At 56.9% G+C, this 53,790-nt stretch carries 39 protein-coding genes and 1 pseudogene (1 of these 40 cut by a window edge); 21 read left to right on the top strand and 19 right to left on the bottom strand.

The features are described 5' to 3' along the window. Positions 1–160 precede the first annotated feature (160 nt). From B5F90_RS08195 to B5F90_RS08160, 9 genes and pseudogenes are all read left to right on the top strand, one after another. Positions 161–421: a hypothetical protein gene (locus B5F90_RS08195; RefSeq protein WP_239307769.1), complete on the top strand. Its 261-nt coding sequence runs from the start codon at positions 161–163 to the stop codon at positions 419–421. Positions 422–1,025: 604 nt separating this feature from the next. Further along, positions 1,026–2,384 carry an AAA family ATPase gene (locus B5F90_RS08190; protein WP_087362315.1) on the top strand — a complete coding sequence of 453 codons (1,359 nt, stop codon included), beginning with the start codon at positions 1,026–1,028 and terminating at the stop codon, positions 2,382–2,384. 98 nt (positions 2,385–2,482) lie between these two features. Next, positions 2,483–3,109, top strand: coding sequence for a hypothetical protein (locus B5F90_RS08185; protein ID WP_087362314.1), 627 nt, complete (start codon positions 2,483–2,485; stop codon positions 3,107–3,109). Beyond that, positions 3,106–3,933: a nucleotidyl transferase AbiEii/AbiGii toxin family protein gene (locus B5F90_RS08180; RefSeq protein ID WP_087362313.1), complete on the top strand. Its 828-nt coding sequence runs from the start codon at positions 3,106–3,108 to the stop codon at positions 3,931–3,933. Before B5F90_RS08185 ends, B5F90_RS08180 begins: the two co-directional genes overlap by 4 nt. Positions 3,934–3,957: 24 nt before the next feature. Further along, positions 3,958–4,572 carry a hypothetical protein gene (locus tag B5F90_RS08175; protein ID WP_087362312.1) on the top strand — a complete coding sequence of 205 codons (615 nt, stop codon included), beginning with the start codon at positions 3,958–3,960 and terminating at the stop codon, positions 4,570–4,572. Between the two features lie 61 nt (positions 4,573–4,633). Further along, positions 4,634–5,776, top strand: coding sequence for a hypothetical protein (locus B5F90_RS08170; RefSeq protein ID WP_087362311.1), 1,143 nt, complete (start codon positions 4,634–4,636; stop codon positions 5,774–5,776). 607 nt (positions 5,777–6,383) lie between these two features. Continuing rightward, positions 6,384–6,971 carry a metallophosphoesterase gene (locus B5F90_RS08165; RefSeq protein WP_087362320.1) on the top strand — a complete coding sequence of 196 codons (588 nt, stop codon included), beginning with the start codon at positions 6,384–6,386 and terminating at the stop codon, positions 6,969–6,971. Between the two features lies 1 nt (position 6,972). Beyond that, positions 6,973–7,056, top strand: a pseudogene (locus B5F90_RS11175) (metallophosphatase); the annotation flags it as partial. 84 nt (positions 7,057–7,140) lie between these two features. Continuing rightward, on the top strand, positions 7,141–8,457 hold the full coding sequence (locus tag B5F90_RS08160; protein WP_087362310.1) for a hypothetical protein: 1,317 nt from the start codon (positions 7,141–7,143) through the stop codon (positions 8,455–8,457). A 180-nt stretch (positions 8,458–8,637) separates the two neighbouring features. Here the strand turns inward: B5F90_RS08160 and B5F90_RS08155 are convergent, their stop codons facing one another. From B5F90_RS08155 to B5F90_RS08075, 17 genes are all read right to left on the bottom strand, one after another. Continuing rightward, positions 8,638–9,081 (bottom strand): very short patch repair endonuclease, encoded by a 444-nt coding sequence (locus tag B5F90_RS08155; RefSeq protein ID WP_087362309.1) that lies wholly within the window; start codon positions 9,079–9,081, stop codon positions 8,638–8,640. An 8-nt stretch (positions 9,082–9,089) separates the two neighbouring features. After that, positions 9,090–11,450: an AIPR family protein gene (locus B5F90_RS08150; protein WP_204229542.1), complete on the bottom strand. Its 2,361-nt coding sequence runs from the start codon at positions 11,448–11,450 to the stop codon at positions 9,090–9,092. Further along, a complete protein-coding gene (locus tag B5F90_RS08145; RefSeq protein ID WP_087362307.1) occupies positions 11,437–12,453 on the bottom strand; it encodes a PD-(D/E)XK motif protein in 1,017 nt (338 codons plus the stop codon). Before B5F90_RS08145 ends, B5F90_RS08150 begins: the two co-directional genes overlap by 14 nt. Then, complete coding sequence (locus tag B5F90_RS08140) at positions 12,440–15,244, bottom strand: Z1 domain-containing protein (protein WP_204229541.1); 2,805 nt, start codon at positions 15,242–15,244, stop codon at positions 12,440–12,442. Before B5F90_RS08140 ends, B5F90_RS08145 begins: the two co-directional genes overlap by 14 nt. Further along, entirely contained in the window at positions 15,241–16,716 is a 1,476-nt protein-coding gene (locus B5F90_RS08135; RefSeq protein WP_087362306.1) for an ATP-binding protein, read from the bottom strand. The genes B5F90_RS08140 and B5F90_RS08135 overlap by 4 nt, the downstream gene beginning before the upstream one ends. Before the next feature lie 13 nt (positions 16,717–16,729). After that, positions 16,730–17,242, bottom strand: a complete 513-nt coding sequence (locus B5F90_RS08130) for a hypothetical protein (RefSeq protein WP_087362305.1) — start codon at positions 17,240–17,242, stop codon at positions 16,730–16,732. Continuing rightward, positions 17,239–18,525 carry a DNA cytosine methyltransferase gene (locus B5F90_RS08125; protein ID WP_087362304.1) on the bottom strand — a complete coding sequence of 429 codons (1,287 nt, stop codon included), beginning with the start codon at positions 18,523–18,525 and terminating at the stop codon, positions 17,239–17,241. Before B5F90_RS08125 ends, B5F90_RS08130 begins: the two co-directional genes overlap by 4 nt. Before the next feature lie 1,214 nt (positions 18,526–19,739). Then, positions 19,740–20,810 (bottom strand): AAA family ATPase, encoded by a 1,071-nt coding sequence (locus B5F90_RS08120; protein ID WP_087362303.1) that lies wholly within the window; start codon positions 20,808–20,810, stop codon positions 19,740–19,742. A 4-nt stretch (positions 20,811–20,814) separates the two neighbouring features. Further along, positions 20,815–21,189, bottom strand: coding sequence for a helix-turn-helix domain-containing protein (locus B5F90_RS08115; protein WP_087362302.1), 375 nt, complete (start codon positions 21,187–21,189; stop codon positions 20,815–20,817). A 73-nt stretch (positions 21,190–21,262) separates the two neighbouring features. Beyond that, positions 21,263–22,054: a hypothetical protein gene (locus B5F90_RS08110; protein ID WP_087362301.1), complete on the bottom strand. Its 792-nt coding sequence runs from the start codon at positions 22,052–22,054 to the stop codon at positions 21,263–21,265. Between the two features lie 168 nt (positions 22,055–22,222). Further along, positions 22,223–23,338, bottom strand: a complete 1,116-nt coding sequence (locus B5F90_RS08105; protein ID WP_087362318.1) for a site-specific integrase — start codon at positions 23,336–23,338, stop codon at positions 22,223–22,225. A 119-nt stretch (positions 23,339–23,457) separates the two neighbouring features. Further along, complete coding sequence (locus tag B5F90_RS08100) at positions 23,458–24,333, bottom strand: helix-turn-helix domain-containing protein (RefSeq protein WP_087362300.1); 876 nt, start codon at positions 24,331–24,333, stop codon at positions 23,458–23,460. A gap of 270 nt (positions 24,334–24,603) precedes the next feature. Next, positions 24,604–26,181: a tRNA uridine-5-carboxymethylaminomethyl(34) synthesis GTPase MnmE gene (gene mnmE / locus B5F90_RS08095; protein WP_087362299.1), complete on the bottom strand. Its 1,578-nt coding sequence runs from the start codon at positions 26,179–26,181 to the stop codon at positions 24,604–24,606. Positions 26,182–26,185: 4 nt separating this feature from the next. Then, entirely contained in the window at positions 26,186–27,568 is a 1,383-nt protein-coding gene (locus tag B5F90_RS08090) for a lytic transglycosylase domain-containing protein (RefSeq protein WP_087362298.1), read from the bottom strand. Between the two features lie 3 nt (positions 27,569–27,571). Then, positions 27,572–28,747: a DUF5683 domain-containing protein gene (locus B5F90_RS08085; RefSeq protein WP_087362297.1), complete on the bottom strand. Its 1,176-nt coding sequence runs from the start codon at positions 28,745–28,747 to the stop codon at positions 27,572–27,574. A gap of 6 nt (positions 28,748–28,753) precedes the next feature. Continuing rightward, positions 28,754–29,629 carry a ParB/RepB/Spo0J family partition protein gene (locus B5F90_RS08080; RefSeq protein WP_087362296.1) on the bottom strand — a complete coding sequence of 292 codons (876 nt, stop codon included), beginning with the start codon at positions 29,627–29,629 and terminating at the stop codon, positions 28,754–28,756. Between the two features lie 276 nt (positions 29,630–29,905). Then, the gene (locus B5F90_RS08075) at positions 29,906–30,718 is read right to left on the bottom strand and encodes an AAA family ATPase (protein WP_087362295.1); all 813 of its coding nucleotides are present in this window, start codon (positions 30,716–30,718) and stop codon (positions 29,906–29,908) included. 492 nt (positions 30,719–31,210) lie between these two features. On the opposite strand from B5F90_RS08075, the gene B5F90_RS08070 reads away from it, so the two are divergent. The 6 genes from B5F90_RS08070 to B5F90_RS08045 all read left to right on the top strand — a co-directional run bounded on the left by B5F90_RS08070 (position 31,211) and on the right by B5F90_RS08045 (position 39,695). Then, the gene (locus B5F90_RS08070) at positions 31,211–32,209 is read left to right on the top strand and encodes a CPBP family intramembrane glutamic endopeptidase (RefSeq protein ID WP_087362294.1); all 999 of its coding nucleotides are present in this window, start codon (positions 31,211–31,213) and stop codon (positions 32,207–32,209) included. Between the two features lie 56 nt (positions 32,210–32,265). Then, complete coding sequence (locus B5F90_RS08065; RefSeq protein WP_087362293.1) at positions 32,266–33,147, top strand: hypothetical protein; 882 nt, start codon at positions 32,266–32,268, stop codon at positions 33,145–33,147. Positions 33,148–33,309: 162 nt separating this feature from the next. Further along, entirely contained in the window at positions 33,310–34,716 is a 1,407-nt protein-coding gene (locus B5F90_RS08060) for a peptidylprolyl isomerase (protein ID WP_087362292.1), read from the top strand. 10 nt (positions 34,717–34,726) lie between these two features. Further along, positions 34,727–37,315: an OstA-like protein gene (locus B5F90_RS08055; RefSeq protein ID WP_087362291.1), complete on the top strand. Its 2,589-nt coding sequence runs from the start codon at positions 34,727–34,729 to the stop codon at positions 37,313–37,315. Between the two features lie 384 nt (positions 37,316–37,699). Continuing rightward, positions 37,700–38,281, top strand: a complete 582-nt coding sequence (locus tag B5F90_RS08050) for an NUDIX domain-containing protein (RefSeq protein WP_239307767.1) — start codon at positions 37,700–37,702, stop codon at positions 38,279–38,281. Positions 38,282–38,372: 91 nt separating this feature from the next. Then, positions 38,373–39,695: a mechanosensitive ion channel domain-containing protein gene (locus tag B5F90_RS08045; RefSeq protein ID WP_087362289.1), complete on the top strand. Its 1,323-nt coding sequence runs from the start codon at positions 38,373–38,375 to the stop codon at positions 39,693–39,695. A gap of 90 nt (positions 39,696–39,785) precedes the next feature. Here the strand turns inward: B5F90_RS08045 and B5F90_RS08040 are convergent, their stop codons facing one another. Beyond that, positions 39,786–41,447: a putative transporter gene (locus B5F90_RS08040; RefSeq protein WP_087362288.1), complete on the bottom strand. Its 1,662-nt coding sequence runs from the start codon at positions 41,445–41,447 to the stop codon at positions 39,786–39,788. A 365-nt stretch (positions 41,448–41,812) separates the two neighbouring features. On the opposite strand from B5F90_RS08040, the gene B5F90_RS08035 reads away from it, so the two are divergent. The 6 genes from B5F90_RS08035 to B5F90_RS08010 are packed head-to-tail and all read left to right on the top strand — an operon-like array spanning position 41,813 to position 53,313. Further along, the gene (locus B5F90_RS08035) at positions 41,813–44,665 is read left to right on the top strand and encodes a TonB-dependent receptor (RefSeq protein ID WP_087362287.1); all 2,853 of its coding nucleotides are present in this window, start codon (positions 41,813–41,815) and stop codon (positions 44,663–44,665) included. Positions 44,666–44,669: 4 nt separating this feature from the next. After that, positions 44,670–45,914, top strand: a complete 1,245-nt coding sequence (locus tag B5F90_RS08030; RefSeq protein WP_087362286.1) for a DUF4876 domain-containing protein — start codon at positions 44,670–44,672, stop codon at positions 45,912–45,914. Then, positions 45,911–47,416, top strand: a complete 1,506-nt coding sequence (locus B5F90_RS08025) for a DUF6850 family outer membrane beta-barrel protein (protein ID WP_087362285.1) — start codon at positions 45,911–45,913, stop codon at positions 47,414–47,416. Before B5F90_RS08030 ends, B5F90_RS08025 begins: the two co-directional genes overlap by 4 nt. 54 nt (positions 47,417–47,470) lie before the next feature. Then, positions 47,471–49,072 (top strand): fimbrillin family protein, encoded by a 1,602-nt coding sequence (locus B5F90_RS08020; protein ID WP_087362284.1) that lies wholly within the window; start codon positions 47,471–47,473, stop codon positions 49,070–49,072. 41 nt (positions 49,073–49,113) lie between these two features. Next, entirely contained in the window at positions 49,114–51,087 is a 1,974-nt protein-coding gene (locus B5F90_RS08015) for a 4Fe-4S binding protein (protein ID WP_087362283.1), read from the top strand. 54 nt (positions 51,088–51,141) lie between these two features. Continuing rightward, positions 51,142–53,313 (top strand): S46 family peptidase, encoded by a 2,172-nt coding sequence (locus tag B5F90_RS08010; protein ID WP_087362317.1) that lies wholly within the window; start codon positions 51,142–51,144, stop codon positions 53,311–53,313. Between the two features lie 79 nt (positions 53,314–53,392). Here the strand turns inward: B5F90_RS08010 and B5F90_RS08005 are convergent, their stop codons facing one another. Next, positions 53,393–53,790, bottom strand: the 3' portion of a protein-coding gene (locus B5F90_RS08005) for an HAD family hydrolase (protein ID WP_087362282.1). 256 nt of this gene lie beyond the right edge of the window; only the last 398 of its 654 coding nucleotides appear in the window; its start codon lies beyond the right edge, outside the window — the gene reads right to left on this strand; the stop codon is at positions 53,393–53,395.

The raw sequence follows: 53,790 nt of genomic DNA, 5'->3' as shown, positions 1-53,790 counted from the left end.
TTTGCGATACCTCCAAATTTGGCTTTTCTAGGGCAATTGGAGGTATTCTTTTTATCTTTAGCTAAGATACAAATTTTATATTACATTGGCAATCAATTCGTTATAAAGTTTTATTCTTTTTACGACAGTCCCTAATGTAAAGAACAAGAGTTGGCAAGATGTGGCCGATGGGCTTATCTACTATGCACCGCTCTATGATCATGTTGCTGCATGGGGTATTGAAGGACTCGTAACCAAAGAGTTTGAACCTGAGATAAAGCGCCGTCTGACTATATTCTTCCAGGCAACACAACCAGGTGCAGAAATACCCATGGAGGCTGCCATCGATGAATATAATGTTTTTCACACTTATCCGGCCGCTATTAAAAGTAGAAATGAGGTAAAACAGTTGATTCAGCAGGTGCTGGAAACGACTCGATAGTGAATATTCTAAAAACAAGGCGCTCCTCCGAAGCGCCTTGTTCGTTTTTGAGCCGATATAGCTCTTATTTGCCGATGCAGCATACCGAACAACCTGAATGTGAAAGAGTTGCGTTTTAAACGGTAGAAAAGCCTTTTCTCGCTTGTTTTTCAGGCCAAAAACCGTCCGTTTTGCCGCACCTTTCACTTGAATCAGAACCAACGGAAAAATTCCCTTTTCCCGTCCGAAGTCCACCTGTTTTCTATCCGTTGCGAAGGTACGAAAATAAGTGGGATTTTCACCAACTGATGTCAACTAAAAGCAAGATGCAGTCACGAAGATTTTGCAGCCAAAAGAAAAAACAGGCTGTATCATTGGTAGACTTCGGCAAATCGGCTGGTCTGTTTGGCGGAGCCATCTCTTTTCTTCCCTCTGTTTTGACTTTACTTTAATTGGCGTATATATGAATACGGGGATAAAGTAAAGTCACTTTCGCCATAAGTCTATGTTGCTCCGTTGCTGCCGAAAATTGAAAGGATGTAGGAAAAGTGTAGAATTATAAGAGTTATTTCTAAGGAAAAGTGTATATTTGCGCTACCAAATCTTTTAGAAAAGTGTAGAAACGATGCTGTACAGAAAGATCCGATCATATATAGATGACCACCTCAGGTCTAATGAGGACAAGATTCTCCTTATTGAAGGAGCGCGGCAGATAGGCAAATCTTACATCATAAGAGATGTAGGGACAGAACTCTATGACAACTATGTGGAGATAAATTTCGTGGAAGACGATGCGGGCGACAAGATATTCAAGAATGTCCGCACCACGGAAGAGTTTTACCTGAACCTAAGTATGGTTGCAGGATCCAAGCTGGACAGATATGAAAATACATTGGTATTCATTGATGAGATTCAGCATTATCCGCAATTTTTGACAATGCTCAAGTTTTTGAGGCAAGAACACAGGTATCGGTTTATCTGCAGCGGAAGCCTGTTGGGAATTGCATTGAAAAAGACTGTTTCGGTTCCAGTCGGAAGTATTATTCCCAAGAAAATGTATCAGCTGGACTTTGAAGAATTCCTGATTGCAAATGATTTCGGCGAGGATGCTATTGCGCATCTGAGAAAATCTTTTGAGCTGAAACAGCCTTTGGCTCCGGAGGTTCATGATAAGGTGCTAAGTCTTTTCAAAAGATACCTTCTCGTGGGAGGTATGCCGGATGCGGTAAATGAATATTTGAACAGTCATAATATCGTCAAAGTGAGGGAGGTTCAGGCGGCTATCAGAGAATTGTATGGTGTCGATGCTTCCCGTTACGAAGAGGACGCTGCCAAAAAACTGTATATCCGCCGTATCTATGATATGATTCCTTCTCAGATGGAGAACAAGAAGAAGCGGATTGTAGCAAAAGATATATTGGACCGGAAAGGAGACAGATTCAGCAATTATGTGGAGGAGTTTGAGTATCTGATCAATTCAGGCATTACGATAGCATCCCATGCTATCAGCAATCCGAAATATCCCTTGGCAGAATCCCAGCAGAAAAATTTGTTGAAGCTGTACATGAACGATGTAGGTATGCTTACTTCCCAGTTGTATCATTACAATATCCAGCCAATACTGAACGACATTGCCAGCATTAACCTTGGCTCTGTCTATGAAAGCGCTGTTGCCCAGGAACTGAAAGCACATTACGAAAAACTGTTCTACTACGACAATAAGCAGAAAGGAGAGGTTGACTTCCTTGTTGATGACAGTAGCACCATGAGTGTGCTGCCAATCGAGGTTAAATCCGGTAAGGATTATACGGTTCATAGTGCATTGGACAGCCTGATGGCAATTCAGGATTACCATATTGTTTCATCTATTGTTCTCTCAAACGAAAGGGAAATAAAGACAAAAGGAAATATCCTTTATCTCCCGATTTACTATGTTATGTTCCTGGAGAACAAGGTGCCGGAAAAAGAGAATCTGTACTTTTAGGTATTCACTAAAAATCATGGCTGCACACATAGTAATATTCTAAGCAGAAAAATATATTAAATATACTTTGATATTAAAATAATAGCTACCTTTGTGCCATGAATAATCCATTGCGACAATTAGGAAATATCCCTGTTACAGCTTCCGTTTTGGAGTCCCTGTTCCCTCATATCAGGGGTGGAAGCCAAAAACTCAGGCTGCTTGAGCGTGACAAACAAATAATACGCCTCAAGAAAGGACTTTATGTATGCAGTCCGGAAATAACGGGGAAAACCCTTTCGACAGAATTGATAGCCAATCATCTGTATGCCCCCTCGTATGTTTCCATGTCATCGGCTCTGCGCTATTATGGGCTGATACCGGAAGAGGTTTACACCAAACAGTCCATGACTTTGAAGTATGCCAAGAACTTTGACACGCCATTTGGACGGTTTGAATATACGCATATCTCGAAGGCCGCATTCTCTGTTGGGCTGACAAGCATCAAGAAAGATGGCTACGCGTTTGTGATGGCTACACCTGAAAAGGCCCTGTGTGATCTGATTGCCAATTCTTCAAAAGTGAATTTGCGTTATCTGAAAGATGCCGAAATTTATCTGGAAGAGGATATCCGGATGGAACGAGAGGATTTTATGCAGATGGATGCCCGGTTGTTTGGGGAATATATCAAGGTCGGCAAAAAGGCCGATTCAATTCGTACTTTACTTAAATTGCTGAAGAAATGAAGAATGAGATTTATGACAATATGCTCTCTGCATATGGTGCGACAACGGAACAAGAAAGGCGTAATGCCATATTTGAAGTAAACCAGCAGGTGATACTTGCCGGACTCTACAATGGCGGTTTCTTCGATGTTGCCGCTTTCTATGGCGGTACCTGCCTCAGAATTTTTCATGGTCTCCAACGCTTCAGCGAGGATATGGATTTTTCCCTCCTGACTCCCGATGACAAGTTCGATTTCACGAAATACTTCCAGCCGATAATAGATGAATTTGCCATTGTCGGTCGTGAAGTGGAGATTAAAAAGAAAGACAAAAAGAGTTTTGGTAAGGTGGAATCCGCTTTCCTGAAAGACAATACGGATGTATATGACGTGTCTTTCCAGACCGATAAATCCATAAAAATCAAAATTGAGGTTGATACCCAGCCACCGTTGAATTTCAGGACTGAGCAAAAACTGCTTCTACAGCCTCACTCCTTCATGACACGCTGTTTCACCTTGCCGGATTTGTTTGCCGGGAAGATACACGCATTGGTGTACAGAGGTTGGAAGAACAGGGTGAAAGGTCGTGACTGGTATGATTTTGAATGGTATGTCCGCCACAATGTTCCTCTTGATTTTGCCCATCTCGCAGAGCGCGTCCGCCAGTTCAACAATGAAGAAATCGGGAGGGAGGCATTCATGGCTCAGTTGAAAGACAGATTGGCGTCAACGAACATCAATCAGGTGAAGAGCGATGTCCTTCCATTTGTCAGGAACCCCAAGGAGCTCGACATCTGGTCAAACAATTATTTTGTCCAGTTGGCGGATATGATGAAGTTTGAATAGTATAACGGCTAATACTTACTGATTATGGCAAAACAGATTTTGATTGGCATTAAGGAGCAGGAATTGAGTGAGATTGCGCACTATCTTATGATATATTTCCCATATAACGAGGAAATGTGCAGTTATACGGATGCATGGATGGGTGAACTGTATGAGAACAAATATCCGTTGGTTGCTAAGGGTATGTGGTCGGGAATAATCAATTTGAAAACACATAAACTGCTGAATTGGAAGCCTGAATATGGGGATCTGTACCTGCAGGCCAAGATATGCGACAGCGGAACATATTTCCTGCTCGATAAAGAGAAAAAGGCGATATGTAAGATTGCCGGCTATGTGCCAAACGGCCTGATTCCAGATCAGGATGACTGCAGAGACTATATTCGTTTAAAGATCAATAGTGACGGTACGATAGAAAATTGGCCTGAGAATCCAGACTATTCTGATTTTATCGAAGGCTCTGAGACTGTAGAAAGAATTAATAGGAGCATTGTAGAGGAACCAATACTGGATATCAAGGTTGAGTTCACTTACAGCCAACTTATGACAAAACTGCTTCAATTGCCTAAATTCTTGCAATTGGAGATAGGAAAAGCGTTAGTGGTAAATGCCTCGGAAGGATTTGATGAGACAGAATGAGAATACTTTATAGTGGAAAATTTGATGTTTATTGATAAAAAGACGGAAAAGATATCATAATATGATAGCACAAACTCAATTGAAAAAGCCAAGTAATTGGCAAGACTTTGAAAAACTTTGCAAACTATTGTGGGGCGAAATATGGTCTTGTGAAGATTCTATTAAACGACATGGCCGACAAGGTCAAAATCAGCATGGTGTTGATGTATTTTCGTATGTTGAAAAATATGGCGGATATTGCGGTATTCAGTGCAAAGGTAAGGATGACTATACGAATGCTCAATTAACAGAAGGAGAGATTGATACGGAAATAGAAAAGGCGCTAGGCTTCGAGCCAGAATTAAAGTTGCTGGTTTTTGCTACTACAGCAAATAAAGATGCAAAAATAGAAGGATACATTAGAAAGAAAGACGTTGAGAATAGGGAGAAGGGGCTATTCGCTGTTGATATTGCATCATGGGAAGATATTGTTGACCAATTGGAGCGATATAAAACAACCTACAACTGGTATGTGAACAACTGTCAGTTTAAGGATACCACAGATGTTTCTGTGTCTTTTGGTGGGGAGGAGGAAATAACCGTCCATCCAGAATATATTAGGGTTATTAAACATTATGAGTATAAAGAATTGACTCCATTAGGACAAATTTACCAAGCACAGTTAAAAGATTTGAAGGTTGTGAACTTTGGCGCATCGATTATGTCATGGAACAGACCAACTAAAGTTGATAAAAGATGGTGTAAACTAGGTATAAGAATTGAGAACATCGGGAAGACTGTTATTAAAACACCAAAGCTTGTTGTGTCTTTCCGGTCGGAAGATATTGTTAAAATTGATGACAATTTTTATTATTGCAATGCTTTTGGTATAGATGAAGCGGCGAGAGCACAGATTAATGCGGGAAGGGATGCAAGGAGAGAGGTGTTCCAAACATATAAGAATCAGTTAGAGTATATACCTAAAAACTCCGTTTTTGTACAGAAGGACTATCGAGATTTCCAGATGAGTATAATTCCTGCAGATGGGATAAAGCGGTTACCTTTAATCTGGCGGTTCCTTTGTGAGGACTATCAGAAAGAAGGATACCTGACTATCAATGTGGATCCCCAAATAGAGGACCGCATAGAAACAATTGAAGTTCATGATAAATTAGAACTGAAACCAGATGAGGTTACTATAAAAGCGAAAATTATTGAAAAATAGATCTGATCGAGTGTATGTTTTGTTTTAAAAGTGAAAGTAAAACTCAACGCGCTATTTTATGAAACGTTTTGTCGCCTAATATTAAAATACAATAGCTTTTATAATATAATGTGATTTATAACGTCTGTAATTTATAAGTAAGATTCATTTTGTACAATTCGTAAATGAATTGTACAAGTATATTTCTGCTATCAAGAAATTTGTTGGTTCTCAAGAAAATCCGTAATTTTGCGCCGTCAATTGAATAAAAACATAAAGTTTACAATGCAGCAAAGAAGAATGAACAACTGGAACACTATATCGAACCGAGGCATAAAATGCCTTGAGAGATTGTTGTGTGTCCATACTTCGGGCATTGGAGCATTCTATACTTTTGGAGACATTTTCCGACGAACGTCTGATAGAACATCGGGGATACGATGATGCTGGTATCCCGCTGAAACGATAAATGAAAACCGTCGGAGAGTCCTTACCAAACTTTTCGACGGTTTTTGTTTGATGCCTGTTGGTGACGTTCGCACGATGTGCTCTTCTCCGTCAATTCCGTCCACGGGCTGAATTGTAACGTATTATAAACCGCGCAGTGATGCGCATGAATGAAAAGATTATGAATTATAAATTTGACGGAAGCAGGGTGTTCTTTACATCCGACACCCACTTCAACCACACCAATATCATCAGGTTCTGCAACAGGCCATTCAAGGATGTGTCGCACATGAATGAAACGATTATTTCCAACTGGAACCGCGTGGTCGGTCCGGAGGATATCGTGTTCCACCTGGGTGATTTCTGTCTGGGCGGTTCTGCCGAATGGGTTAACGTACTGAACAGGCTGAACGGGAAAATATACCTTATTTCCGGCAACCACGACATCAAGAACCTGAGGCAGAATTACACGAAATACTTCGAGCAGATAGCGATGCAGATGTATATCGAGGTGGATAAACAGAAGATTTATCTGAATCACTGTCCGTTCCTCTGCTATGGCGGCTCATATGATGACACATGGCAGCTATTCGGACACGTTCATACCCGTAGGAACAATACCGGAAAGGATGCACCGCGGCTGAGTATGCTTCTTCCGACACAATATGATGTCGGAGTGGACAACAACGATTTCACACCGGTTTCTTTTGCGCAGGTGAAGGCAATCATAGGGAAACAGATTGAACAATCAAGGAAAGGAGAACAGTAAGATGAAGATACAATACATGAGTGATCTGCACATGGAGTTCCAGGAGAACAGCAGATACTTGAAAAATAATGAATTGCCTGTAACCATATGGGATATGTTTTTGAGGATGAACACCTGATGAACGGATTTGATCCGGCCAGGTTTATTGAAATTTAATGGACATATAGAAATGAACGAAAGAAAGATTATAGATAGAAAGCTCCTTGTCGATTTGGCGAAGGAGGTCGGCTTGAATGCCTCGCATTTGGAAGCATTGGGTGAAAGCCGTCAATGGGAAATTGTCGTTGGTGGCGATATGCTTGGACGGCTGGTTGAGATACAGCATCGGTTCGAGCGGCTGGCCGTAATGGGTGACGATGAGTACCGGGGATTCTATATAGAAGTGCCACGGCCTACGCCGGAAGAGTGGGGGGATGCCGAGGAATTGATTGCTTCGGGGGAATATGACAGTCGGGAAGCATTCCTTGCGGATTGGCTTGCATTCAACCCGATGGAGACCAGGTGGTTCCATGTCGCTTCAAGTCGATACGAGGATTCCCGGTCAATCCGTGTTACGGACCGGAAGCATATCCATTTTATCATTACGAATTGCCCTAAGTGTACGGATGCAGAACCAGATGATACGTGGTGCAGGGAGAATCTAACCCGCCTCTTCGACTATCTGCAACGGATGATTGATGTCATTGTCGCGAATCCCGACGGGTTCAACGATTACGTGGCGCATAACCTTCCGTACCAGCAGCGTACAGGACGGATTGCACAAAGGGAGTTTAACCGCATAGTATCGAATTTCAAAATTGAGGTGGAAGATAAGGAAACGGCTATCAAGGCATTGGAGGACTCGGTGCATGGGCGTTCTGTCCCTCTTTTGGCAATCATGACCATACGAAAGTATTGCACCTATTTCCGCATTGCCAACGAGGTGTATGAGGCTTATCACCGGAAGCGGGGATGCAAGGGGCGCATCTATACAGATCAGCAGGATGTTCCGGAAGAACTGCGTGATGTTGTCTATTACAAGCGGAAGAAGTTCGTGGATGTGACGGAAATGTACGACATTGACAGTCAGGAGGATTTCATGCGGTTCGCAACTGACCATTACGGAGAACTGGGGCTTTCGCGTCTGAATATCTTTGCCTCACACGACCGGCAACAGGGATGGAAAATTGTTGTTTCCAACAGTTATTCTGCCAATGCCGGATTGGCCATTGAAGTAGCGACAGCCTTGTATAAGGCCGGGGCACCGCTGCTGATATATGATGCAGAGAAGCTCTTAAGGATCCTGCTCGAAGAGGATTATGTACGGCTTGTTCCCGATTCCTATCATAATTATATGGGCTATCAGGAAGAAGGCTCTGTCTACGAACTGCCGTGGGAATACGAATGCTCTGACGATGCTAATTCGGTTCTTATAAAGGAGCAATATCAAGCGATTGTCTCACTTACCGAATGGAAGCCCGAGGAACCTGTGAGGCCCATCGCTTAAAGGCATTGTAGCACATGCCGGCTTGGCTTATCTTCATGCGGAAGCGTATAAAGGTAAGCCAAGTTAATATGGGCACTATTTTTTTTAGAGTAAGTCTCTGATGATTGGGAAAAAGTAGGATTGGATTTACCAATCATCCAATAATTATTTTAAAATAAAGTACTCCGAATTAAGTGTTTATTATTTGTTTGAATATTTGCAACTCTTTTGTGTACGTATATCTGCTGACAACCTGTCTATCAAGCCTGCAAAATCCTTCCCGTGTCTGATCTCGCATTCCCAAACGATAATTACTTTCCAGCCGAATTCTTCAAGTTCGCGTTTTACGACTGCATCCCGTTCTTGGTTGCCTGATATCTTGTTAACCCAAAATTCCGTATTGCTCTTGGGGGTGTATGCATATTTGCAACCGGGATGTCCGTGCCAGAAACATCCATGAACGAAAATGACCGTCTTGTATCGAGGCAGAACGATGTCAGGTTTCCCGGGAAGAGTCTTGACATTGACACGATAACGAAATCCGCGGGCAAAAAGGGCTTTTCGAAGCGTAACCTCTGGCTTCGTACCCTTGCCCCTGATTCGTGACATGACCTCGGATCTTTTTTCTCGGCTCCAGATATCCATGGCGCGTGTCAATTGGGAAACCCGGCCTTCTTGAGCTTCTGCAGGTTGAAGTAGAAGGCATACTTCATCCTGTCAGTTAACGGTTTCATTCCATCAGCGACATCCTTCATGGCTTTCCATTTCCAATCTTCAAGAATTCGTCGACGTTTGTCCCATTCTACCATGGCTTGTATCAGTTCCAATGTAATTTCGTCTTGACCGTTTGCCGGAGAAATGGTATCGGAGGTCTCGGCTGCTTTTGCACGATCCTGCTCGGCCAGACTGTCGGCTTCCTCAAGAAGTTCCGGATTGTGTTGCCAGACATTCTCGTAAATCAGATATCCTCTGGAGATGTCGCTGTCGTTCAGCTTTCGGTTGTTCTTGATTTTATATGCGATATCGCTGGCCAAGGAGGTCAGGGTCGGCTGCAACATCCCCGTGTCGCGTCCCCACGTCTCTATCTTTTTCCAAAGAGAGAACGGGATTGCCCGTATGATACCCTCCTTGTGCCGTCTGTTCGACTCTTCGTCGCCAACATCGCTTTTGTGATTGCGTTTTGGGGGATTCTTTTCATCAATAAAATCCTGACGAATCTTATCGAGATTATAAGCCCATTCATTTGAGCGGACTTTTAACCAGCACTCTTCCTTTTTGGCCCACTCGATATAGTGCGAGACGGGAGATTCTTTGAGAATAAATTCATTTACCTGCTTCATCAGATCGTATATAAAATCCGATAAAGCCAACGAAATTGACTGGTTTTTCCAGATTCGATACAAATCCAGTCGTCCCTCTGTAATGATATTCAGAAGGGACAATGTATACGGAACGACAACTTGTTTCAATTCACCGATATGATTTCCCGTGAGTTTGGTTCCGTATCGCTTGTCGGCAGCCTTGAAGAGAATGGCCTTGGCGATTATGTCTTCAAACCATGCAACGTCGATATGTTTGACGTCCGGGAGATTGTAGTTTATGAAACGGGCATAGTTCTTTTCATTTCCTCGTACCACGATGTGAGGTCCGATAGCCAGATTTCTGCCATTGTATGTTTCCTGCCATGCATTAACATATTTGGCAAGTTCTACTTTCGTTATGACCTGTTTCTTCGGGTATTTCAGATCAAAGGCTTTTTGCCGTGATTTCGTGAATCCTTCCTTCGCCCGCAGGGTTTTGTATTGTCCGCGAGCACGTTCAAAGAACCATGCTGTCTGCAGATTGTTGGTCGGAGTCGTGGGTGCAAATATGTATCTTGAGATGCGCTCGATTTCTACAAGAGCCGGATTGTTGGCCGAGAAGTCGGCATCATTGACCTTGTTTTGAGTATTGGCATAGCGTGATATGCGTGAAACTATTTCCGCGTATTGATCCTTGTCCTTGATGACGGACAGTTTTACCTGAACAAGAATATCTGAAATGTTTGCCTTATCCTTCTTGGCCGTATTATAGATGGAGGCCGTAGTCTGACCACCATTTACAATCTGGAGATTGCTGATATGTCTGATGAAATGCCTTGTTTCATCCAGCTCGATGTGATCTGCTGTTGCAGCGATACCGTTATTGTATGCCAAGAACATGTGAGGTTCATTCTTTATGGTTTCCCGTATGCCCTTGTTGATCTTTCCCGTGAACTGAAGAAACGAACGCACGTTCTGTTCCAGTAGACGGGATCCATAACATTCATAAAGTTTTGCCAGACATTCTCCTGATATTATGGCAACATATGCTTCATAATCGGGGTTACTCAAATTGGCGGCAAGGCATGGAATTTCATATTTGTGTCCGTCAAGATTCTCAAAATCCAGTTCTATGGGAACTCCGGCCTGTTCGGAAATTTTGTAAAGATACTCCACGTCTATAACCTTGTAGTAGATGTTATATCCGCTGATGACTTGGCTGGCAGGCAGTTCGCCCTTGTATGTGCCGTTTGTCAGAATGAAGGCATTTACGCGAATCAGATTGTCGCGCAGTTCGGCATAATTGGCCAGCGTATTGGCGAATTCAAAGATTTCGGAAGATTCTGCAATCTCATTGACATAATCGTTGTATATGGCCCGGTGAAAAAAATTTGTAATCATTTTGGCGGCCGTATCAATCTCTCCTTTGGAAACCGTGCGAGCCTCCGAGGAGTTCGCGTAAAGAGTGATAAAAAGATCAACGGTCTCGTAGTTGTCTGAAATCGCATATCCGTTTATCTTGTGTTGGCCCTTTTTCTTCAAATCTCGTTCGTCGTAGGCAACCGATACGTTCTCCGTTTCGGCTGCATCGGACAGCATGTCCAGACAGATTCGGGTAAATATCTGTTCCTGGGTATTGCCATCTTCGTCACTCGACTGCATGGCGACAACGTCCTGCATAAGGGACTGGTAGAATTTTTCAATCTCTTTCATGATTAACTGTCGATTTGAAGAGTTCCGTGTCAGTCACTGCGTATTCTTCGCAGGCAGACGTGCTGATGGTGTATGTGACGTTGCTGACTCCATTGCGCAGATCCCGTTCCTTGATACGGGGGAAATTCCCCGCTATGCGATAGGCCTGCTCCCTGCGAATCTTGTAGCAGCGATCCTGGTACATGGGCGCGTGATCATCAAAATATCCCGCATGAGTCAGGCCGATATTGAACCGGTGCAGCGCAATCGTGTCAGGCGCCAATGCTTTTCGCAGGTCTTCGATTACCCGGTTCAGGGTCTGGCCGTTTTTCCGGGATACTTCCACGGAAAGATGATATAGGAAAAGCCTGTCAAGCAACGCATCATCCAGTTGGCGTTCCCCGTTTATCGTAAGTCGATCCGAGCCGTTGGTCGCGGTTGTTTTTACCTCGATGGCCCAGTCCTCACCCTGAAAGTCTCTCATGGCCTTGTCGCAACCGACCCAATATCCGACCGTTTCCGTCATGTCGAAGGAATTTCGACGTATCATGCGAAACAACAGATGAAGCTCGCCATACAAACCTTGTTGTTCTGCCGGAGAAAGCCCGGTCGCAAGTCCTCGATCGAAAAGAGTTCTCCACTTTTCAAGCTGATTCAGGATAATGCGAAGTGCAGACTTTTCGGAAGATTCACGGGTTACGGCACTTGTCAAATCCGAGCATAAGGTAGCGAACACGCCGAGACAGTCCGTGTGATGCAGCTGTATCAGCAACAGGTTTCTGTGCTCGAAACTCGCGTCCGGCATTTGCAGGATTCCAAGCTCCTTCAGACTTTTGAACTGGTCAATAGGAATGGTCAGGCTACTGTCATATGAGAAAGCGATACCGTACAAGTTGTCCGGATATCGGTATGTCCCGTATACGTACAAGGGAGACTCAACCGGAATTCTGCGTTTGGTGAGTCCGGATTCCTCTGCCGAGGCCAGATTTTTCCATATGTCTGTTATAGAGTTACTGTTCATCATAAGTGTTGTCGTTGGTGCTGTCGAAGTTCTCCTCGGTAATTGCAAAGTCGGCTACCTGATTGGCTACATAGGAGACGGCCTTGTTGGTATCGCTATGCGGAAATGCGATGGCAAATCCAATGAACGGCTCGTCGTCTTTCGTATAGGAGACAGCGTCCTTTACTCCAGACATGTTGGAATATTCCGGATTCAGCGGATAAATCATGAGCAGAGGAGTCTGTTTGGAGCGGAATTCCTGTCTGACGAGCTGCGGTGAAGGATATTCGTGTTTCCACACTTCTTTAGCCCGGGTCTTCCGGCCTCTGGTCTCATCAAGAGCTTTCAACAACATGTCGTCAGGAAGGTCAATGAATTCATCGGTCGGATTACCCACGATATGGTTCTTACGGATATAGTATGTTCCGGCATTTTGTGCATCCTGTGCCTGCCGGCGAATGAAGCATTCTGCCTGTACGCCGTTCGAAAAGGTATGGACGCATGTGTTGCCATCTGCACTCTTGCTCATCAGTGCGATGTTCCAGGAAACAAGTTCTCCCACATCGTTCAGTTCCCGGATATAGTCGCATATGAGGTCGAGATTGACCTTGGTCAGGGACTCCGGCAGCTGGAACCGTGACAGGTAGTCGCAGACGGTATCGGAAGATATGCCGGTCCACAGATAATCGTTTTTGATTCTGTCTGGAGTTCCGAGTTCTGAAAGCAGACTGTCCGTTGCCGCCAGATTGTTCCGTTTGGAGACCGGATCCCGGAGCAGCTGGTAGGTCTCTACCAGACGACCGGCCCACGAGACCTGAATGTTCTTCGTGTGACGCATTTTGGATATGGATGTTATCTGCAACTGCCCGGGATGCGTGCGAACCTTTAGGGCATAGTTCTCCGGCGTCCCGCCTGATTCGGCCAGATATCTGAACTCTTCCCGAAGTTCGTCGCTGGCAAGCGTTATGTGACGGTACCATTCGTTCAGTTCGTTACTGGTGAAGAGTCTGCAAAGATCCACATAGCCGGGACGATAGCCGAACCATCGTCCCATCTGCATCAGCGTGTCGTACATTTTCGATGCGCGCAGGAAATAGCTAACGGACAGCCCTTCGAGCGTAAGTCCGCGGGACAGCTTGTCACCGCCGATGGCAATGACCGAAATGCCGTTCTTTTCGTTCTCGTAATAGGTCAAACTATCTCCGGAGGTCCCGTTGATGGACTTGACCTCTATCTTCTGTACAGCCCGATAGAGCAGAGGCCTGATCTCCTCCCATGTGTGGCGTCGTATTTTGTTGTCGATGCGGGAAAGAACCGGTGAATCGATGATTTCTCCGGTAATGGTACGGTATGAACGGTAATCGGGAGAGTCTTCCTCAAAAATCCGACGGAGATCTTCCAGCATGGTCGGATCATTCGCCTCGATTTCGTTCTTGTAGTATTTGAACAGACGGTCGATAATCTCCTTGAGATGATTCTGCCATGCCTGAAAACGTGATACGTGGATCAGCATGGAATTGTGTTTGTTCTCCTGACCGCGGGCAATTCGAATGGCACAGGTAACGATAAAACACTTGATGGCTGTTCTCAACGATTCCGGAATATCATCTATCGTCGGTTTCGGATCGTCTCTCTTGTGACCTGCGGGCACAAAGGTGTCGCTGTCCGTAACCGGGAAAACAATGGGCAGAAGATCTTCGTTTCCATCGGGATCAGCCGAAGTGCCGAAGACCTTTTCGGGGCCGACGTAGTTGTCGGGAGCCGGAAGGTTGATGATGAAATCCTTGGGGAAAAGATCGTCCTTGTCGAGAGGAATAAAGATGTTGGCAAACGGGGTAGCCGTATAGCCGACATATGCGGACCGGTTGAACAGCTTGATGATCTTGCAGATATTCCCGTTTATGGCGGTCGGGTCATCACCGACCCGACTGGTATTTATGGAAGCATTGTCCGCTTCGTCATCAACAAGCAGAAGTGACTTGTTGGCTATGACATCGTGGGTGGACTGTGATTTCAACCAACTGTACAGCCGCTTGAGTACGGAAACGTTTTTTTTGATCACGAGAATGATCGGCTGTGGATTGTTGAAGTTGAAACCGGCCGTATTTGCCGCCTGCTTTGTGAAGTCGCCCCGTTCGGTGCTGGTCGTGTAGGAGTTTGCGATGGCTTTGTCAAAACCGGGAATCAGACCTACTCCGATACGTATGGTTTGGTTCATGTTGTAGGCTCTGGTATTTTGCGTGTCGAATCCCAGAAAACCTTCGTCTATGCGGGTCTGTGTCTGACTTCTTAAATTGTTGTGTATGCCTGCCAGAATGATGATCAGGTTGAATCCGGCATCGGCGGCCTTGCAGATCAGCCCCGTATAGTTGGCTGTTTTGCCGGACTGTACCTGTCCGACGACAAGTCCTTTCTTGTTGATGATAATGTCGCTGCGCTGTGGATTGAACAGCTTATCCAGAATACGGTCGGTCAGATCATCCAGTTGGAAGATAACCTCGGGGGCAAAATGCTTCTGTTCGGCCAAGTATTTCTTGTATCGGGTCCAGAACAGCCATTCCGAACGACATTCAGCCTTGAATTCTTTCAACCAGGGAATACGGGCATCACGTCCTTCCAGAATCTGGTAGGTATCTACCTTTACGTTATAAATGGACAACAGACTTTTCTTCAGCTCTATTTTGTCCAACCCTGCAAACATGGGCAGGCTTGTAACGGTGAAAATGGCTGTATCTATATCGCCGTCACTTACTCCAGGCTTGAATCCAATCATGGCCTGGCACATATTGATTGCTTTTTCGTTCAGTTCATTCATTGCAGTTCGTCTATCAGGTTTTCGTATTCGTTGAAAGGCTCCATTTGTTTCAGTGCCAGTCTTGACTGTTCAGGAGTCAATCCTTGATCCAATTGCCTTTCATGAATTTGTTTTATCATTGTGCGGAGCAACCCGGGATCCATGTCCGAATAAGGTTGTTTCTGGCTGTCGTCATCGTTGGCCTCCCGTACATAGATGGTTTTGGCGGGTATGGATTCCTCCACGAATTTCAGCAGCATGTCAATAGCTTGGTCCGGGTTCTCTTTGGCAAGCTCTCGAATATTACGGACAAGCGCATGTTCCCGATTGACGACGAAAGACCATTTGTTGTCCTTTTTCTTTTCCAGCCAAAGACTTTGAAATTCCTGCCCGGCCCGCTGCTTGAGGATACGTCCGCGGTGTCTGTAAACCTCGGATCCTTTGTTGCAGGCTTGTCTGGCATAGGATTCAAGCTGCTGCCTGCATCCGACGGGGGGCGCCGCTTTGGCCTTTCTGATGTCTATCTGCCAGTCGGAATCCACGCTGTTGGGCAGATTGATTTGTATTCGAACCAGTTTGTAGGCCTCTTCCTTGCGAAACAGTCCCAGCCAGTCTCCGGCCAGCAGCAGACGGTCTCCGCGATAGACATAAAATCCTTGGTGTGCGGAGAATCCGAAGATGCCTTCGGCCTGTCTGTATGCGGTCTCCGAAGAGAAGTTGTTCTTGTGGGGCAGGATATATCCCTTTACGGTTACCTGCTCTCCGATTTGTTCGGACGGCATGATCTGTACCTTGCTCTCCTTTGGGCAGAAGGGATTCCACGGGTCGATTTCATGTCCGCCCCAGTGTATTGCGACGGATTTGGCCTCTAGGAACCGGTGAAAGGTCATTGAAAGATGTTTCTTGACCCGATCGAACGCCTCCGAGAACTTTCTTTTGGCATTCTCGTTCTCGGCTTTTGTCGCAGCCGGGATAATTCGGTCCGGATCCGTCCAGATAACGATGGTGCCGGATGCAAGGTCATCCAGTTCATGTTCGAAGCCTTCCGGACACCAATGAACCAATTCCCATCGGTCGCATCGAGCAACATGATCCAGACTCCATGTCCAGAATTCGGGAGACTGTCCCTGAGTCTTACTCATGACGGTTAGGGTCCGACATTGGGAGAAGGATGCGGTTTTCAGACCGAGACCGAAACGTCCAAGGTCCGTTGCCGACCGTTCTTCCAACGGATTCTGTGCTCCTGGCCGCATGGCCTGAATAATATCGTCTCCGGACATGCCACGTCCATCATCCCTGATTGTTACGATGGAATCTCCTCCCTTCCAGATCCGGTTGATCCATACGTTTTTGGCCGATGCCGATATCGAATTGTCCACAATATCGGCAACTGCTGTTTCCAGACTGTAGCCGATGGCTCGAAATGTTTCGATCATCGCTGCGGCCCCCGGAATGGCTGATGCGGTTTTAATATTGTCAAACTCGATATTCATGGTTTAAATCAATTTAGTATCCTATTATCAGAATTCCCTTTAATGGGAGATTCAATCGATTGGATGTATATAATGTGTCCAGAAAATTGATAACTGTTTCAAAATCATCATGACCTCTGTAATCATTTCGAACAGCAATAACGAGTTGTTCTATATCATGCATTACACATGCTTGAAAGATGTCTTTCAAAAATTGATAATTGACAACGGCTCGTCCGGCTTCAATTTCCATGACGACGTTATTGATCGGATGATAACAATCGGCCTCAAAGTATTTTTCCATTTCTCCATTTCGACCAAACAGGACGGGAATGCGTATTTTATCTTCCAGACGTTTACTTACTTCGACCTTAAAGCCCAATGCCATGAGAGGTTCGGACAGGATATGCAGAACATCATTGCTGTGGAGAAGATTTGTTTGGGACGAGATCAGATGCTCTTGAGCAATAAATATATCAACAACTTGCCGCAATATTTCCGGCAGTAATTGATTTTTAGGAAAATATTGATATTGAATGGTTGTCATAACATTTTCTTGATTGCTTCGGCAATTCTTTGGGCAAGTACGACCGGTACGGCATTGCCAATTTGTTTGAAGGCAGATGTTCGGCTCCCCTCAAAATAGTAGTCATCCGGAAATGATTGTAACCGGGCCGCTTCTCGAACTGTAATGGAGCGTACCGTTTCCAATGTCGGATTTAATGTCGGATAAATATAGTAATGACCGTCCATGGCAATGTGTGCAACCACCGTGTGACTGCATCCGTAAGGATCGACGACATTGAAACGGTTGAGAAAGGTCTCCTTGTTTCGATGAGTCTGCAGTTCGGCTGGCAGTTGTGCATAGTTCAGTCGGTGGTGCTCATTCAACCACTTCTCGACGGCTATCTTGTATATTTTACGATCGTTCTCGTTGGTCGGCCTGGCTACATGCTGGGTCGTAAAATCCAGCTCGCCGCGTATTCCGGACCGGTCGAGATACGGCATTTCGGACAAGGGCCTGACATACGAAACGGCTTCGCAAAATTTTCCTTCACCTGCCTTACGTGCTGGCAGGTCCGAGAACAGATCTCTCAGTACCTGATAGTGACATTCCTCCACGGGCAACTCCGGGTAATGGTATGGACTTTTCGATCCTTTTACGGCGCGCTTCCAGCCTACTATAATGACTCTCTGCCGGTTTTGCAGGACTCCGTGTTGGGATGCAACCTGAACTTTGCAGTTCATGTCATAGCCGAGCGTGTCAACCAATCGTTTGAGATCCGCAAAGGGTTCTCCCCGTTTGGCAGTCAACAGCCCCAATACGTTCTCGAATACGAACATCTCGGGATCATAGTGCTCGATAAATCGAACGTAGTATTTGTACAGCTCGTTTCGAGGATCATTCTCGACCTCCTTGCCCATACGCGCTCTGCCGGCGACAGAATAGGCCTGACAGGGAGGACCACCGATGATGATATCCACCTTGCGTTTGCCTTTGAGTTCGTCCACGTTCTTGAAAATATCATCAATCGTATTTTCTCCTATTGTCGTGCATATCGTGGTATTGATTACGCTTTTCGGGACCTGGACCCAGAGTTTTCGCCCGTCTGTCCCTTCTTCCTTATGTCTGAGGTAATCTTCATAGATCGAAAGCATTCCATTTTTCTGAAGATAATGAAATGCCGATCGTGTCTTCAGCGTGTTACAGGCGTCCTTGTTCATCTCGATATGCGCAATTGGGGTATATCCGGCTCTGATGAAGCCCTCTGAAAGTCCTCCTGCTCCGGCAAATAGGTCTATGAATGTATATGATTTTGTTTTTTTCATTTACTTGGTTATAGTATTTTGTTGCAAAGTTAACGTATTTAATTGATGATATGGGCATGAATTTCAAATTATCTACTGTAGTATTTATAGATTTTTATCACAACTTTGTTTTATGGTTATATCGGTTTGAAATACTCAAACAGATTGATGTTGTGTTTGATTCTCAAAAATTGTGGCCGTTTTGGTACTGGTACTTCGTTGCATCTTTTGCTATGTTGAATTCTTCCAATAATAAAAGAATATGTTTTGATATTTTTCCTATGTATAAGAAGTTCAATAAATTTACCAGATTTAATCTGACTTTTCATCCGTTCCTAATATGCTGCCAGTTTATTCAGACTGTTAGGATAAGTTTCTGGCATTGCTAATTTGGACATATTGTGCAGATGCGTTAACCAACTCTGCCAGATACCGTCTTAGTGTTTGCCGGATTCTCAAAGTGCATTTATTGCAAGGATTATCCAGTCTACGAAATCTCATTTGTCAGAGTCCATGATAGAAGTTTGCCATAAGATGAACCAATTTTTGTTAGAGAGTATGTGCTATGATCATTGAACATTCGTAATTTGATTCTGATAGTAAGTTTGGCTATGGACATGACGAATCAAGATCAAAAATAGGGAAGACAATATCAACGACATGTCCAATTGCCCAAGCATGGGACTGTCCGATATTCTGCCGAATGGGGTTAAGAGTTTTGGTTGTAGACCTCGCATTTAGGAATCGTAGGCTTACCCTAGTTTCACATGATGTATTTTTGCGCCAGCCATAGCTATTGCCTCAAATCATAACTTGGTTAAAGTCCTATCCGATTCTTCTGCGGGAACTATATGCATAAAGCAGATATTATAATTGGCTACAAGAGAGATAGGATTTTTCGCCCACTGTCCAATTCCTCCATTGATTTTCCCGTGCCCAGCTTGCTGTTTTAAGTGGCACTTATCCCGCCGCCGAAAGGCGAGTGGGGTATTAGGCTCCCCATAGGGTTTATTACTGGCAGACGGGCAAGCCCGGCATGGAGTATAGCTTCACTTCAAATAGTGCAGATGCTGTCCGGTTTCTAGTGTACATACAAAAGGGAGCATGGCAGATTGCACCTGTATGATGAAACCTGCCATAGCTTTGCTTTATTCCCATATCTACACCCCGGCATTAAAGTAAAGCCGGGAAATGTCACAGAAAAATGTCACACCGGGATTTAATGGCTTAGTGGCTCAATAATGGAAATCTCTGTTGAATTTGTATTCTTTCCCTTCTTTTACGACCATCCGCTTGTTGCATAGGAACTTTGCCAATTCAACCGTCTTGTTGTACCCCAATTTTATCCCTAGCCGTCCATAGCAATCTTTCAGCTTCTCAAGGTAGCCGTTATAGCCGCTGATGTTTCCGTCCTCAAAAGCGGCGTTTAATGCGGAACGGTGCGAATCCTCAGGTATTTCCCTGTACGGGTCGAACGGTTCCTTAGGCGGGCGTCCTGGTTGCCTTTTCTGGGGCTGATATGACTCCACCAGTTCGGGCTGGGAGTCATCGTTTACCCGGAAGGCAAACGGTTCAAACTCACGGTCACGGCTGTGTATGGCTTCCACAACACTAATGGATTTGTCGTCTTTGTCTGGCTCTATCTGCATGACGGTTTCCGCCTTGTTGTTCAGTTCCGTGCCGACATGACCGCGTGCGTGTTCGTCATTCTTGTTCTGATGCAGGACGGTATGGATGTGTATCTGCCGGTCATCGGTCCATTGCATGAACTTGGATATCACATCGGTGGATTCACCGGGTGAATTGATATCATGGATGAAGTCCCGGATGCCATCTATGATGACCAGACCTAAATCGGGTATCATGCAGATTGCCTCTTCCGTTATTGCCAGTCGTATTTCGGGCGAATATTTCCGGAGTGCCAGCATCGTCAGGTTGTCTGCATCAGTGTCTTTCGGCAGACCTGCCAGTTTCAGGATTCTATTCAGAACAATCTGGCAATGGTTCTTGCCCTGTTCCGTGTCAACGTAGAGAATCTTCCTTTTTCCATCCGGGAAGCAGGCACGGTAATGTAGCACTGTGCCATTTTTCAGAGCAGCCGCAGCGATGGCGGAGACATTGAAGGTCTTCTTGCTTTTGGCCTTTCCAATGGATGCACTGAAGTTTCCCAGAGTCCCGATTGTGGAATCATCCACCATAAGCACGGAAGCGGACTGTTCGTATGTCCCGGTCACACTTATGACAGATTCTTTTATGTAGTTTCTCAATTCCTCCGGAGTAGGAATATTGCAGCTCGTCTTTTCCATATTCCTACAGTTCTCTTGGTTTGGCCTTATGTCTTGTCGCAGCAAGCATCTGCTCGTGTTCCTCCTCGAAGCTCAGAGGCACCTGGCTTTTTCTTCCGGTCTCCAGCCATTTGTCCAGTTCGTCGCGATATACGAACAGATGCTTCCCCTGCTTGATGACAGGTATCCCTCCGTGTTTGGCCTTGTAATAGAAGGATGACTTGGATATTCCAAGGTAGCTGCATACTTCCTCGACGGTCATAGGGACATGCAGGTTTTCTTTGACAGGAACCTGTTTTGCAAAATTGTCCTTCAACGCATTTTCGAGACTCTCGATTCTTTCGCAAAGTTTGCCTACCACTTCCGGCAAATCATTGAATGTAAGGTTTTCTTTTAGCATGACTAAACGATTTAATTGTTTAACATGCTGCAAACCAACATAATGATATTATGCAGATTATAATCAGCAGAAACTAATTATCGCTGTCTGCTGAAGTTTGCATACAACTGAAATGATAGTCCCCGTTCTCCGGGACATCTATGGCAATTATGGCGGGAACTGAGTCACGAAGATTCTTACAAAGGTATTCGATTGTAGCATTTTCCAGTTCATGCGGGAATATTGTTTTTATGAACTTTGCCCTGTCGATTAAAGGGATATCAAGTCTCTCCCCGATATTCCATGCATAATGTCTCAGCGAAGGGGACTTGATTTGATTATCGGGCTTTGAACGAACCGGTTTATATGGTTCCGCTTGTCCGTATGCCAGAGATTCTATGTTCTCATGGAGAGTTTCAAGATCGTCTATGGATAAGAACTGCGACATTTCGTGTGTGGTGTATTCATGTATTGCATGCACAATAGCGGTCTTCTTCTCCATTTCATTGCGCCGCAATTCTTCTATGCGGGCTTCATATTTCTTAAGATATGGACTCTCGACCTGTTTTTCACTGGTTGCATTATCAGTTTGGGGCAATTCTACCAGGGTATCATGATTTGTCTCGGAAGGGACAGTTCCTCTTGAGGATAACTCCTTGCAGCCCAAAGAAAGATAACTTTTGGAGAGTAGAGAACAGAACAGGCGTTGCAGGGCAGCGCATGACATGATGGTTGCTACGGTTCCTAATATGACCGGAGTAGAATAGTCAATCAGGTCAATCTGGTAATTGTTGTACAATATTGTTGCTACTGTCGTATAGGCGACACACGTAATTGCAAGGACCCGGCTTGTCTTTTTGATGGATATTCGGTTGTTATCTGCCATAAACTGTTATTGTTTGAAATTATGATAGGACAAAAATAGATGTCCGGTTTCAGACAGTTGTAAATAATGACGGAAAAATAGCCGGGAATTAAGAAAAAATATGGTTAGAGTATGATTTTCAGCGAAAAATCATACTCTAACCGATAAAACAGGCACGAATCAGTCAGGTCAGCCCTTTCTTGTCAATGTGATTTTGGTGGTCGCCTCACGCTTGTTGCTGTCGACTACTTTCATGTAGCGTTGGGTGGTAGTGATGCTCTTGTGCGCCATGTTGCTTTGGATAGTACGGATATCAGTACCCGCTGCAGCCTGAAGGGTCGCATATGTCCTGCGGTATGAGTGGAAAGTTATGTTTTTGGTAATTCCTGCGGAACGGATCCATTCCTTCATAGTCTGCTGCGTCCAGCTCCGCTTCAGGCCTTTGAACACAAGACCTTTTTTCTCGGGACTGTACCCGATCAGTTCCAAGGCTTCATCACTTATCGGGATGATGTCCTCGGTCTTGGTCTTCTGGGTGATGGTATGGACACATTTTCCTCCAGCTGCAAAGTCAACGATTTCCTCCCAGCAAAGGGAAAGTATATCGCTGAGCCGCAAACTGGTCAGGCACGAAAAGAGGGAAGCAGTCTTTAGAACAGGTATCTTGCACGGAGTTTCAGCCAGGCAATACAGCTCTTCCACACTCAGGTATTCCTTGGCAACATCTTCCGGTTCGATTTTTTCCAGAAAGTCATTGACATTGGTCTTTATCATCCTGTTGCGATACAGAATCTTCAGGAATCCACGGAAAGTGGACCAGTAACCAGAAGCGGAGTTCTTTGATATCTGTCCGTCACGCCGGAGTTGCTTGGCGTTAAGCAGGTATTCCCGGAACTTGTTGCACAAGTCCACATCTATTTCTTCGAAAGTGCATTTGCCGTGAACGAAGTTGTAGAAGTGCTGATAGACAAATCCCCATTTCTGGTCATGCTTGCGGAGCTGCTTCCGGTAATACTCCAGAAAGTCCGCTTTGTACTTGCGCTTGTCGAAGAAATCGTACCGTTCATTTACGATAGCTTCAAACCTCCGGCACCGGATTGCTTCAGCCTTTTCCGACATGGCAGCGTTGAAGTCGCGTTCACGCTGATTCTTGGGATTGGCATAGATGTAAATGTTCAATCCTTCATGGCGGATGGTCTTCATTGTTTCCTGATCCCGGTAGCCCGGATAATAATCAAGGTAGAACGACAGCATACCTTTCTTCAAAGGGCGCGTCCTCAATGTAACTGTTTTGCATTCTGACATAATGTTGAATATTAAATGGTTGTAACTGATTTTTGCTGCGAAAATCCTTAATGCTTTTATACAGACCATAATCAGCAGGAAATAATTTTCCGATAATTACAGTCGGTCGCATTTAGCCACTAACGGGCTCCCATGATGTGGTCGAATTCCACCTTCAGAAAGCGCACGAACCTGCCTTTCTTCTCCCGTTTTATTTCGTGGAATTGCAGGATGCCGTAAACTGAATCCCGGGTGAGATTGTATTTTTTCATGGCTTCCTGTACGGTGTAGTATTCAGACGAATCATCTTCGGCGGTCTGTTTTGACAGGTCGAAGTGAAGTTTGGAGTAGAATATCTGCCCGTGTTCTTTCTTTGAGGGAATGTTGTTACGGTAGACGTGCGAGCGGATGGCGACACGTGTCATTCCGTACTTCTTCTCGATTTCTTCGGGAGTGTACCATTCGGTCAAGGCATCGTCCGTCTTGTATTTGGCGAATGCCGCATCGATATGCTTTTTGCTGTAATAGTTGAACTGGCGGACTTTGACTTTGGGAATCTTATGCTGCCGAGTATAAGTCCATACCCATTTAGCATTGACCTTATACTTTTCCGCTATTTCTTCAGCGGTATAGTATTCACTCATGTCAAAATCGTCTTTAGGAACTATTCGCTCATAAGGTTTTGTCTTTAGCATTAGTTCAATATCCGCACGACGGATAAGAGATTTCTTTCCACTGATACGGGATGCTCTTAGTTTTGATTCCTTTACCAATTTATAAACATATTGGCGGGTCACCCCCATGAGCCTGGCAGCTTGTGCAAATGAGAAGAAATCTTGTCCTTCTGCAGCCTGTTTAGGTTGCAGCAATTCCTGCATTTTTCTCATCTGGCGTTTACGTTCCCGGATACGTTCTTTGTAACCGAGATTAGAGCACTGATGACTGCAATAGCAAGTCGTTGTTTTCTTAGCGATAAATGGTTTTCCACACCATTGGCAAATCTTTCTTACTTCCATATTTTCCTAATATATTTTGAGTTCAAATCTCTTTATTTCTCCTCTTTTGTGTCAACACACGTAAACCATTGTCAACACACGTCAACTACTGCGTCATCGTGACATCGGGGCAAATCCCGAAAATGTTCCGCGGTAGAAATACGGTAGAAAAATATGGCGGACAACTATCTCCGACTGTACATAGCCGGATTTTGGACAAATAAAAAAGCCGCTGAAAATCAGCGGCTTCATTATAGTTGGTTCTAATTCGTTGCAGTTAATTGCGGTATATCATTTTCCGATGCAAAATTTTGAGAAGATATTTCCAAGAATCTCGTCCGTGGTGATTTGACCCGTGATGGTGCCCAGATGGAAGATGACCTGGCGAATCTCCTCGCTCAGCAGGTCGGCCGTGAGCATCGCGTCGCAGCCCCGCAGCGCCTCCTCGAGCGCTCGCTCGGCCGCCGTCAGCGCCTCGTAGTGGCGGCCGTTCGAGACCACCGTGTCGCCCTGTTCGAGTGCCGCCGTGTCGACCTGCTCCCGCAGCCTGTGGCGCAGAAGGTCGATGCCCTCGCCCCGCTTGGCCGAGATGCCGATGACCCCCTCGGGCAGCGTCACCCCGGGGCGCATGTCGAGCTTGTTGACCACCGTGAGCAGCCGCTGTTCGGGCCGCAGCGTGAACTCGGGCTCGGGAAGCCGCAGCGTGGCCCCGTCTTCGTGTGCGTCACGGGCGGTGGCGGCTGTCGTTCCTTCGGGTGCGCTCTGGCTCCCCGCCGCAGGGGCATTGTGTGTGTCGGAGATGGCGGCTGTCGCGATGTTGTCCGCCGCAGCATTGACATGGGTGCCGGCGGCTGCCGTGTTGTCGCCGGCCGCGGTGGCTGAATGTGTGTGGGGAGGATTGGCCGCAGCCTCTGTCCGGGCGGAGTCGGCCGGTGCCAGTGTGGTGGCGTCGACAAGCCGCACGACGATGCGGGCGCGGGCGATGCCGGCACGGGTGCGTTCGATGCCCATCCGTTCGAGCCGGTCGTCCGTCGCGCGGATGCCCGCCGTGTCGATGAAGCGGAAGCGGACGCCGTCGATGACGGTCTGCTCCTCAATCAGGTCGCGTGTCGTTCCGGCAATCTCGGAGACCATCGCCCTGTCCTCGTTCAGCAGCCGGTTGAGCAGCGTGCTCTTGCCGACGTTCGGCGCGCCGACAATCGCCACCGGAATGCCCTCTTTCAGGGCGCTTCCCAGCGCGAAGGAGCCCCTCAGACGAAGAATCTCAGACAGAATCTCCTCCATCGTGCAGCGCAGCTTCCGCCGGTCGGCGAACTCCACATCCTCCTCCGAGAAGTCGAGCTCCAGTTCGAGCAGCGAGGCGAGGTGCAGTAGCTCCCCGCGCAGATGGTCGAGCCGCTTCGAGAAACCGCCCCGCAGCTGCCCTGCGGCGAGCGTATGGGCGGCCCTCGACGAGGAGGCAATCAGGTCGGCGACCGCCTCGGCCTGCGCCAGGTCGAGCTTGCCGGCCAGGAAGGCCCGCAGCGTGAACTCCCCGGGCGTGGCCATGCGGGCCCCGGCGTCGAGCAGCAGCCGCAGAATCTCCGAGACGACGTAGGCCGAGCCGTGGCACGAAATCTCGACCGAGTCCTCGCCCGTGTAGGAGTGCGGGGCGCGGAAGAGCGAGACCAGCACGTCGTCGATGAGCCGTGCGCCGTCGCTGATGGTGCCGCGGTGGAGCGTATAGCCGGCCGCCTCGCTCAGCGGGCGGCGTCCCCGGAAGATGCGCTCCACCGTCTCGATGGCCCCGCTGCCGCTTACGCGGACGACGGCAATCGCTCCGCCGGTCGGGGTGGCCGGAGCGACAATGGTATCGTGGTCGTGAAGCATGGTGTTACCTCCCTTCGATGCGGAGCCGCTGGCCGATGCGCAGCTTGTGGGCATTTCGGATGCCGTTCCAGCGCATCAGCTGGGCCGTGGTGACGCGGTAGCGGCGGGCGATGGCCCCCAGCGTGTCGCCCCGCTTGACGACGTAGACCGTGCCGGTGCGCTGCTGGCGCTTCTTGTCGAGGTTTGCCGGATTGATGTACTCCTTCAGATAGGCCGAATCCTTGGCGAAAATCTCCTGCTCGTGGGCGATGTAGTCGGCCACGCTGCGCTGGGGCAGCGTGAGCGTGTAGCTCTTGGTCGTGGCCGGGATGATGTCGAGCTTGTACTGCGGGTTGAGCTCGCGCAGCGTCTCGAGCGGGATGTCGATGGTCGAGGCAATCTGCCCCAGGTGGAGGATGCGGTTGACGTGGAGCGTGTCGGTGGCCAGCGGCAGCGGCGTCTCGGCCGGTTCGATGCCGTGCTGGCGGTGGTAGGCGTAGCCGTAGGTCGCGCCGATGAAGGCCGGGACGTAGCCGCGCGTCTCGCGGGGCAGATAGTCGTAGATGTCCCAGAAGGTCTTGCCTCCCGAGCGGGCGATGGCCTTGTTGACGTTGCCCGGGCCGCAGTTGTAGGCCGCGATGGCGAGCGTCCAGTCGTGGTAGATGTTGTAGAGGTCCTTCAGATAGCGGCAGGCGGCGCGGGTGGCCAGCAGCGGGTCGCGCCGCTCGTCGACGAGCGAGTTGACCTCCAGCCCGTAGCTCTTGCCCGTCGTGGGCATGAACTGCCACAGTCCGACGGCCCCCATGGGCGATACGGCCGTCGTCGAGAGGGCCGACTCGATAATCGGCAGCGCGCGCAGCTCGATGGGGAGCCCTTCGCGCAGCAGCTCGTCCTCGATGAGCGGAAAGTAGTAGCGCGACATGGCCAGGATGCGGCTCATCGTGCCGTACTGCGAGCTGGTATAGCGGTTGATGTAGCCCTTGACGATGGCGTTGAAGGGGAGCTCGATGGGTGAGGCCAACGCCCGCAGCCGCTCGACGTAGAGCGAGTCGCCCGGCGCCTCTTCGCCTGCCGGCACGTCGGCGACGAACTCCCGGAAGAAGCTCTCGAAGGCCTCCAGCCGCCGCTGCTCCTGCCATACGGCCGCCAGCGAGTCGATTTGCTGCGGGGTGAGGTCGCGCGATGCCGTCGTGTCGCACCACGTGCGCGGGGTGCGCTTTGCCAGGGACGAATCTTCGGGTTCGGGCTCCGCGGGGGCAGGGGCGGCCGGCCGGCTCTCCTGGGCGGGCTGCGGGGTGGTCTGCTCGGTTTTCGTGGAGCGTTTTCTGCGGGGTTTGCGGTCGAGGGTGTTTGCGGTTGCGGTCCCGGCCAGCAGGCCCAGCAGCGTCAGTGTTGCGAAGATTCTCATGGATTAGAAATTCAGGCTCAGGTTGAATCCGAAGACGGGGCGGTGGCCGCTTGCCGTCGGAACGTATGTATAGTCGACCATCGGCTCGAGGTTCATCGAGAGGTCGTCCGAAATGTCGTAGTCCTTCAGGTGGGCATCCACGTGCGCGTCGATAATCTGGAGCACGTAGAGACCCGCCGTGATGATGATGCAGAGGTCGCGGTTGCGGCGGTAGCTGTCCTTGAGGTTCTTGAGGAAGGTTGCCGAGTAGCGGCCGCCGAACTCGTCGGTCGAGCCGTTGGGGTAGGCCTCGGGGTGGTTGTCGTAGTCGGCGCGCAGGCTGTAGGCCTTCTTGAAGCGCTGGTAGCCGCGGTTGTTCCAGTCGATGCAGTAAATCAGCGTGGCGAATCCGCCCACCACGAAGGGCACCTTCCAGTAGCTCTTGTTGTAAATCTGGCCGGCGCCCGGACAGATGCAGGCCAGCGTGGTCGCCTTCTTGACGTTCGAGACCTCGTTGGTCGAGTAGTTCACCGCCGCGTCGCCGATGAAGTAGATGTAGGAGGCAATCGTGATGCCGAGGTAGAGCTGTCGGCGTGTGTTGCTTCGTATCATCTTCTGCTGCAGGGCGTTGAGCTCCGGCGTGCGGACCATGCTCACGTCGGTGATGGCGTCGAACTTGCGGCGCAGGGGCTTGTAGGTGCGGCTCTCGTTGATGTAGAGCGCCAGACCGCCGCCCACCAGTCCGTAGAGAATCGGCAGCTTCCAGTACTGTTTGTTGTAGATTTGGCCGTATCCAGGCAGCATGGTCGAGAGCCAGCAGACCTTCGAGAGCGACATCGAGTCGCTCATCAGCCAGCCGCGACGGCGTGTCGAGTCGGCGGCCAGCAGCGAGCGGCGGCCCGAGAGCGAGTCGCGCAGCAGCGAGTCGGTGCGGGCGATGTCGTCGGTGCGCAGCGCCGTGACCACGAGCGAGTCGGCCGTGAAGTCGGCGGCCAGCATCGAGTCGATTTCGCGGGCCAGAGCCGCCCGGGCGAGCGAATCGGCGCGCAGCTGCAGCGAATCGGCGCGTTGGAACATGCCGCCGCGCACGATGGTGCGGGGGCCGCGCTTGCTTCGCAGCGGCGATTGGGCCGCGGCCGTCGAGCCGAGCAGGAGTGCGAGAAGCGCCAGCAGCGCCGTTTTGAACCGAAGTGCCGCCATGGGGTCTCAGGAGCGTTTGCCGAAGCGTTCGAGGAAGTTTTCGATGTCGCGGTCGTCGGCAAAGCCGATGACGATTTTGCCGCCGCCGTTTTTCGAGCGTTTGATGCTGATGTCCTCAGTGAAGAGCTTCTCGAGCTGCTCGACCAGACGCGAGTAGCTCTCGGGATACTCCTCCTCGTCGGCCGCCGGCTCCTTGCTGCGCGAGGCCTCGTCGCAGAGCGTGCGCACGAGCTCCTCGACCTGGCGCACCGAGAGCCCCTTTTTGACGCAGCGCTTCAGCACGCGCAGCTGCTCTTCGGCCGGCGCCCCGGCGATGGCCTTGGCGTGGCCCATCGAGATGAGCCCCTCCTTGAGGGCGAGCTGCACCTCGTCGGGGAGCTTGAGCAGGCGCAGGTAGTTCGACACCGAGGAGCGCTTCTTGCCCACCTTCTCCGAGAGGGCGTCCTGCGTGAGGTGGCACTCGTCGATGAGGCGCTGCATGCCCAGCGCGATTTCAATGGCGTTGAGGTCCTGGCGCTGGATGTTCTCCACCAGGGCCATGGCGTGGAGGTTCTCGTCGTCCACCTCGCGGATGTAGGCCGGCAGGGTGGCAATGTCGGCACGCTGGGCCGCACGCCAGCGGCGCTCGCCGCTGATGAGGATGTATTTGCCTCCCTCGGCGCGCTTGACCGTCACGGGCTGGATGACGCCCAGCTGGCGAATCGAGTCGGCCAGTTCGTCGAGCGCCTCCTCGTCGAACTGCGTGCGGGGCTGCGTGGGGTTGGGAATGATGTCCGCGACGGCGATTTCGGCCATCTCGGTCATCGGTTTGAGTTTGACGTCGAGCTTTTCGGCGCCGAAGATGGCGTCCAGCCCGCGTCCTAATCCCTTCTGTGGTTTCATTATCGTCTGTTTTCTGTATTCGGTACTCCTTGCGGCGGTACGGCGCCTCCGTACGGGCGGTGCGGCCTTATCCGGTGCGCGGCCCTCTCTGCGGTGGGCGTCTTCCGGCTCCGGCTTTCCTCTCTGCGCGGGAGGTTCCCGCCTCCGGGCTCCGGCCTCCCTCTCTGCGCGGGTGGGGCGCCTCCCGGGCCCGGCCCTCTTTTCGGCTTCCGCCGCCTCTCCCGCTCTCTTCCTCTCCGCCTCTCTGCCTCCCGGCTCCGGCCCCTTCCGGGCGGGCTATTGCTGCTGCGCGGCCTCCTCGCCGGATGGCTCCGTGGCAGCCTCCTGAGCCGGACGGTTGCGCTTGAGGAACTCACGCGCCAGCGTCAGGTAGTTCTCCGACCCCGTGGCGCTCGCGTCGTAGAGCATGACGGGCTTGCCGTGCGAGGGGGCTTCTCCCAAACGGATATTGCGCTGGATTATTGTGTCGTAGGCCAAATCGCCGAAGTGCTGCCGCACCTCGTTCACCACCTGGTTGTTCAGCCGGTTGCGCATGTACATCGTCAGCAGGAAGCCCTCGATTTCGAGCCCGGGGTTGAGCCCGCTCTTCACCTTCTTGAGCGTGTTGAGCAGTTTGGAGAGCCCCTCGAGCGCGAGGTATTCGCACTGCACGGGGATGAGCACCGAGTCGGCGGCCGTCAGGATGTTGACCGTCGTGTAGCCCAGCGAGGGCGAGCAGTCGATGAAGATGTAGTCGAAGCGGTCGCGCACCTCGTCGACCACCCGCTTCATCACGTGGTGGGCATTCTCCATCTTCGGCAGCTCGGTGTCGGCCGCCACCAGGTCAATCGACGAGGGGAGCAGCCACAGCCGCTTGATGTCGGGGCTCTGGAGGATGACCTCCGAGGCCTTGCGCGAGCCGGTGATGCACTCGTAGATGCCTTCGAGGTCGATGTCGAAGCCCAGCCCCGAGGTGGCGTTCGCCTGCGGGTCGGCATCCAGCAGCAGGACGTTCTTGCCCAGCAGGGCCAGCGAGGCCGCGAGGTTGATGGCCGTGGTCGTCTTGCCCACGCCGCCTTTCTGATTGGCCAAAGCGATTACCTTTCCCATGTTTCCGTTCACAATTACAATCGGGCAAATTTAGTGATTTTCCGCGGAATTCCATCACCGTGCCGTAAAAATGCGTCGCACGCCGGCTCCAATACGCTGAGAATCATCCGCGAGCCCGGAGCGACCCCGCTCCCGGCGGGGCGCGACGTCTTCGGCGGCTCTCCCGGAGGCGTGCCGCTGCGCCCCTGCGCCGGGGACGCTGCACCCTCTGTGCCGGGCATGCCGCCGGGCTGCTGCCGGTGTTCCGAGCGGGGTGTCCCGCCGGGACTCTGCACCCCACTGCGCCGGGGACGCTGCACCCTCTGTGCCGGGCGTGCCGCCGGGCTGCTGCCGGAGTTCCGCGCCGGACGTGCCGTTGGGGCTCCGCGCCGGGCGGCTTGTGGCGCGCCCCCGACACCACCGACGGTGCGGTACGAGATGCCGCAAATTGAGAAAAGTGCTTGCTTTTGCCCGCGACTTGCATTATCTTTACCCGAAAAATTCCGTACAACCATGGCAAAAACCGAGCACGGGGCTCCGGCAGGCGAGCCGCAGAACCCCCGGACGACGCCCCGTCCCGCTGACGCCGCCCCGCAGACCTCCGTTCCGAATACCAGCGCCGCGCAATCAGCCGCGCCGGCCCCCGCATCCGGCCGCCGTTCGACCTTCCCCACGGTGGTCGACCTGCTGGTCTTCTTCGGCATCTTCTTCATCGCCCAGGCCGTGGCGCTCGGCGTGGCGCTGCTGGCCGGCGTGCCGATGCCCGACACCTCGCTGCTCGACTCGCCCGACGAGGCGGTGCGCGTGGGCGAGCAGATTGCCGTCTCGCACTTCAACGCCCTGACCTACGGCGTGGCGATGGCCTTCACGCTGGTCGCCTTCCTCATCTACCGCGCCCGCCGGGGCGGTCCGCGCATCGTGGCGCGCTTCTCGCTGCGGGGGCTGGACCCCGTGCTGCTGCTCTGGGGCGTGCTCTTCGTCTTCGCCACCTCGCTGGTCATCGAGCCCCTGCTCGAGCTGCTGCCCGCCGTGCCCAACGTCTACGGCCGCGGCGTATGGTCGCTGCTGACGCTGGTGGTGATGGCGCCGCTCTTCGAGGAGGTGATTTTCCGCGGCGTGCTGCTCGAATCGGCCCGAGCCCGCTACGGCGTGGTGGCTGGCTGGCTCATCTCGTCGCTCATCTTCGGCGTGGTGCACATCTACCCGGCCGTCATGGTCAACGCCATCATCATGGGCCTCATCCTCGGATTCGTCTACATCCGCACCGCCTCGCTCTGGCCCGCCATCATCCTCCACGCCTTCAACAACGGCGTGGCCTACCTCATGCTGGCCATGGGACGCGAAAACCAGATGCTCTCCGACATGATTGGCAACCGCACGGTCTATGCGCTGCTCTACACCCTGGCGCTGCTTGTCTTCCTCGTCTCGGGCTTCATGGTCTGCCGGACCCTGTCGATGCTCTCGCGCGAAGAGAAAGAGGAGCGTGCGGAGAAAAAACGGAATGCGGCGTAATAATCTGTGCGGCGCGTGCGTTAGTTACGGGTAAAAACCGTATCTTTGCCTTCTCGATGAAACGTTTGACCGTCAGAACGGCGCTTTGTGCGCTTCTTGTTGTCTTCGTCGCGGGCTGTCAGGAGACCCCCGGGGTCTTCAACCGCGATGCCGTGCTTGCCCGTGCCGGCGAGCACGAACTGCGTATGCGCGAAGCCGTTGCGAATCTTCCCCAGGGAGTTTCGGGCGACGACAGCGTGGCGTTCATGAAGCTCTTCATCGACCGCTGGGTCAAGCAGCAGCTCAAGCTGGACGAGGCCGAGGTGCTCTTCTCCGACTCGGTGGGGGGCATCGAGAAACAGGTGGAGGCCTACCGCCAGGCGCTGCTCATCCGCAAGCTCGAGCAGCACTACGTCGACCGCAACCTCGACACGGCCTTCACCCCCGAGGAGATAGCTGCCTACTACAACGCCCACAAGGGTGACTTCCGGCTCGACCGTACGCTGGTACGCGGCCGGATTGTCCGCTTCCCGACGGGCTACCGCCAGGCGCAGAAGCTGCGCAGCCTCATGTCGTCGAGCGGTCCGGCCCAGCAGCAGGACTTCCGCGACATCTGCGCGAAGAACGAGTTCGAGGTGACCGACTTCAAGGGCGATTGGGTTGACTACCAGGAGTTCCTGAGCCATCTGCCGACGCTCCGCACGCAGAACTACGATGCGCTGCTCTCCTCGAACGGCGTGCAGGAGATGCGCGACAACCGTTCGCGCTACTACTTCCAGCTCGAGGGGGTCTGCCGCGCGGGCGAGACTTCGCCGCTGGAGCGTGTCCGCGCCACCATCCGCCGGATTCTCTTCACGCAGCGGCAGGGTGAAATCATCCGCCGCCACGAGGAGGAGCTCTACAAGCGCGCCTCGGAGGAGGGCGAACTGCACCTGCCCGAAGCGGCGGCGGACGAGTGACCCGCTCCCGGGGGGCCTGAGGAAAAGGAACACCGGTAAGGACCGAATGCCGCGGCAAAGCGTTTGAGGACGGGGCTGCGGTAGGGGCAACCCGGACGAAATGGCGGGAGGCCCGGTGCAACCCGGACGAAATGAAGAATGAAAAAAATGTACATGCAACATATGGTGAAAAAGGTTTTCTTGCTGACGGTCATGCTCTTTGCCGCAGCCGGGCTCAGGGCCCAGAAACAGCAGGTCATGCTCGACAAGGTGGTGGCCGTGGTGGGCAGCTCGTCGATTCTCTATTCCGAGGTCGACGAATATGCGCGCAACATGGTCGCCCAGCGTCTGGCCGAAGGCTACACGACCGACCGCGACCCCCACAACGAGGCGCTCGAGGCGCTGCTCACCCAGAAACTGCTCTACAACCAGGCGCTCATCGACTCGGTGGACATCAGCGCCGCCGACATCCAGACGCGCGTCGAGGAGCAGCTGCAGAACATGATTGACGAGGAGGGCTCGATTCCCAAACTCGAGGCCAAGCACCACATGCCCATCTTCAACCTGCGCGAGATTCTACGCCAGCGCTACGAGGAGCAGGCCTACGCCAGCAGCATGCAGGCCGAGGTGGTCAACAAGGTGACCATCATCCCGGGCGAGGTGGAGCGCTACTACAAGCACATCGACAAGGACAGCCTTCCGCTCATCGCCGACCAGTATGTCTATGCGCAGATTACCCGCTTCCCCCGCACGATGACCGAGGCCAAGCAGCGTACGCGTGAACGGCTGCTCGACCTGCGCGAGCGCGTTATCACCGGACAGGCCAAGTTCGAGAACCTGGCCCGCATGTATTCGCAGGACCCTGGTACGGCCATGCGCGGCGGCGAGATGGAGCCCACGCCGCTGGCCAGCCTCGACCAGGCCTTTGCCGACGCGCTGGCCGAGCTCAAGCCGGGCCAGATATCGGAGGTGGTCGAGACCCAGTACGGCTTCCATATCATCCAGTCCCTCGAGAAGCGTGGCAACATCTACCGGTTCCGCCACATCCTGCTGCGTCCGGTCTATACGACTGACGAGCTCTCCACGGAGCTCAACTTCCTCGACAGCCTGGTGACGGAGATTCGCCGCGACTCCATCACCTTCGAACAGGCCGCGCTGCGCTACTCGGACGACGCCTCGTCGAAGATGAACGGCGGTATCGTCTCGAACCACGACGTGCTGGAGCGCTTCAACGCCTTCGACGCCAAGCTCACCGTGACGAAGTTCCTCAAGGAGGACTTCGGCCGCTACAAGAGCCTCGACGACTACAACGCCCTGAGCCGCCTGCACGTGGGCGAGATTTCGGACGCCTACCTCACGGAGGACATGATGGGCAACCAGATGGCCAAGGTGGTCAAGCTGGTGCAGATTATCCCGACGCATGTCGCCTCGCTCAACGAGGACTACCTGCGGCTGGAGGAGATGGCCCTCACGGCCAAGCAGGAGAAGGCCTTCCGCGAGTGGCTGACCAAGAAAATCGACGGCATGTACGTCTACATCGACCCCGAGTTCCGCGGCGGGGCCTTCGAGAACAAACACTGGGTAAAATAGCTTCGCGACCGTGCGCACGTTTCTCTCCATAGCAGCGGCGGTCGCCGTCGCGGGACTCCTCTTCGCACAGGGGGGCGCTCCGTCGCAGCCCGCCCCGCAGGGCGAGATGAAAATCATCAACCTCAAGTCCGACGTCTCGGGTCCCGTCTCGCCGGGCGACTCGGTCATCTTCCTGGTGGGCAACTTCGCCGCGCAGCACAACGGCGCGGTCATCACCTGCGACAGCGCCGTGCGCTATTCGGACATGCGCATCGAGTTCTTCGGCAACGTCCTCATCAACAAGAACACGACCTACATCTACGGCGACCGCGCCCTCTACGACGGCGAGGTGAACGAGGCGCAGGTCTTTTCGGACATCATCAAGGTGGTCGACGGCGACGCGACGCTCTATACCTACAGCTTCCTCTTCAACACGCTCGACAACGTGGGCGAATTCGACGGCGGCGGCGTGCTCGTCAACCGCGAGAATCAGCTCGAGGCCGAGCGCGGCTACTACTACGCCGACACGAAGGAGCTGGTCTGCGTCGACCGGGTCGAGATGCGCAACGACGAGTACGAGCTGCGCGGCGACTCGGTGGTCTACAACATGGCCACCGACAACGCCTACTTCTTCGACCGAACCCACATCTGGAACCGCGAGGGGGACTACCTCTACGCCGACCGGGGCCGCTACGAGCAGGCCGACACGCTCTATGCCGTCACGCGCAACGGCTACATCCTCACCGAGAAGCAGGAGGTCTGGAGCGACAGCATCGACTACTACCGTCCGCATGGCCACGCCATCCTGCGGCACGACATCCAGCTCGACGATACGGAGCACAAGAACCTCGCCTTCGGCGACTACGGCGAATACTGGAAGGAGCCGGGCAACGCCTTTCTGACGCGGCGCCCCGCGCTGGTCAACTACGACCTCTCGCAGGGCGACTCGCTCTTCATGCGCAGCGACTCCATCTACCTCTTCACCCGCACCCTTTCGCAGGATGCGGCCGACGCGGCTGCCGCCGCCGAGCGGGCGCGCCTCGATTCGCTCGCCGCGCTGCAGCAGGCTGCCGCTGCGGCCGACTCGATGCGTGCGGCCCGTCAGGGTTCGGTCAAACGCCGTACGGAGGCCCCCGATTCCCTCTCGACGGCTCCCGGCCGGGGCGGCTCGCGCCGCGAGCGCGCCGCTGCACAGGTCGAGGAGCAGCTCGGCGCCCTCCGCGATTCGACCGCCGCTGCGCCGGCTGCCGAGGAGAAGACCGCTTCGGAGGCCGCTTCCGATGCGCCGGCCGCCGGGAACAAGGCCCCGGCCTCCGATTCGCTCGTCGCAGCGCCGGGTGCCGACTCGCTGACTGTCGACTCGCTGGTGACCGATTCGCTGGCGGCCGATAGCGTGCAGCTTACCCCCGAACAGCTGAAGGCGCAGCGCAAGGAGGAGGCCCGCAAGGAGCGCGAGGCGCGCAAGGCGGCCGCCGACGAGGCCAAGCAGAAGATTCTGGACGAAATCGCCGCCAGGCGCAAGGCCAAGCGGGTCGAGATGGTCCGCGCCCAGGAGGAGAAGGAGCGCGAGCGGCTGCTCGCCCGCCGCGAGAAGGTCGAGAAGAAGCTGCGCGAACGTGTCGAGCACGCCGCCCGCAAGGGACGTACGCCGCGCCTCGACTCGACGGAGCTGCTGCATCTTGACTCGCTGCTGGGCATCTTCGAGAAGAGCGTGGACTCAACGGGCGGCAGGGGGGCCGACTCGCTGCTGGTCGATTCGCTTCCGCACGGCAGGGAGGAGGGGCTGCCGGCCGATTCGCTCGCGTCGGAGGGCGCCGACTCGGTGGCCGTCGAGGTCGACAGCATGTACCGCCTGGTCAAGGCCTTCCACAACGTGAAGATTTACCGCACCGACTTCCAGTCGGTCTGCGACTCGCTTACCTCCATCAGCCGCGACTCGACCATCCACCTCTACCTCTCGCCCGTGCTCTGGAACGAGAACAACCAGGTGGTCTCCGACGTGATGGATGTCTATACGGCCAACCGGCAGCTTACGCGCGCCGAATTCATCGGCAGCCCCATGATGTCGAGCGAGCTTGACACGCTCCACTACAACCAGGTGGCGGGCAAGGAGATGACGGCCTTCTTCCGCGACAACCAGATTTACCGCAACGATGTCAACGGCAACGCCCAGACCATCTACTACATGCAGGATGGCGAGGGGGGCGAAATCACCGGCGTGATGGTGCTCGACAGCGGCAACATCTCCTTCTTCTTCGAAGAGAAGCAGGTGGTCAACATCATCTACCGCATCAACCCCGTCTGGACGCTCTACCCGCTGGACAAGGTGCCCGAGGACCAGTCGCTCGAGCTCAAGGGCTTCAAGTGGGAGGGGGCGCGGCGGCCGACGCAGCGCGACGTCTTCGACCGGCACATCCGTCCGTCGCGGCGTGCGGCGTGCGGCGAGCTTCCGAAGCCCGACTTCCCCATCCACCGCGCCCTCGAGGAGCACAAGAGGCGCCTGATTGAGGAACGGCGGTGGATTGACCGCAACGACCACGTCGATTCGGAGACCGTCGAGTGGATGCGCACGCTGGGTTACGAGGTGGGCCAGCCCCGCGAGTCGGGCCCCCGTCTGTAGTCCGCAGCGGCAGGGCTGTCGGCACGGATGCGCGCTCCGGCGTCGTGTTCGTGCCGTTCCCGTATCCGGCGGGGTGGGGGGGGAGAGAAGGAGAGAAATAGCCGTCGGGTAGAGCGTGTACCCGGGAAGGTAAAAATAACCGTCGAGCCGTTTCCGGATTCGGCGGGGGAAGCGGAAAATAGCCGTCGAACGGAGCGTGTCCCCGGCGAGGTAAAAATTGCCGTCGAGTCGTTCCTGGGGGGCCGTGAAGAGGTGCTCCACCCGGCCGAGGCGGCGCGGTGGACGGGAGCCGGGCTCGGGTGCGGCGGCTGTGCTGCAGAGGCGCTGACGTTGCAACTGACGACGGATACCCGGCGGGCGGTGTGGATAATACCAGTGAAAACGATGAATACAAGGATGAATACGGACCTGAACCCGGAGGCGGAGCATGCGGCCCCGGGCGTTGCTGCACAGGCGGGTGACAACGGCGATGAGCTCTTCCCCGTGGTCGATGCCTCGGGGCGCGTCATCGGCTCGGCCCGGCGGCGCGAGTGCCACGGCGGCTCGATGCTGCTCCATCCGGTGGTCCACCTCCACCTGTTCGACGCCGACGGACGGCTCTACCTCCAGAAGCGTCCCGCCTGGAAGGATATCCAGCCCGGACGGTGGGATACGGCCGTGGGCGGCCATGTGGCCTACGGCGAGACAATCGACGAGGCGCTGCGGCGCGAGGCGCGCGAGGAGCTGGGGCTCGAGTCGTTCGAGGCGGAGTTCGTGCGGAGCTACGTCTTCCGCTCGGAGCGCGAGCAGGAGCTGGTCTACGTCCACCGCTGCCGCTACGACGGTGAGGTGCGGCCGAGCCGCGAGCTCGACGGCGGCCGCTTCTGGAGCCTCGACGAGCTGCGTGCGGCGATGGGGCGGGGCATCCTGACGCCCAACTTCGAATCGGAGGTTCCGCTGCTGCTCCCCTGCCTTGCGCAGCGGTAGCCCGACACGCCCGTGGACGGGGCGCCGCACGGCCGCGGGGCCGAAAAAAACATAGCCCGGTTTTTGCCGGGCGAGGGATAAACGAACAACTATGGAACATATCATCAAACGATGGGTCGACGCGCTGCTCGTCCGACTCGGATTCGCACCCGAAGCCGGGGCCGAACAGTGGGCCGCCTTCCTGCTGATGGTGGTGCTGGCGCTGCTCTTCTACCTGGTGTGCCGGCTGCTGCTGGTGGGCGGCGTGCGCCACATCGTCTCGCGCACGCGTGTCGAGTGGGACGACGTCCTCTTCAGCGGCCACGTCATGGGGCGCCTCTGCCAGCTTGCGGCCGTCATCCTGCTCTACAGCGTCACCCCGGCGGTGCTCATCGGCCACGACGCCGAGCGCCTGACGCTGCGCGTGCTGGAGATACTCATGGTGGTGGCCTTCTTCCGGCTGGTCAACGCGCTCATCGGAGCCGCCTTCCACATCGTCTCGCACCGCCCCGCCTGGCAGAACAAACCCATCAAGGGGCTCCGGCAGACGGCTCAGGGCATCGTCGCCATCATCTGCGTGATTCTCATCGTCTCAATCCTGCTTGACAAGTCGCCCGCCTTCCTGCTCACGGGACTGGGCGCCTCGGCGGCGGTCATCATGCTGATTTTCCGCGACAGCATCCTCGGCTTCGTATCGGGCATCCAGCTCTCGGCCAACGACATGCTGCAGGTGGGCGACTGGATTGCCATGCCCAAATACGGGGCCGACGGCCGCGTGGAGGAGGTCTCGCTCACGACGGTCAAAATCCGTAACTGGGACAACACGATTGTCACGCTGCCGCCCTACCTGCTGGTGAGCGACTCGTTCCAGAACTGGCGCGGCATGCAGCAGTCGGGGGGCCGGCGTGTGATGCGCTCGGTCAACATCGACATGACGAGCGTGCGCTTCTGCACCCCCGAGATGCTGGCCCGCTACCGCGAAATCGACCTGCTGCGCGACTACATCGACTCCACGCAGCAGCGCGTCGAGGAGTACAACGCCGCACACGGCATCGCCCCCGGCTCATGGAAAATCAACGGCCTGCACCAGACCAACCTGGGGGTCTTCCGCGCCTATCTGGAGCGCTACCTGCGCGCCGAGGTCCCCGTCAACCGGGGCATGACGCTCATGGTGCGGCAGCTGCAGCCCACCGAGACGGGCCTCCCCATGCAGCTCTACTTCTTTACCGACACGGTCGAATGGGTCACCTACGAGCGGATTCAGTCCGACGTCTTCGACCATGTGCTGGCCGTTATTCCCGAATTCGGGCTGCGGGTCTTCCAGAGTCCGGCGGGCAGCGATATCGGGCGGCTCGGCGAGGAGGTCTCCCATGCTCGGGAGGAGTCTGCGGAGAACTCCTCCGCACCGGCCGGCGACGAACCGCTCGGAAGCTGACCCGGTCCCTCGGCCCGAGAGGCAGACACCATACGGCCCCGCTCCTCATGCAGGAAGCGGGGCCGTGCTGTATTCGTGTATGCCGGTCCGTCAGAGGAAGAGCATCAGGATGACCTGGGCGATAATCACGCGCAGGAACATGCAGACGGGGTAGACCGTGGCGTACGATACCGAGGGGTTGTCCCCCTCGATGGTGTCGTTGGCGTAGTTGAGCGCCATGGGGTTGGCCATGCTGCCGCAGAGCAGCCCCGAGATGGAGCCGAAGTCGAGCCGCTGCACGCGCAGCGAGAAGATGGCCACCAGAACCGTCGGCACGAAGGTGATGGCGAAGCCCAGCGCCAGCCACAGCGCCCCTTCGGGACGCATGACCGTCTCGAAGAAGTGGGCCCCGGCGTCGAGCCCCAGGCAGGCCAGATACATCGAGAGCCCCAGTGCGCGGAGCATCAGGTTGGCGCTCTGCGTGGTGTAGGTAATCATGTGGAGCCGCGGTCCGAAGGTGCTGACGAGGATGCCCACGATGATGGGGCCGCCGGCCAGACCCAGCTTCACGGGGATGCTGATGCCCGGGATGCTCACGGGGATGCTTCCCAGCACCAGACCGAGAATCAGTCCGATGAAGACGGCCGCCAGATTGGGCTCGTTGAGGCTCTTGACGGCGTTGCCGAGGATTTTCTCGACGTTGTGGATGGCCGCCGCCTCGCCCACGACCGTCAGACGGTCGCCCAGCTGGAGCGTCAGGTCGGGGGTGGCCAGCAGCTGCACGCCCGAGCGGTAGACGCGGCTGATGTTGATGCCGTAGTTGTTGCGCAGCCGCAGCGAGGAGAGCTTCTTGCCGTTGATTTCGGGGCGCGTGACCAGAATGCGCTGCGAGATGAGCTGGCTGTCGATGGCGTTCCAGTCGATTTTGCCCGTATTCCAGTCCTTCTGCTCCTGCTCGCCGAAAATCATCCGCAGCGCATCGACGTCGGCCGGCGAGGTGACCACCAGGATGATGTCGTTCTGCTGGAGCGTCTTGTCCGAGGTGGGAATCGAGACCTTGCCCTCGCGCCAGATGCGCGAGATGACGAAGCGGTGGTGGCTGTGGGCCGCCACCTCGTGGACGCTCTTGCCGAAGATGGCAGGGTTGGTGACGTGGTAGCTGGCGATGAAGACATCCTTCTTGTGCTGAGCGTCGGGTTTGGGCAGGTCGGAGGGGCGCACGAAGAGCTTCCGCACGAAGACAATCGCCAGAATGACCCCCACGACGCCCAGCGGATAGGTCAGTGCGCAGCTCAGCGCCGCGCCGTTGGCGTCGAGCCCCAGCTGCTGGAGGGCCTGCTGCGCGGCGCCGAGTGCCGGGGTGTTGGTCGTCGCACCGCAGAGAATGCCCGACATGTCGGGCATCGAGACTCCGAAGGCGTAGCTCATCCCCACGGCCAGTGCCGTGCCCAGCAGCGCCAGTCCGACGGCCGGCAGCAGCAGCCGCATGCCGTCGGCGCGCAGCGAGCTGAAGAAGCCGGGGCCGACCTGCAGTCCGAGGGCGTAGACGAAGAGAATCAGTCCGAAGCTCTCGGCGTAGATGAGCATCGAGGGGTCGAGCGAGAGGCCGAGGTGGCCGGCCAGAATGCCGACGAAGAAGATGAAGGCCGTGCCGAGCGAGATGCCGCCGATGCGGATTTTGCCCAGTCCGATGCCGAGGACCGAGATGAGCGAAATCACGACGACGGCCTGCAGCGCCGAGTGTTCGACGAACAGATTAGTGAGCCATTCCATGCGTTGCGAATTTGTTGTCTGCCGCAAAAGTAGGGCAAATTTTCGGGAAAGTGGCGTTTTTTGGTCCGTTTTTCTGCGGACGGAACATTGCCTGTATGCCGGATTGCGCTCTGTGTCAATGCGTTGTTCTGCGTTCGGTCCTGCACGCAATCACCGCTTCTTTTTTAGCCGCATGCGGGGCCAATAGGCATTTTGTGGGAGTGCCGGCGCCGCAAATACCCGATTGTGGGGATTGTCCGCCCGGGGCGCGCGGCCTACTTTTGCACCCGGAATGGGAGCCGTGCACCCCTCCCGCACCACCCCGGCAGCCGAATCCGGACCTGGGAGGCGCGGAGGCGGACGGAGCTCCTCGCAACGTGTGCCTCATGAAACGGAACAGACTCTTGCCGATGCTCTTTGCCCTGCTGCTTCTGGCCCTCCGCCCCGCGGCGGCCGGGGCGCAGCAGGTAGACCTCTCGGGATGCGTCCGCGCGGCGGGCAGCGGCGAGCCCGTCGCCCAGGCGGTGGTCGAGCTGCCCGTCTGCGGACTGTGGGCCGTGGCCGACAGCGAGGGGCGCTTCACGCTGCGGCGCGTCCCGGCGGGACTCCAGCGCTTCGCGCTCTCGTGCCTGGGCTACGTCGCCGTGCAGTACGACATCGAGGTGGGGGAGTCGACCCCCGAACTCGACCTGCGGATGGAGGAGGAGAGCCTGCGCCTCGAGAGCGTCGTGGTGACCGCCACGCAGGAGCAGGAGGCCGTCACCACCTCGCGCCGCATCGAGGGGAGCGCCATCGACCACCTCCAGATGATGAATGCCGCCGACGTGGCGGCGCTGCTGCCGGGCGGCAAGACGGTCAACCCCGACCTGACGCAGGACCTCCGCTTCTCGCTGCGCGACGGCGGCGTTTCGAGCGGCAATGCCGGCTTCGCGACGGCCGTCGAGGTCGACGGCCTCCGCCTCTCGACCAACTCGTCGTTCGACGGGATGGCGGGCGCCCCGACGCGCAACATCGCCTCGACCTCCATCGAGGCGGTTGAGGTCGTGACGGGCGTCCCGTCGGCCGAGTACGGCGACCTGGGGTCGGGTCTGGTGCGCATCACCACGCGCAAGGGGCTGACCCCCTGGATGCTGCTCCTCTCGTCCAATCCCCACACCAAGCAGATTGCCGCCTCGAAGGGCTTCGACCTCGGGGGCGAGCGGGGCGTGGTGAACGGCAGCGTCGAGTATACGCGCGCCACGAAGAACCCCGTCTCGCCCTATACGGCCTACTCGCGCACGGGCCTTTCGCTCTCCTTCCGCCGCACCTTCGCCGGGGTGCTGCGCCTCGACGCCGGAGTGACGGGCAACATCGGCGGCCTTGATACGAAGGACGACCCCGATGCCGAGATGGGCGAGTGGCAGCGGGCTCGCGAGAATGCCCTCAGGGCTACCGCCTCGCTGCGCTGGCTGCTCAACCGCCCGTGGTTGACCGACCTTGAGCTCTCGGCCTCGCTCGACTTCGAGGACCGCCTGGACCGGACGCACAGCTACGAGTCGAGCGCCACGCCGCAGCCGGCCGTCCACGCCACGCAGGAGGGGTACCACCTGGCCGTGATGCTCCCGACGAGCTACTACGCCACGCAGTGCGTCGACTCCAAGCAGCTCGACTACGCCGCCTCGCTCAAGGCGACGTGGGTCCGCCGCTGGGGACGGCTGCGGAGCCACGCCAAGGCGGGCCTCGCCTGGCGGGCCGACGGCAACGTGGGGCGCGGCCTCTATTACGCCGACGAGGCGCTCTCGGCGGCCGACTACCGCCCGTGGCCCTTCTCGGAGGTCCCCTACATGCACAACCTCGCGGCCTACGTCGAGGAGCTCCTCACCCTGAGGCTGGGCGAGCGCTCCTCGCTGCAGTTCATGGCGGGGCTGCGCGCCGAGAAGACGTGGGTCCGCACCTCGCGCTACGACCGTGCGCAGAGCCTTTCGCCGCGTCTGAACCTCACCTTCCGGCTGGACGACCGCCTGACGCTGCGCGCCGGCTGGGGCACGACCGAGAAGCTCCCCTCGTTCAACATCCTCTACCCGCAGCCCCAATACCTCGACACGCGCGTCTTCAGCGCCACCACCTCCGCCGGGCAGAACATCTACCTCTACCATACGCACCCCTATGCGGTACTCTACAACGAGTCGCTCCGCTGGCAGCGCAACCGCAACATCGAGCTGGGCGTCGACCTGCGTTTGGGGGCCACGCGGCTCTCGCTGGCCGGCTACTTCAACCGGACGAAGTACCCCTATGAGCTGGTGACGGGCTACGAACCCTTCTCCTACCGGATGAGCACCCTCCCGGCCGCCGACGCCGACGGCAACCCCTACACGCTGCCCGTCCATCCGCTCTTCAAGGTCGACGAACAGACGGGCGAGCTCTTCGTCCGCGACGCCGACAACCCCGCGTCGGGGTGGGTCGCCATGCAGAGCTCCTCCGTGCGCCGCACCTTCGCCCGCACGCTCCGCCAGGAGAACCGCTCGCCGGTCGACCGTGCGGGGCTAGAACTGGTGGTCGACTTCCCGCAAATCAACCCCCTGCGCACGCAGCTGCGCCTCGACGGCGCCTACGTCCATACGCGCTACGTCGACAACCTCGAGGCGGCCTACTACCCCTCGGTCACCTCGGGCGGGGAGTTCTACCCCTACGTGGGCCTCTACGCCGGTACGGGCGGCTCGGCCGTGACGACCTGGAACGGCCGCGAGACCGACCGCCTCGACCTGAACCTGACGGCGACCACCCACATCCCCGCCATCCGGCTGGTGGTTACGCTGCGCCTCGAGGCGACGCTGATGCGCCGTTCGCAGAACCTCTCCGAGTACCTCGGCCGCGAATACGCCTACAACGTCACCGAGGAGAAGAGCCCCACGGGTGGCTCCATCTACGACGGAGGGAGCTATACGGCCGTCCGCCCGATTTACTACCTCGACCTCGAGGGGCGGCGCCACCCCTTCACCGACGCCGAGGCCTCCGACCCCGCCTTTGCCAGCCTCATCCTCCGCTCGGCCAACACGCGGAGCTACGACGCGGACGGCTACGGCCCCTACTTCTCGGCCAATCTGAGCCTCACCAAGGAGATTGGCGACCACGTCTCGGTGTCGTTCTACGCCAACAATTTCACCAACTCCCGCCGCTATGTCACCTCGCGGGCCACAGGCGTGAAGTCCATCTTCACCCCCGAGTTCTACTACGGGCTGACGGTGCGGTTCAAATTCTGATGCTATGATACGACGCACTTCACTTCTTCTTCTGCTCTGCGGCCTGCTGCTTGCGGCCTGCACCGCCCTCGATGAGGCAAACCCCTACGAAGGGGTGCTGGGCCGGCTTACCGTGCGCCTCCGCTACCCCGGGGAGCATGCCTCCTGGTGCCGCGAGGGGGTCGAGGTGACGGCCACCGACCGGCAGTCGGGCAACCGCTACACGGCGCGGACCGATGCGCAGGGCGAGGCGAGCTTCCGCATGCCCAACGGCCTCTACGCGCTGGCGGTGAGCGACCGCGCCGACAGTCAGACGCTCTTCAACGGCGCCGTCGAGCAGCTGCGCCTGACGGCCGGCGGTGAGGCCGTCGCGGAGCTCGAGCTGCGCTGCGTGCGCCCCGGCGGCATCGTTATCCGCGAAATCTATACGGGCGGCTGCCCGGCAACCCCCGCCACGGGCTCCTACGTCTACGACAAGTACGTCATTCTGCACAACAACGACTCCGAGACCCGCTACCTCGACGGCCTCTGCCTGGGGATGGTCGACCCCTACAACTCGAAGGGCGCCTCGGGCAACTACTGGACGAGCCTCGCCCCCGACGGAGGCATCCTCTTCCGCGACTACGCCTCGGTTCCCGACGCCGTGTGGCAGTTCCCGGGCTCGGGCCGCGACTTCCCGCTTGCGCCGGGGGCCGATGCCGTGGTGGCGCTCAACGGGGCGGTCGACCACACGGCCACCTACCCCCTCTCGGTCAACCTCAACGGCGAGGGCTACTTCGTCTGCTACAACGAGACCTACTACCCCGACACGCGCTCGCACCCCGTGCCGGGCGACCGCATCGACCCTGCGCGCCACCTCCGCCTGCTCAAGAAGACGGGGCTGGCCAAGGTCTACGTCGTCTCGAACAACTCGCCGGCCGTCATCCTCTACCGCGCTCCCGAGGGGTTCGACCTCGAGGGCTACCTGGCCGACGATGGGCAGTCGCTCATCGTGCGGGGGAGCCTCTCCTATACCAGGATTCCGTGGGAGTGGCTCATCGACGGGGTCGAGGTCTTCGACGCCACGGGCACGACCAACGCCAAGCGCCTGCGCTCGGACATCGACGCCGGGGCGGTGACCTTCGTTGGCCTGCCGCTCGGGCGGACGCTCCACCGCCGGCTCGACGAGCAGGCCTCCGAGGCGGCCGGCTACGCCATCTATCAGGATACGAACAACTCGTCGGACGACTTCTACGAGCGTGCGACCCAATCGCTGCGTGACGAGCCATGAGACCGCTTCCGCTGCTTCTTCTGCTGCTCCTCCTCGCGGCCCTGCCTCCGGCCCGGGCCCAGATGCGCTACGGGGATTTCGAGCGCGACAGCCCCTGGCTCACGGGGGTCAACGCCGCCGGCGTGCGGTGCGACACGGTGAGCCGCTCGGTGGCCCGACTCCGTGTCGGGCACGAGTCGGGGGCGCTGGTCGACCGCTCGGGCTCGGACAACTGCTGGCAGGCGGGCGCCGCAACGCGCTCGGTGCGCCACCTCGAGCGCATCTCCTTCTTCGGCGGCTTCGGCTACGACTACTTCGACGGGCGCAACATGTCGGGCTCGATGTTCATCCGCCCGGGCTATTATCCCGTCGACCTGGTGGAGTTCACCCCCGGGCGCAAAATCCGTGAGTGCTACGACCTGACGGGGGGCGTGGCCGTCCCCGTGGGGGAGCGGTGGGTGGTCGGCCTGCGCGCCGACTTCACGGCGGCGAACTACGCCAAGCGCAAGGACCTGCGCCACAAGAACAAGCGCCTCGACGTGGAGGTGGCGCCCGGCATCCTCTACCGTGCGGGCCGCTTCGCCGCGGGTGCGGCGCTCCGCCTGGCCAAGAACAGCGAGCGCATCGAGGCCGAGGAGGTGGGCAGCTCGGCCGCCTCCTACGAGGTCTTCCTCGACAAGGGGCTCGCCTACGGCATCCGCACGCAGTGGGAGAGCGGCGATTTGCACCTCACCGAGGAGGGCATCTCGGGCTTTCCCGTGCGGGAGATGCTGCTCGGAGGCGCCCTGCAACTCAGCTACGGCGCCCTCTTCGTCGAGGGGGAGGCGGGCCGCTCGCGCGGCGAGACGGGCGAGAAGGGGGTCCTCTGGCACACCTTCGAGGGGGAGTGGATGAAGCTCCGCGCCGTGGTGCGGTTCGACCGCGGGGCGCACCGCCACCGCGTGCGGGCCTCGTTCGGCCGGCGGCTGCAGCTGAGCCGCGAGAACATCCTCGTCCGCGAGAGCGAGGGCAACATCACCACCACCCGCCTCTACGGCTCGATGCCTCTCTATGGCCGGCGGCTGCTCGAGGCGGGGCTCGAGTACGAGCTCTTCGCCCCGCGCACCGAGCTGCGCGCGACGCTCGGCTGGGAGGAGCTCTCCGAACGCTCGACGCTCATCTATCCCGAGGTGCGCCGGGAGCGCCTCCGCCGCCTCTCCCTCTCGCTGCGCGCTCTGCGGCGCTTCGGACGCTGGGAGCTGCTGGCGGCGGCCGACGTGAGCGGGGGCGACTCCTCGGCCGTGGAGCTCCGTCTGGAGAGCGACCTCGTCTCGGGGAGCTACCCCGACCGGCAGGAGGAGCTGCGCGCCTGGGAGGTCGAGTACCGCACCGCACCGCGGCTCGGTGTCGAGGCGGGGCTCCGCTGCAACATCGGCCGCTGCTACGTCGACCTCGCGGGGCGCTACGAGCGGGGCTTCGCGCTGCGGACCATCCCGCAGCCCTACCGCCTGCGCTGCGTTTTGAGCGGGGGCGTCAACTTCTGAACTGCGCATGTTTTGACAAATACCGAATATTGATTAACTTTAAAACGAATCCACATGATGAAACGGATTTACACCTTCGCGCTGCTGGCCGCACTGATGCTGGCCGGCTGCGAGCGGGAGGAGCAGCGAAGCGACTCCCCGAAACGGATGGTCATCGACCCCACGATGGTGGGCATGCCGCTCCCGACGTCGCGCGCCACCGAGACCGACTTCGAACAGGGCGACGCCATCGGCCTCAGCGTGACCACCTCCGGCGGCGAACGCTACGCCTCCAACGCGCGCTTCCTCTTCGACGCCTCGCAGGGACGCTTCCTTTCGGCCGACGGGCTGCTCTGGTACGAGGATGTCAACGCCACGTCGACGCTCTTTGCCTGCTATCCTTACCGTGAGGGCGATGCGCTCCCCGCTTCGTTCACGGTGGCCGAGGACCAGAACGGCGGGGGATACGCCGCGTCGGACCTGATGACGGCTCTCAAGAGCGACGTGCGGCCGACCGCATCGGCCGTCGGGATGACCTTCCGCCACCGCATGGCGCGGCTCATCGTCAACGTCGACAACCGGAGCGGGTCGCCCGTTGACGGGATTGTGGTGCGCAATGCCGTGGGGCGGGGTCTGCTCGACGCTGCGGACGACACCTTCCGCGTCGACCCCGACGGAGCGGCCGTGGCGGTGAAGGCCCGCGAGCTGACGGCCGACGCGAAGTACTACGTGCTGCTGGTGCCCCAGTCGGTGCGGCTGGAGGTCGAGGTGACCACGGCCGAGGGGCCGCGCACCTATACGCTCGGCGAGGCCGAGCTGCAGGGGGGCAAGAACCATACGCTCAACGTCCGCATCCTGCCCGCCGAGGTGGAGGTGGTGCTCGAGGATGAAATCACGGGCTGGGAGGATGGCGACGAGCTCTTCCCCGAAGAGAGCCTTCCCGGCGGCGACGACGGGGAGCAGGAGGGCTGGCTCGAATACGGCGGCGAGCGCTACCGCACGGCCACCCTCGCGGACGGCCGCACGTGGATGGCCGAGAACCTGCGCTACGTGCCCCAGGGGCGGAGCGTCTCGAGCGACCCGTCGGACGGCAGCGGCATCTGGTATCCGTGCGACCTGAACCGTACGGCCTCGCCCGGACTGGTGGCGCAGAACGGCCTGCTCTACAGCTATCCCGTGCTGCTGGGGCTCGATGGACCCCTCTCGGCCGAGAACTACAACCGCAGCGAGGGCGCCCGCGGCATCTGCCCCGAGGGGTGGCACATCCCGACGATGGCCGAGTGGCTGCGCCTGGCGGGTGCCGGCAGCGGACAGCTTTCGGACCCCGAATCGCCCTACTTCGACCAGTCGCAGGCCGGTGCGCCGCTCGATGCGCTCAACGCCGACGGCTTCAACCTGCAGAACTGCGGTGCCATCAACGCCGCCTCGGCCACGGCCAAGGCCGCCTACCTGGCCAGCGCCTCGGCGGCCGACCCGACGCAGTTCGGCATGGGCTACTTCGCCAGCTCGACGGGCTACAAGCTCTTTTACAACACGACCGACGACCCCTCGAGCGGGCTGAAGAACATCCAGTTCTACGCCGGCATGACGATGTGGAACACCACCTACAAGCGTCTGACGGTGGCCTACCAGGGGGGCTACGGCGCGGCGGCTGTCCGCTGCGTCAAGGACCTCTGACGGGGCGCCCGGCACACGACACACACCAACAACGATAACCGATGAAACGAAAACCCAACCTTCCCAAACTCCTGCTGCAGTGGGGCGTGCTGCTCGCCCTGGCGGGGACCATCCTCCGGGCGAAACTCTCGGGCGAAGGGGTGGATGTCGAGGCCTACTGCCCCTTCGGGGGGCTGCAGGCCTTCGGCTCCTATCTGGCCCGCGGCTCGCTGGCCTGCTCGATGTCGATGCTCCAGATTGCCATGGGGCTCGCGCTGGCCGCGGGGGTCGTGCTCCTTGCCAAGCTCTTCTGCGGCTACCTCTGCCCCGTGGGCACGGTCGTCGGATGGCTCGGAGGGTTGGGCCGGAGGCTCGGGCTGCGGCGCGAACTGCGGGCGGGGGGCGCTGCGGACCGGCTGCTGCGCGGGGTGAAGTATGCGCTGCTCTTCGTGGTCTTCTACTTCACGCTCTCGTCGAGCGAGCTCTTTTGCCACAAGCTGGACCCCTACTACGCCGTCGCCACGGGCTTCGAGGGTGAAATCGTCCTCTGGATGTCGCTCGTGATGCTCGTCGTGCTGCTTGCGGGGAGCCTCTGCGTCGGGATGTTCTGGTGCCGCTATCTTTGTCCGCTGGGGGCCGCCAGCAACCTCTTCCGCCGCTGGCCGCTGCTCCTCGCGGCGGCACTTGCGGCCTGGGCGCTCGGCGCCTGGGGCGTGCCGCGGGCATGGCTCTGGGTGCTCGTCCTCCTCTGCGGCGGCGGGGCGCTGTGGGAGATGGCCTCTCTGCACGACCGCCTTGTGCCGCTGCTCCACGTGCGCCGCGACGTGGCGCGCTGCAACGGCTGCGGCCGCTGCGAACGCCACTGTCCCTGCGGCATTGCGGTCTGCGCCGAGGCGAAGGTGCGGCACATCGACTGCACGATGTGCGGCGACTGTCTGGCGGCCTGCCCCGTGGGGGCGCTGAGCGTCGGAGGGCGCCGCTCGCTCAGGTGGCTGCCGGCCCTTGCGGCCGTGGCGCTCCTGATGGCGGGGATGTGGGTCGGCGTGCGCTTCGAGCTGCCGACCATCGACGAGCAGTGGGGCAGCGCCGCGTCGGAGGCAACTCCGCTGCAGCGCTACGAGCTCGAGGGGCTCCGGAGCATCAAGTGCTACGGCTCGTCGAAGGCCTTTGCCGCCCGCATGCAGCGTGTCGAGGGGGTCTGCGGCGTAAGGACCTTCGTGCGGCGCCACGCCGTCGAGGTGACCTACGACCCGACGCGGACCGATACGGTGAAAATCCTCGAGGCCATCTTCACCCCCGTGCGGCAGAAGTTCGCCGCGCCCGCGCCCGGGGTCGGGGAGCTGGAGTGCTACCGGCTGGGGGTCGAGGGGCTCCACGACCGGACGGACATGGCGTGGTTCGGCCTGGCGCTCCGCCGCATCGGCGGGCTCTGCGGCTTCGAGTCGGAGTTCGCCTGCCCGGTGCGGGTGACCCTCTACGCGCTGCCCGGCACGGCCCTCACGCGGGAGCAGGTGCGCGAGGCGGTCGAGGCACGGGAGCTGGTGCTGACGGCCCGCGACGGGGAGCGGCACATCCCGCTCGACTATGAGTTGCGCAGCTTCGAGCGTGCGGGCACGCTTCCGCGCGGCGAGTTTCTCGAACGCATGTTCGACCAGGTGTCCCGCCTTTCGGGACCCTTCAGCGTCAACAGCGAGCGCTGGGGCGACGACCGGCGCTACCCCAAGGGCATCTACGAGTTCGCCTGCCCGGGGCTCGAGAAGCTCCCCCTGAGGCAGCAGATTCCCTACTTCCGGAGCTACCTCTCGTGTGCCGACGGCATCGTTGCGGTCGACTTCGCCCTGCGCGATACGCTGCCCGTCGTGCGGCTGCACTACGTGCGGGAGCTCTGGGACGACGGGCGGCTTTGGCGCGAACTGCTCCAAGCCCCCGAGTGGCGCGTGCGCATGAGCGACGGCAGCGAGCAGCGGATGGCTCCGCGGCTGCGCTTCACCCGCGAGGGGCGGAGCATCGACTCCGTGCCGGCCGCCGAACGATAATTGCGGACGGGGGCGGAGGCTCCCGCCCCGGCGAATGAAAACGAAATCTACCGAATGAAACGATGGTTTATATGCGTCGGCCTGCTGCTGGGGCTCTCCGCCCCGCTCCGCGCCGACGAAGGAATGTGGATGGTCCACGCGCTGGACGGAAGGCTCGCCGCACGGCTCGACTCGGCCGGGCTGCGGCTCGACGTGGGCGAGCTCTACGACGAAGGGCGCCCGTCGCTCTCCGATGCCGTGGTCGCCTTCGACGGCGGTGTGGGGAGCGGAAGCGTCATCTCCGACCGCGGACTGGTAATCACCAACCACCACGTCGCCTACGGCGACATCTGCGCCCTCTCGACCTCGGAGCGTGACCTGCTCCGCACGGGCTTCTGGGCCCGTACGGCCGAGGAGGAGCTTCCCGTCGAGGGGCGGAGCGTCTGGTTCCTGCGCCGTACGCTGGACGTGACGCGGCAGGCGCGGCAGCTCCGCGCGCGGATGGAGGCCGAGGGGCGCTGGGGTCCCATGTCGCTGCGCAGGCTCTATGCCGAGCTGGAGCGCCTCTACGGGGGCGACTCCACCCTGGAGGTGCGCTGCACGTCGCTCTGGGGCGGCGAGCGCTACCTGCTCCACTTCTACGAGGTCTACCGCGACGTGCGGCTGGTGGGCTGTCCGCCCGCCTCCGTCGGGGCCTTCGGCGGCGATGCCGACAACTGGAGCTGGCCGCAGCACAAGGGCGACTTCGCTCTCTACCGCGTCTATGCCGACTCGGCGGGCCGTCCGGCCGACTATTCGCCCCGCAACCGGCCGCTCAACCCCCGCCGCGTGCTGACGCTCTCGAGGCGCGGGGTGCGGGAGGGTGATTTCACCCTGGTGCTCGGTTACCCGGGCCGAACGGAGCGCTACGCCCCGTCGTATGCCGTGGCCGAGAAGCAGCAGGTGGAGAACCCCGTGGTGGTGGCCAACCGGCAGCTTCGGCGGCAGCTCCTTGCCCGGCGGATGGAGCGCAGCGGGGAGGTGCGGCGCGCCTATGCCGACGAATACTTCTCGCTGAGCAACTTCACCGACCTGGCGCGGTGGGAGAACCGCTGCCTGCAGCGCTTCGACGTGGTTGCACGCCGCGCGGAGGAGGAGCGGCGCCTTGCGGCGTGGCTCCGTGGCGACTCGGCGCGAAGGGCCGCCTGGGGTGATGTCTGCGCCGAACTGCAGCGCCTCTATGCGGCGCGGCGCACGGCGCAGCGGCAGCTGGTCAACATGCGCGAGTCGTGGTTCGGAGCCAGCCGCGCGTGGCTCGTGGCCAACCGTCTGGCGGCCCTCGCGGGGCGTCTGGAGCGGCAGGGGCGCGACTCGCTTCGTGCGGGGGATGCCGAGCTGCAGAGCCTGCACCGCATCGCCGCGCCGCTGCAGGGCGGATACGACGCCGCAACCGACCGTGCGCTGCTGAGCGCCATGACCGAACGCTTCACCGACAGCATCCCCCGCGCGCTGTGGGGCGAGGCGATGGCGGCACGCTTCGATGCGGCGGGGGGCGACGCCGCACGCATGGCGGCCGAGGCCTTCGACCGTTCGGTCTGCTCCGACGCCCAGCGCTTCGAGGCCTTCTTCGCAGGTGGACGCTCCCTTGCTGAGATTCGCCGGGATGCGCTGGTCGAACTCGTCGGCTCGGTCTCGGTTTCCCGCTTCACGGGGGCGGTACGCGAGGCCGAACGCCGCGCCGGGGGCGACCTGCACGAAGCCAAGGCGCGCTACGCGCGGGCCCTCTATGCCTTCCGCCGCGCCGAGGGGCGGCTCCAGTATCCCGATGCCAACTCGACGATGCGCCTGAGCTACGGCCGTGTCCGTTCGCTTGCCCCTTCGGACGGGGTGTCGCTCTCGTGGCGGAGCACGGCGGCGGGCCTTGCCGAGAAGTACGACCCGGGGGATGAGCGCTTCCGCCTCGATTCGACCCTGCGGCGGCTGCTTTCGGCGGGCGCGTGGGGTGCGTGGGGCGAAGAGGGGGTGCTGACGGTCAACTTCCTCACGGACAACGACATTACGGGCGGCAGCTCGGGCAGCCCGGTGCTCGACGCCCGGGGACGGCTCGTCGGTCTGGCCTTCGACGGCAACCGCGAATCGATGGCCGGCAACTTCTGGTACCATCCCGACCTGGCGCGCACGGTCTGCGTCGACATCCGCTTCGTGATGTGGACCATCGAACGCTACGCCGGCGCCGACTGGCTGCTGCGCGAGCTGCGCTTCGAGTAGTGCGCCTCAAAACTGCGAGGGGGCCCTCCGACATCATCGGACGGCCCCCTCGGTTTTGTCCCGGAGTCTGCTCCACAGGTCAGTGACCGGTCAGCAGCCGGCTGAGCTCCCCGACGTCGGCGACGATATGACCGGCTCCTGCCGCCTCGAGCTCCTCGCGCGAGCCGTAGCCGTAGAGCACCCCAATCGATTCGATGCCCACCGAGGCGGCCCCCTCGATGTCGAAGCGGCGGTCGCCCACCATCACCGCCCGGGCGGGGTCCTGAACCCCCAGCCCCTCGACGGCCAGACGCAGCACCTCGCTCTTGGTCGTGCGCGAGCCGTCGAGCGTGCTCCCCTCGATGAGGTCGAAGTAGCGGTCGATGGCGAAGTGCTCCGCAATCTGTCGGGCGAAGGGCGAAGGCTTCGAAGTGGCCATCGCGATGCGGGCGCCCCCTTCGTGCAGCTCCTCCAGCAGCTCCGTGATGCCGGCGTAGA

It is taken from the genome of Alistipes sp. An31A (assembly GCF_002159425.1).
GTDB classification, from domain to species: domain Bacteria; phylum Bacteroidota; class Bacteroidia; order Bacteroidales; family Rikenellaceae; genus Alistipes; species Alistipes excrementigallinarum.
Note: the sequence above shows the minus strand (reverse complement) of the source record. Positions and strands in the feature narration are given on the sequence as shown.

Bases quoted from the DNA above. Each gene is read 5' to 3' on its own strand.
- B5F90_RS08190 (WP_087362315.1), top strand. From the start codon at position 1,026: ATGCTGTACAGAAAGATCCGATCATATATAGATGACCACCTCAGGTCT.
- B5F90_RS08185 (WP_087362314.1), top strand. From the start codon at position 2,483: ATGAATAATCCATTGCGACAATTAGGAAATATCCCTGTTACAGCTTCC.
- B5F90_RS08180 (WP_087362313.1), top strand. From the start codon at position 3,106: ATGAAGAATGAGATTTATGACAATATGCTCTCTGCATATGGTGCGACA.
- B5F90_RS08175 (WP_087362312.1), top strand. From the start codon at position 3,958: ATGGCAAAACAGATTTTGATTGGCATTAAGGAGCAGGAATTGAGTGAG.
- B5F90_RS08170 (WP_087362311.1), top strand. From the start codon at position 4,634: ATGATAGCACAAACTCAATTGAAAAAGCCAAGTAATTGGCAAGACTTT.
- B5F90_RS08165 (WP_087362320.1), top strand. From the start codon at position 6,384: ATGAATTATAAATTTGACGGAAGCAGGGTGTTCTTTACATCCGACACC.
- B5F90_RS08160 (WP_087362310.1), top strand. From the start codon at position 7,141: ATGAACGAAAGAAAGATTATAGATAGAAAGCTCCTTGTCGATTTGGCG.
- B5F90_RS08155 (WP_087362309.1), bottom strand. From the start codon at position 9,081: ATGGATATCTGGAGCCGAGAAAAAAGATCCGAGGTCATGTCACGAATC.
- B5F90_RS08150 (WP_204229542.1), bottom strand. From the start codon at position 11,450: ATGAAAGAGATTGAAAAATTCTACCAGTCCCTTATGCAGGACGTTGTC.
- B5F90_RS08145 (WP_087362307.1), bottom strand. From the start codon at position 12,453: ATGATGAACAGTAACTCTATAACAGACATATGGAAAAATCTGGCCTCG.
- B5F90_RS08140 (WP_204229541.1), bottom strand. From the start codon at position 15,244: ATGAATGAACTGAACGAAAAAGCAATCAATATGTGCCAGGCCATGATT.
- B5F90_RS08135 (WP_087362306.1), bottom strand. From the start codon at position 16,716: ATGAATATCGAGTTTGACAATATTAAAACCGCATCAGCCATTCCGGGG.
- B5F90_RS08130 (WP_087362305.1), bottom strand. From the start codon at position 17,242: ATGACAACCATTCAATATCAATATTTTCCTAAAAATCAATTACTGCCG.
- B5F90_RS08125 (WP_087362304.1), bottom strand. From the start codon at position 18,525: ATGAAAAAAACAAAATCATATACATTCATAGACCTATTTGCCGGAGCA.
- B5F90_RS08120 (WP_087362303.1), bottom strand. From the start codon at position 20,810: ATGGAAAAGACGAGCTGCAATATTCCTACTCCGGAGGAATTGAGAAAC.
- B5F90_RS08115 (WP_087362302.1), bottom strand. From the start codon at position 21,189: ATGCTAAAAGAAAACCTTACATTCAATGATTTGCCGGAAGTGGTAGGC.
- B5F90_RS08110 (WP_087362301.1), bottom strand. From the start codon at position 22,054: ATGGCAGATAACAACCGAATATCCATCAAAAAGACAAGCCGGGTCCTT.
- B5F90_RS08105 (WP_087362318.1), bottom strand. From the start codon at position 23,338: ATGTCAGAATGCAAAACAGTTACATTGAGGACGCGCCCTTTGAAGAAA.
- B5F90_RS08100 (WP_087362300.1), bottom strand. From the start codon at position 24,333: ATGGAAGTAAGAAAGATTTGCCAATGGTGTGGAAAACCATTTATCGCT.
- mnmE (WP_087362299.1), bottom strand. From the start codon at position 26,181: ATGCTTCACGACCACGATACCATTGTCGCTCCGGCCACCCCGACCGGC.
- B5F90_RS08090 (WP_087362298.1), bottom strand. From the start codon at position 27,568: ATGAGAATCTTCGCAACACTGACGCTGCTGGGCCTGCTGGCCGGGACC.
- B5F90_RS08085 (WP_087362297.1), bottom strand. From the start codon at position 28,747: ATGGCGGCACTTCGGTTCAAAACGGCGCTGCTGGCGCTTCTCGCACTC.
- B5F90_RS08080 (WP_087362296.1), bottom strand. From the start codon at position 29,629: ATGAAACCACAGAAGGGATTAGGACGCGGGCTGGACGCCATCTTCGGC.
- B5F90_RS08075 (WP_087362295.1), bottom strand. From the start codon at position 30,718: ATGGGAAAGGTAATCGCTTTGGCCAATCAGAAAGGCGGCGTGGGCAAG.
- B5F90_RS08070 (WP_087362294.1), top strand. From the start codon at position 31,211: ATGGCAAAAACCGAGCACGGGGCTCCGGCAGGCGAGCCGCAGAACCCC.
- B5F90_RS08065 (WP_087362293.1), top strand. From the start codon at position 32,266: ATGAAACGTTTGACCGTCAGAACGGCGCTTTGTGCGCTTCTTGTTGTC.
- B5F90_RS08060 (WP_087362292.1), top strand. From the start codon at position 33,310: ATGGTGAAAAAGGTTTTCTTGCTGACGGTCATGCTCTTTGCCGCAGCC.
- B5F90_RS08050 (WP_239307767.1), top strand. From the start codon at position 37,700: ATGAATACAAGGATGAATACGGACCTGAACCCGGAGGCGGAGCATGCG.
- B5F90_RS08045 (WP_087362289.1), top strand. From the start codon at position 38,373: ATGGAACATATCATCAAACGATGGGTCGACGCGCTGCTCGTCCGACTC.
- B5F90_RS08040 (WP_087362288.1), bottom strand. From the start codon at position 41,447: ATGGAATGGCTCACTAATCTGTTCGTCGAACACTCGGCGCTGCAGGCC.
- B5F90_RS08035 (WP_087362287.1), top strand. From the start codon at position 41,813: ATGAAACGGAACAGACTCTTGCCGATGCTCTTTGCCCTGCTGCTTCTG.
- B5F90_RS08030 (WP_087362286.1), top strand. From the start codon at position 44,670: ATGATACGACGCACTTCACTTCTTCTTCTGCTCTGCGGCCTGCTGCTT.
- B5F90_RS08025 (WP_087362285.1), top strand. From the start codon at position 45,911: ATGAGACCGCTTCCGCTGCTTCTTCTGCTGCTCCTCCTCGCGGCCCTG.
- B5F90_RS08020 (WP_087362284.1), top strand. From the start codon at position 47,471: ATGATGAAACGGATTTACACCTTCGCGCTGCTGGCCGCACTGATGCTG.
- B5F90_RS08015 (WP_087362283.1), top strand. From the start codon at position 49,114: ATGAAACGAAAACCCAACCTTCCCAAACTCCTGCTGCAGTGGGGCGTG.
- B5F90_RS08010 (WP_087362317.1), top strand. From the start codon at position 51,142: ATGAAACGATGGTTTATATGCGTCGGCCTGCTGCTGGGGCTCTCCGCC.